Source organism: Ornithinibacillus proteolyticus, assembly GCF_039581225.1.
GTDB classification, from domain to species: Bacteria; Bacillota; Bacilli; order Bacillales; family Amphibacillaceae; genus Ornithinibacillus; species Ornithinibacillus massiliensis.
In genome coordinates this window covers 1-57,671 of sequence record NZ_JBCPXV010000013.1, presented here as the reverse complement: position 1 = coordinate 57,671, position 57,671 = coordinate 1, and the positions used below count along the sequence as shown (strand labels likewise).

The 57,671-nt window shown below is 38.5% G+C and carries 56 protein-coding genes, 1 pseudogene and 2 riboswitches (1 of these 59 running past the window's edge); of the genes and pseudogenes, 14 read left to right on the top strand and 43 right to left on the bottom strand.

From position 1 onward, the window contains the following. The 4 genes in view from dnaB to AAIB49_RS08400 are tightly spaced (at most 28 nt apart) and all read right to left on the bottom strand, a layout consistent with a single transcriptional unit that may run on beyond the window. Positions 1 to 1,278: the 5' portion of a replicative DNA helicase gene (gene dnaB, locus AAIB49_RS08415; protein WP_343457791.1), read on the bottom strand. 9 nt of this gene lie to the left of the window's left edge; only the first 1,278 of its 1,287 coding nucleotides appear in the window; it begins with the start codon at positions 1,276 to 1,278; its stop codon lies beyond the left edge, outside the window. Beyond that, on the bottom strand, positions 1,259 to 1,600 hold the full coding sequence (locus AAIB49_RS08410) for a replicative helicase loader/inhibitor (RefSeq protein WP_343457790.1): 342 nt from the start codon (positions 1,598 to 1,600) through the stop codon (positions 1,259 to 1,261). Before AAIB49_RS08410 ends, dnaB begins: the two co-directional genes overlap by 20 nt. Further along, positions 1,600 to 2,325 (bottom strand): DnaD domain-containing protein, encoded by a 726-nt coding sequence (locus tag AAIB49_RS08405; protein ID WP_339216299.1) that lies wholly within the window; start codon positions 2,323 to 2,325, stop codon positions 1,600 to 1,602. Before AAIB49_RS08405 ends, AAIB49_RS08410 begins: the two co-directional genes overlap by 1 nt. Before the next feature lie 28 nt (positions 2,326 to 2,353). Next, positions 2,354 to 2,542 (bottom strand): helix-turn-helix domain-containing protein, encoded by a 189-nt coding sequence (locus AAIB49_RS08400; RefSeq protein ID WP_343457789.1) that lies wholly within the window; start codon positions 2,540 to 2,542, stop codon positions 2,354 to 2,356. A gap of 449 nt (positions 2,543 to 2,991) precedes the next feature. On the opposite strand from AAIB49_RS08400, the gene AAIB49_RS08395 reads away from it, so the two are divergent. From AAIB49_RS08395 to AAIB49_RS08380, 4 genes are all read left to right on the top strand, one after another. Next, the gene (locus AAIB49_RS08395) at positions 2,992 to 3,897 is read left to right on the top strand and encodes an aminoglycoside phosphotransferase family protein (RefSeq protein WP_343457788.1); all 906 of its coding nucleotides are present in this window, start codon (positions 2,992 to 2,994) and stop codon (positions 3,895 to 3,897) included. A 172-nt stretch (positions 3,898 to 4,069) separates the two neighbouring features. After that, entirely contained in the window at positions 4,070 to 4,486 is a 417-nt protein-coding gene (locus AAIB49_RS08390; protein ID WP_343457787.1) for a hypothetical protein, read from the top strand. A gap of 96 nt (positions 4,487 to 4,582) precedes the next feature. Continuing rightward, on the top strand, positions 4,583 to 4,798 hold the full coding sequence (locus AAIB49_RS08385; protein WP_343457786.1) for a hypothetical protein: 216 nt from the start codon (positions 4,583 to 4,585) through the stop codon (positions 4,796 to 4,798). A 259-nt stretch (positions 4,799 to 5,057) separates the two neighbouring features. Next, positions 5,058 to 6,185, top strand: a complete 1,128-nt coding sequence (locus AAIB49_RS08380; protein ID WP_339216309.1) for a CAP domain-containing protein — start codon at positions 5,058 to 5,060, stop codon at positions 6,183 to 6,185. A 144-nt stretch (positions 6,186 to 6,329) separates the two neighbouring features. Here the strand turns inward: AAIB49_RS08380 and AAIB49_RS08375 are convergent, their stop codons facing one another. Both AAIB49_RS08375 and AAIB49_RS08370 read right to left on the bottom strand, forming a co-directional pair. Then, on the bottom strand, positions 6,330 to 9,227 hold the full coding sequence (locus AAIB49_RS08375; RefSeq protein ID WP_343457785.1) for a DEAD/DEAH box helicase: 2,898 nt from the start codon (positions 9,225 to 9,227) through the stop codon (positions 6,330 to 6,332). Positions 9,228 to 9,286: 59 nt separating this feature from the next. After that, positions 9,287 to 9,685: a (deoxy)nucleoside triphosphate pyrophosphohydrolase gene (locus tag AAIB49_RS08370; RefSeq protein ID WP_211741879.1), complete on the bottom strand. Its 399-nt coding sequence runs from the start codon at positions 9,683 to 9,685 to the stop codon at positions 9,287 to 9,289. A 358-nt stretch (positions 9,686 to 10,043) separates the two neighbouring features. Between AAIB49_RS08370 and AAIB49_RS08365 the strand changes: the two genes are divergently transcribed. Beyond that, positions 10,044 to 10,820, top strand: a complete 777-nt coding sequence (locus tag AAIB49_RS08365) for an ABC transporter substrate-binding protein (RefSeq protein ID WP_343457784.1) — start codon at positions 10,044 to 10,046, stop codon at positions 10,818 to 10,820. A 57-nt stretch (positions 10,821 to 10,877) separates the two neighbouring features. Next, positions 10,878 to 11,060 carry a hypothetical protein gene (locus AAIB49_RS08360; protein ID WP_343457783.1) on the top strand — a complete coding sequence of 61 codons (183 nt, stop codon included), beginning with the start codon at positions 10,878 to 10,880 and terminating at the stop codon, positions 11,058 to 11,060. Between the two features lie 185 nt (positions 11,061 to 11,245). Here AAIB49_RS08360 and AAIB49_RS08355 read toward each other — a convergent pair whose 3' ends face one another. Next, positions 11,246 to 12,472, bottom strand: a complete 1,227-nt coding sequence (locus AAIB49_RS08355; protein ID WP_343457782.1) for an alpha/beta fold hydrolase — start codon at positions 12,470 to 12,472, stop codon at positions 11,246 to 11,248. Positions 12,473 to 12,674: 202 nt separating this feature from the next. Here AAIB49_RS08355 and AAIB49_RS08350 point away from each other — a divergent pair, with 202 nt between their 5' ends. Continuing rightward, on the top strand, positions 12,675 to 12,905 hold the full coding sequence (locus AAIB49_RS08350; RefSeq protein WP_343457781.1) for a hypothetical protein: 231 nt from the start codon (positions 12,675 to 12,677) through the stop codon (positions 12,903 to 12,905). On the opposite strand, the gene AAIB49_RS08345 is transcribed toward AAIB49_RS08350, so the two are convergent. Continuing rightward, on the bottom strand, positions 12,902 to 13,486 hold the full coding sequence (locus AAIB49_RS08345) for a TetR/AcrR family transcriptional regulator (protein WP_343457780.1): 585 nt from the start codon (positions 13,484 to 13,486) through the stop codon (positions 12,902 to 12,904). The two genes, AAIB49_RS08350 and AAIB49_RS08345, sit on opposite strands and share 4 nt — an antisense overlap. A gap of 152 nt (positions 13,487 to 13,638) precedes the next feature. Here AAIB49_RS08345 and AAIB49_RS08340 point away from each other — a divergent pair, with 152 nt between their 5' ends. Further along, positions 13,639 to 14,400, top strand: coding sequence for an SDR family oxidoreductase (locus AAIB49_RS08340; RefSeq protein WP_343457779.1), 762 nt, complete (start codon positions 13,639 to 13,641; stop codon positions 14,398 to 14,400). A gap of 446 nt (positions 14,401 to 14,846) precedes the next feature. On the opposite strand, the pseudogene AAIB49_RS08335 reads toward AAIB49_RS08340, so the two are convergent. Together AAIB49_RS08335 and AAIB49_RS08330 are read right to left on the bottom strand one after the other, a co-directional pair. Then, positions 14,847 to 15,801, bottom strand: a pseudogene (locus AAIB49_RS08335) (ATP-grasp domain-containing protein). A gap of 19 nt (positions 15,802 to 15,820) precedes the next feature. Next, the gene (locus AAIB49_RS08330; RefSeq protein ID WP_343457778.1) at positions 15,821 to 16,870 is read right to left on the bottom strand and encodes an LLM class flavin-dependent oxidoreductase; all 1,050 of its coding nucleotides are present in this window, start codon (positions 16,868 to 16,870) and stop codon (positions 15,821 to 15,823) included. Positions 16,871 to 16,968: 98 nt separating this feature from the next. Next, positions 16,969 to 17,076, bottom strand: a riboswitch (SAM riboswitch). Positions 17,077 to 17,198: 122 nt separating this feature from the next. Then, a riboswitch (SAM riboswitch) is annotated at positions 17,199 to 17,308 on the top strand. Positions 17,309 to 17,470: 162 nt separating this feature from the next. Here AAIB49_RS08330 and ssuE point away from each other — a divergent pair. The 3 genes from ssuE to AAIB49_RS08315 all read left to right on the top strand — a co-directional run bounded on the left by ssuE (position 17,471) and on the right by AAIB49_RS08315 (position 20,865). Continuing rightward, complete coding sequence (gene ssuE / locus AAIB49_RS08325; protein ID WP_339216333.1) at positions 17,471 to 18,013, top strand: NADPH-dependent FMN reductase; 543 nt, start codon at positions 17,471 to 17,473, stop codon at positions 18,011 to 18,013. Positions 18,014 to 18,073: 60 nt separating this feature from the next. Beyond that, positions 18,074 to 18,880 carry a YitT family protein gene (locus tag AAIB49_RS08320; RefSeq protein ID WP_343457777.1) on the top strand — a complete coding sequence of 269 codons (807 nt, stop codon included), beginning with the start codon at positions 18,074 to 18,076 and terminating at the stop codon, positions 18,878 to 18,880. A 191-nt stretch (positions 18,881 to 19,071) separates the two neighbouring features. Continuing rightward, a complete protein-coding gene (locus tag AAIB49_RS08315; protein WP_339217813.1) occupies positions 19,072 to 20,865 on the top strand; it encodes a cation:proton antiporter in 1,794 nt (597 codons plus the stop codon). Positions 20,866 to 20,879: 14 nt separating this feature from the next. On the opposite strand, the gene AAIB49_RS19980 is transcribed toward AAIB49_RS08315, so the two are convergent. The 15 genes from AAIB49_RS19980 to AAIB49_RS08240 form a co-directional block, all read right to left on the bottom strand. Beyond that, complete coding sequence (locus tag AAIB49_RS19980; RefSeq protein WP_481857852.1) at positions 20,880 to 21,815, bottom strand: hypothetical protein; 936 nt, start codon at positions 21,813 to 21,815, stop codon at positions 20,880 to 20,882. Between the two features lie 286 nt (positions 21,816 to 22,101). Continuing rightward, positions 22,102 to 22,920, bottom strand: coding sequence for a MerR family transcriptional regulator (locus tag AAIB49_RS08305; RefSeq protein WP_186869140.1), 819 nt, complete (start codon positions 22,918 to 22,920; stop codon positions 22,102 to 22,104). 23 nt (positions 22,921 to 22,943) lie between these two features. Next, the gene (locus AAIB49_RS08300; protein WP_343457776.1) at positions 22,944 to 24,311 is read right to left on the bottom strand and encodes an MATE family efflux transporter; all 1,368 of its coding nucleotides are present in this window, start codon (positions 24,309 to 24,311) and stop codon (positions 22,944 to 22,946) included. A gap of 311 nt (positions 24,312 to 24,622) precedes the next feature. Further along, positions 24,623 to 25,459: a Cof-type HAD-IIB family hydrolase gene (locus tag AAIB49_RS08295; protein WP_343457775.1), complete on the bottom strand. Its 837-nt coding sequence runs from the start codon at positions 25,457 to 25,459 to the stop codon at positions 24,623 to 24,625. 13 nt (positions 25,460 to 25,472) lie between these two features. Then, complete coding sequence (locus AAIB49_RS08290; RefSeq protein ID WP_343457774.1) at positions 25,473 to 26,327, bottom strand: Cof-type HAD-IIB family hydrolase; 855 nt, start codon at positions 26,325 to 26,327, stop codon at positions 25,473 to 25,475. Between the two features lie 73 nt (positions 26,328 to 26,400). After that, positions 26,401 to 27,828 (bottom strand): 6-phospho-beta-glucosidase, encoded by a 1,428-nt coding sequence (locus AAIB49_RS08285; RefSeq protein ID WP_343457773.1) that lies wholly within the window; start codon positions 27,826 to 27,828, stop codon positions 26,401 to 26,403. A 61-nt stretch (positions 27,829 to 27,889) separates the two neighbouring features. After that, entirely contained in the window at positions 27,890 to 29,323 is a 1,434-nt protein-coding gene (locus AAIB49_RS08280; RefSeq protein ID WP_343457772.1) for a glycoside hydrolase family 1 protein, read from the bottom strand. Between the two features lie 68 nt (positions 29,324 to 29,391). Continuing rightward, entirely contained in the window at positions 29,392 to 31,296 is a 1,905-nt protein-coding gene (locus tag AAIB49_RS08275; protein ID WP_343457771.1) for a beta-glucoside-specific PTS transporter subunit IIABC, read from the bottom strand. 248 nt (positions 31,297 to 31,544) lie between these two features. Next, positions 31,545 to 32,393, bottom strand: coding sequence for a BglG family transcription antiterminator LicT (gene licT, locus AAIB49_RS08270; RefSeq protein WP_343457770.1), 849 nt, complete (start codon positions 32,391 to 32,393; stop codon positions 31,545 to 31,547). Positions 32,394 to 32,518: 125 nt separating this feature from the next. After that, entirely contained in the window at positions 32,519 to 32,731 is a 213-nt protein-coding gene (locus AAIB49_RS08265; protein ID WP_343457769.1) for a hypothetical protein, read from the bottom strand. Positions 32,732 to 32,743: 12 nt separating this feature from the next. Next, a complete protein-coding gene (gene sspO, locus AAIB49_RS08260; RefSeq protein WP_343457768.1) occupies positions 32,744 to 32,893 on the bottom strand; it encodes a small acid-soluble spore protein O in 150 nt (49 codons plus the stop codon). 136 nt (positions 32,894 to 33,029) lie between these two features. After that, positions 33,030 to 33,983 (bottom strand): histidine kinase, encoded by a 954-nt coding sequence (locus AAIB49_RS08255; RefSeq protein ID WP_343457807.1) that lies wholly within the window; start codon positions 33,981 to 33,983, stop codon positions 33,030 to 33,032. A 55-nt stretch (positions 33,984 to 34,038) separates the two neighbouring features. Continuing rightward, positions 34,039 to 34,548, bottom strand: coding sequence for a sensor histidine kinase (locus tag AAIB49_RS08250; protein WP_343457767.1), 510 nt, complete (start codon positions 34,546 to 34,548; stop codon positions 34,039 to 34,041). Beyond that, the gene (locus tag AAIB49_RS08245) at positions 34,545 to 35,249 is read right to left on the bottom strand and encodes a hypothetical protein (protein WP_343457766.1); all 705 of its coding nucleotides are present in this window, start codon (positions 35,247 to 35,249) and stop codon (positions 34,545 to 34,547) included. Before AAIB49_RS08245 ends, AAIB49_RS08250 begins: the two co-directional genes overlap by 4 nt. Beyond that, positions 35,246 to 35,728, bottom strand: a complete 483-nt coding sequence (locus tag AAIB49_RS08240) for a hypothetical protein (protein ID WP_343457765.1) — start codon at positions 35,726 to 35,728, stop codon at positions 35,246 to 35,248. The genes AAIB49_RS08245 and AAIB49_RS08240 overlap by 4 nt, the downstream gene beginning before the upstream one ends. 22 nt (positions 35,729 to 35,750) lie before the next feature. On the opposite strand from AAIB49_RS08240, the gene AAIB49_RS08235 reads away from it, so the two are divergent. Beyond that, positions 35,751 to 36,221, top strand: coding sequence for a bacterial transcriptional activator domain-containing protein (locus AAIB49_RS08235; protein WP_343457806.1), 471 nt, complete (start codon positions 35,751 to 35,753; stop codon positions 36,219 to 36,221). Positions 36,222 to 36,483: 262 nt separating this feature from the next. Here AAIB49_RS08235 and AAIB49_RS08230 read toward each other — a convergent pair whose 3' ends face one another. From AAIB49_RS08230 to AAIB49_RS08155, 16 genes are all read right to left on the bottom strand, one after another. Next, entirely contained in the window at positions 36,484 to 38,610 is a 2,127-nt protein-coding gene (locus AAIB49_RS08230) for a cellulose biosynthesis cyclic di-GMP-binding regulatory protein BcsB (RefSeq protein WP_343457764.1), read from the bottom strand. Further along, a complete protein-coding gene (locus AAIB49_RS08225; protein WP_343457763.1) occupies positions 38,607 to 39,884 on the bottom strand; it encodes a glycosyltransferase family 2 protein in 1,278 nt (425 codons plus the stop codon). The genes AAIB49_RS08230 and AAIB49_RS08225 overlap by 4 nt, the downstream gene beginning before the upstream one ends. Next, positions 39,877 to 41,598, bottom strand: coding sequence for a DUF2334 domain-containing protein (locus AAIB49_RS08220; protein ID WP_343457762.1), 1,722 nt, complete (start codon positions 41,596 to 41,598; stop codon positions 39,877 to 39,879). The genes AAIB49_RS08225 and AAIB49_RS08220 overlap by 8 nt, the downstream gene beginning before the upstream one ends. After that, positions 41,588 to 42,454 (bottom strand): GGDEF domain-containing protein, encoded by an 867-nt coding sequence (locus tag AAIB49_RS08215; RefSeq protein WP_343457761.1) that lies wholly within the window; start codon positions 42,452 to 42,454, stop codon positions 41,588 to 41,590. The genes AAIB49_RS08220 and AAIB49_RS08215 overlap by 11 nt, the downstream gene beginning before the upstream one ends. Then, positions 42,435 to 43,520: a glycosyl hydrolase family 8 gene (locus tag AAIB49_RS08210; RefSeq protein WP_343457760.1), complete on the bottom strand. Its 1,086-nt coding sequence runs from the start codon at positions 43,518 to 43,520 to the stop codon at positions 42,435 to 42,437. The genes AAIB49_RS08215 and AAIB49_RS08210 overlap by 20 nt, the downstream gene beginning before the upstream one ends. A gap of 44 nt (positions 43,521 to 43,564) precedes the next feature. Next, positions 43,565 to 44,098, bottom strand: a complete 534-nt coding sequence (locus tag AAIB49_RS08205; protein ID WP_343457759.1) for a GGDEF domain-containing protein — start codon at positions 44,096 to 44,098, stop codon at positions 43,565 to 43,567. 279 nt (positions 44,099 to 44,377) lie between these two features. Next, on the bottom strand, positions 44,378 to 45,907 hold the full coding sequence (locus tag AAIB49_RS08200; protein WP_186869121.1) for a solute symporter family protein: 1,530 nt from the start codon (positions 45,905 to 45,907) through the stop codon (positions 44,378 to 44,380). After that, positions 45,907 to 46,251, bottom strand: a complete 345-nt coding sequence (locus AAIB49_RS08195; RefSeq protein WP_186869120.1) for a DUF485 domain-containing protein — start codon at positions 46,249 to 46,251, stop codon at positions 45,907 to 45,909. The genes AAIB49_RS08200 and AAIB49_RS08195 overlap by 1 nt, the downstream gene beginning before the upstream one ends. A gap of 273 nt (positions 46,252 to 46,524) precedes the next feature. Then, positions 46,525 to 47,268 (bottom strand): LytR/AlgR family response regulator transcription factor, encoded by a 744-nt coding sequence (locus AAIB49_RS08190; protein WP_339216352.1) that lies wholly within the window; start codon positions 47,266 to 47,268, stop codon positions 46,525 to 46,527. Then, positions 47,265 to 49,034 (bottom strand): LytS/YhcK type 5TM receptor domain-containing protein, encoded by a 1,770-nt coding sequence (locus AAIB49_RS08185; RefSeq protein ID WP_343457758.1) that lies wholly within the window; start codon positions 49,032 to 49,034, stop codon positions 47,265 to 47,267. Before AAIB49_RS08185 ends, AAIB49_RS08190 begins: the two co-directional genes overlap by 4 nt. Then, a complete protein-coding gene (locus AAIB49_RS08180; RefSeq protein ID WP_343457757.1) occupies positions 49,031 to 50,575 on the bottom strand; it encodes a solute symporter family protein in 1,545 nt (514 codons plus the stop codon). The genes AAIB49_RS08185 and AAIB49_RS08180 overlap by 4 nt, the downstream gene beginning before the upstream one ends. Next, a complete protein-coding gene (locus AAIB49_RS08175) occupies positions 50,572 to 50,847 on the bottom strand; it encodes a DUF485 domain-containing protein (protein ID WP_343457756.1) in 276 nt (91 codons plus the stop codon). Before AAIB49_RS08175 ends, AAIB49_RS08180 begins: the two co-directional genes overlap by 4 nt. 267 nt (positions 50,848 to 51,114) lie before the next feature. Beyond that, entirely contained in the window at positions 51,115 to 52,203 is a 1,089-nt protein-coding gene (locus AAIB49_RS08170; RefSeq protein WP_343457755.1) for a DUF4097 family beta strand repeat-containing protein, read from the bottom strand. A 542-nt stretch (positions 52,204 to 52,745) separates the two neighbouring features. Next, positions 52,746 to 53,471, bottom strand: coding sequence for a hypothetical protein (locus AAIB49_RS08165; protein WP_343457754.1), 726 nt, complete (start codon positions 53,469 to 53,471; stop codon positions 52,746 to 52,748). Between the two features lie 191 nt (positions 53,472 to 53,662). After that, positions 53,663 to 54,241, bottom strand: a complete 579-nt coding sequence (locus AAIB49_RS08160) for a hypothetical protein (RefSeq protein ID WP_343457753.1) — start codon at positions 54,239 to 54,241, stop codon at positions 53,663 to 53,665. A gap of 54 nt (positions 54,242 to 54,295) precedes the next feature. After that, positions 54,296 to 54,526, bottom strand: coding sequence for a hypothetical protein (locus AAIB49_RS08155; RefSeq protein WP_339216368.1), 231 nt, complete (start codon positions 54,524 to 54,526; stop codon positions 54,296 to 54,298). Between the two features lie 252 nt (positions 54,527 to 54,778). Here AAIB49_RS08155 and AAIB49_RS08150 point away from each other — a divergent pair, with 252 nt between their 5' ends. Beyond that, positions 54,779 to 55,642, top strand: coding sequence for an AraC family transcriptional regulator (locus AAIB49_RS08150; protein ID WP_343457752.1), 864 nt, complete (start codon positions 54,779 to 54,781; stop codon positions 55,640 to 55,642). A 113-nt stretch (positions 55,643 to 55,755) separates the two neighbouring features. On the opposite strand, the gene AAIB49_RS08145 is transcribed toward AAIB49_RS08150, so the two are convergent. Continuing rightward, the gene (locus tag AAIB49_RS08145) at positions 55,756 to 56,175 is read right to left on the bottom strand and encodes a carboxymuconolactone decarboxylase family protein (RefSeq protein ID WP_339216372.1); all 420 of its coding nucleotides are present in this window, start codon (positions 56,173 to 56,175) and stop codon (positions 55,756 to 55,758) included. Positions 56,176 to 56,306: 131 nt separating this feature from the next. Here AAIB49_RS08145 and AAIB49_RS08140 point away from each other — a divergent pair, with 131 nt between their 5' ends. Further along, positions 56,307 to 56,747, top strand: coding sequence for an Lrp/AsnC family transcriptional regulator (locus AAIB49_RS08140; protein WP_343457751.1), 441 nt, complete (start codon positions 56,307 to 56,309; stop codon positions 56,745 to 56,747). Between the two features lie 96 nt (positions 56,748 to 56,843). Here AAIB49_RS08140 and AAIB49_RS08135 read toward each other — a convergent pair whose 3' ends face one another. Continuing rightward, positions 56,844 to 57,416, bottom strand: a complete 573-nt coding sequence (locus AAIB49_RS08135; protein WP_343457750.1) for a hypothetical protein — start codon at positions 57,414 to 57,416, stop codon at positions 56,844 to 56,846. Positions 57,417 to 57,671: the final 255 nt, after the last annotated feature.

The following is a 57,671-nucleotide window of genomic DNA, read 5'->3' as shown; positions in this document are numbered from 1 at the left end:
TATTACAACTTTGTCCTGCTTTCCTGCCTCAAACCGCCCATATTCCCGCTGAAATTTCATTCGTACTGTACCGGTTGGACCATTTCGCTGTTTGCCAATAATAATTTCAATTTGTTCTGCCTGTTCCGTATCCCGATGGTAATAATCGTCCCGATACAAAAAGGCAATGACATCTGCATCCTGTTCGATGTTCCCAGAGTCCCGGAGATCGGACATCATGGGACGCTTGTCCTGTCTGGAGTCTACCCCTCTAGACAATTGTGAAAGTAGCACAATCGGAATATTCAACTCCATCGCTAGTAGCTTTAACTCGCGCGTAATCTCCCCTATCTCTAAGTCACGTCGGTTCATTTTGACTGCCGGTGTAATCAGCTGCAGGTAATCTATAATCGCCACATGCTTCTTCGTTGGTTGTTTATAGACGAGCTTCCGAATGGTTGCCCGAATCTCCTGGACTGTACGCTTCTGGTCATAAATTCGCAAATCCCAATCGGCAATCTCCCCAATAGCCCGGAGTGCATGCTCGTAATCCCGTTGAGAAAATGTCATCCTCCGCCACTTCTGACTGTTAATCAGCCCCTCCGCCGAAATGACACGCTGCAATAATTGCTTCGTCCCCATCTCTAAGCTAAAGATAGCCGCCGTCCCACCATTCTTACAAATCCCTGCTGCAAGATTAAGAGAAAAGGCTGTTTTACCAACGGAGGGCCTGGCTGCAATAATAATTAAATCCCCACGCTGAAAGCCTCCTGTCATCGCATCCAGCTCCCCATAAGTCGTTAACAGTCCCGAGGATACCCCATCCGAAAAGCACATATCATCGGTAATTTCTAACAGATAATCATAGGTCGTCTTCTCCGTTTTATCCACACCAATGGTCTGAAAATCCTGCAGTCGCTGGATTAGCCTATCTAATGCTTGCTCATTTGGGGCCGTGGCATATTGCAATACATATTCCCGTGTCTTTCGATTCCGATATGCATCGAGCATCAGCCGCTCATGCTGGGTAATGCTCTCCGTTGAAGCAACAGATTCCGCCATCTCCAGAAGATAAGTGGTCCCCCCAACCGCCTCGATCGCTTCTCCGAGAAAAGTCGTCACAACGACAATATCGATAAACTCCCCCTGACTGACCGCCTGCTTCATCGCCTGATAGATAGTCTTATGTTTAGCAAAGTAAAAATGCTCCTCCTGCACGGTAATCTGCTGAAATAACGAACCATCTAGCAATACCGCCCCAAGCACCGCTACCTCCGCTTCATAGTTTTCCAGCTTCATAGCCTGACTTCTTCCTCACTAAATTCTGCAATTCCGTATGAAATCGCGCCTTCACTTCAGGGGCTAATTGCTGAGCCTCTTCCGCCCACACCTGCATCTCTTCCAGGTAATCATTTTCCACCTGTATTGGTGCAGCAATATCAGCAATCGTTGGTGGAAAGGGATTTTGCGAAACATAGTGGGTAAGGTTATCCATCACCTGTTGGTAATCCATCTTCTCTAATAGCGGAATCAAAAATGTCATCCGCTCCTTTTTCACATTAAACTTCGGATATAGCTCCTTAATCAACTGTAAAATATCAATTGCTTCCTGCCGGTTCACTAGCCCTCCCTCCTCAATTCATCAAATAACGCCTGATAATCATCCTGCTTATTTTTCGGAAATGGAACAGTCTTTTGCACCTGTTTTAACCGAGCCTTCCGATAAGCTAGCACGTCTTTTACCGTCTCCAGCCCATTTTCAAGCCATTCCTCTAAAATTCTCACCACATACTTTACCGTCCTCGCACCGTTATCCGCCCCATGCTCAATCGCCGCCAAAATCAATTCATCCGACATCTTATCCCTATAGCTGAGCAATTCTTCCCGTCCGAAAATACTCATCATGCCAATATGTGCTTCATAAAAATAAATAATCGCTTGCTCATCCATCTGTCTTTCTTGTCCTTGTCCATGTCTTTGTCTATGTATGGGCAAATATTTTGACCGATAGGGGTCTACAATTTGGACTGCCTGGTCAACAGAATGGACAGATGAGTCAAGTGTTTGGACTAAGGAAATAAGTTGATATTCCCCAGCACACCCCTTTGATCCTTTCTTATAATGAATTAACTTGTTCTCCTTTAGCATATTTCTCGCATTAATAAGCCCCTGCTTCGATAAACCTGTTATTTCCTGAAGGGTAGAATTTGGTGCATTGAACTTCCTTTTCCACCCGACGGTAGCATTCACTTCCATTAAGGCATACCACAAGGAAATTGCACTATTCGTTAGTTTATGCTTCTTTGCCCATTTTCGAAAAGCCATCGTTTCCAAATTAAAATCCATTATCATTCCCTCACTTTCCTAGCTTTTTTTATTCATTTTCCAGACTCTTCTTCGCCTCGTCTTGTACCCATAAATCGATGGAATCCTTCGTAAATAAAATCCGATTCCGTAGCTTTAGATGTGGAATCTGCTTTAGCTTGACCATGGTGTAGATCGTATCCGTGTGCACACCTAGATAATTGGCAACTTCCTTGACCGTTAAAGTTCGACGTTCCATGATAGACCTCCTTTCCTTTAGCAAGTTGTTGGTTTATTTCGGATTGTTTTGGTTCTTCATAGTTATAATCGTGGCGAGGGAGGAAAAAGAGGCATTGGTGGTGAAAAAATTTGTTAGGATTGAGTTGAATGATAGAAAGCATTTTTGTTTAGGATGGGAATGGTTTGATTGTTTTATAGGACAATATAGTATTTACTTGATATATTGATACACCTAAGTTCTAAGAATCTAAAGTGATGACAAAGGACTTCTAAGAATAATTAATATTGCATTTTGTCACAGCTACGATAATGCAATATAATGAAATCCAGAGTGATAGTTAGATATTGATACGAAACCAACTAGCAGGCCTAAAAGTATGGAGGACAGGTTTAATGAAAGGAAGAAATCCATTTTTTCATAGATAACTAGATTATAAAGTTAATTTCCATAATACCAGGGGTGAGGTTGTGAGTGAAACATTAATAAAACAGATTCCAATAATAAGCGATTACAAAGAAATTATTGAAATTACAAAGGGGTTTTCCTCAGATGAAAAATTTCTTATACATATGCAAGATGGTAACAATAAATTTCTACTTCGGATGTTTGATTTAGAAGAGTTGGAAGTAAAGAAGACAGAATACTCTATTTTAGAAAAGATGCAGGATTATAATGTTACCTGTTCAAAACCGATTTCAATTGGTGAGGTAGGTAATCGAGGATATATGGTCACATCCTATATAGAGGGCAAGGATGCTGAGAATGAAATCCTAAAATACTCAGAACAAGAGCAATTGAATATTGGTATTGAGGCTGGAATAGAATTAAGAAAAATGCACCAATTATCTGCTCCAGCACATATTTCTTCGTGGTATTCAAGGAAAGTTGCAAAACATAACAAATATATAGATGCCTACTTAGATTGTGGGGTAAAAGTTAAAAATGATCATATCATCATGAATTTTATTGATGAGAATATTCATCTCATGAAACAACGCCCGAACGTATTTCAACATGATGATTTTCACCTTGGAAACATCATTGTGAATAATAAAAAATTCGCGGGAGTTATTGACTTTGGCAGGTATGATTGGGGTGATCCTATTCACGAATTTCTGAAGATAGGAATTTTCAGTCGTGGAGTAAGCATACCCTTTTCAATTGGACAAATCAAAGGTTATTTTAATAATAAAGAACCAGATGAAGCTTTTTGGAGATTGTATTCACTATACTTAGCAATGTGCGTTTTCTCCACTGTAGTATGGACTTTAAAAACTATTCCAAACAACATGAATGAGATGTTAGATAAAGTGTATATGTATTTAGAAGATCATGATTACTTCAGTAGATTAAAACCCAAGTGGTATCAATAGAATCTTCCATGATGTCGGGGCAAGGTTATAAGGCGGTCTTTGAATTGGATCGTCTTTTTCTATACGATTAATCCTATATTGGAATATTATGTTAGTATTTAGATAGTAGTTATATACGAATAAGCAAGATTAGTAAGGAAATGTAACCATTTAATGGCATTGAGGTAAAGTTATGAAAAAACTAGTTTTGTTAATCCTCGTAATGGGGATCAGTTTGGTTGGATGTAGTCAAGATGCACCTAATAGTAATAGCGAAATGAACCTTTCCACAAAAGAAAGAGTTTATAGTAATACGTGGGACGGTAATCCTGTAATAGTTAAACAAAAAAATAGTAATGGGAACTATGAACTAATTAATGAAATAGATGATAGGGAAGTAGTTAATGAAATTATCGAGGCTTTAGATAATGCCGATTGGCAAGAGAATATCAAACTTGATATACGTCCCCCAGATTATCAATTTACTTGGAATTCTTATGAACACCATGTTTGGTTAAATGAAAATGGAACATTAGAACTGATCATCGTCGACAATCGAATTATGTTACGTTATCTGAAGCAGCTTCCGAGAGGGTATTTGAAATCTTAACTGGAAAACAATGATAAATTTCATAAGCGGGCGCACGCGTTAAACAAGGTGAGCAAGTTAGTTTTTAAGGAATCTATGTTAGATGGAGGGATTATATTGAAAGATAGAGAGACTAATGAGTTTGAGAATACGATACATGCTATTAATCATCTTTCGGAAGAGGATGCTAAATCGTTGTTAAAATTAACCTATGGATTTGTTAATACTGCTATGACGGGGAATGGCGGGGATAAAATGAAATTAGAAGTTGTCGATAAGCTATCAGATATTTATAAACAAATTCCAGAATTAAATGAGTTAAGAGATAGATAAAAGCGCTTTGTTTAAACACCAATAATACGAAATAGAATATTACATGCTTATTTGGAATTTTTAATAGTACAAGATCGCTTCCCATTTCATAGGAATGTTAATTTTCAGTAAAAACTCCGAATCAAATAAGCAATTACTGTTTCCTTTGAATAAACATTGTCGTATAATATTTTAATTCTCAAACTACTATTTCCCCACCCTTTTGTTCATACTGTTATTACGAATAATCTAGAAAGCTATAAAAATAAGGATGACGATCATGCCTAAATTAAGAACTATACTATTTTTAGTATTATTGATAGGGGTACTTTGGCATTTTTATGGTGATGCCTTCCAGGAATCTGGCTACCGAGGTACTTATGACAAAATGAAGCACGATGTAGAAGAAATAATGGATAGTCCCAGAATTGCCTTAACACTGGATACCCTTAAACAAGAATTTGAGCTTCTCTGGAATAAGTTCAGCTCGAATAAGGAGAATACTTCTCCTACAGAACCAACACCAGAAGCGCCAAAATTAACGCAGCCGACAGATCAAACCTTTTCAATCCATAATATTGAAATTGGTGATATGCGCTCCGAGGTGGAAAAACAAGTTGGAAAACCAAAGCGTTCCACATTAAATGAATACGGCGTCGAATGGGCTACCTACCATGAGAATTACCATAACTTCCTCATGGTAGCGTATGATTCCTCAGACAAGGTTGCTGGACTATACACGAATCAAGACTTATTAGCATCGAAAGTCGGAATAACATTCAACAGTTCGAGAAATGACGTATTGTCCACTCTAGATGACCCGATTAAAGCGATTCGCAAGGGGAGGATTCTCTACCAGGTACAAGAAACCGACGAGTACAATACCTTTCTAATCGATAACAATTATGTCACGATCTTTTATGATCTGCATGAAAACAATAGAGTGACTGCTATTCAAATCATCAGCGCTGATTTAGAAAAACAGAAAGCAGCCTATTTTGGAGATGCAACACCTGCATTACAACAAGGATTAGAATATCAATTATTCGACCTTACGAATGCTGAACGAGTAAAGCGAGGGCTCTCTGTCCTTTCTTGGGAAGAACCATTACGAAAAACAGCCCGTGATCACAGTGCAGACATGGCGAAGAATAACTACTTTAGCCATGAAAACCTAGAAGGAAAATCCCCCTTTGACCGAATGGCCGACGACGCCATATCCTTCCGTGGAGCTGGCGAAAACCTCGCAACCGGTCAACCAAGCAGTATCTTTGCCCATGAAGGATTGATGAATTCGCTGGGTCATAGGGAAAATATCTTAAAAGCTGGATTTGATTCCTTAGCGGTTGGGGTTGCTTTTAATGAGGAGAATCAGCCGTTTTATACGGAGAATTTTTTGAGGAAGTGAGTGGGGTTTGGCTGGGATCTCTTTCGATTATCTATCCCAGCCAACAATCATTATAAGGACAAAATGCTTTAAAGGTAGAGTCGATGACTGTTAAAAATTCGACTTATCCTTGGGCTGCCTACAGTATCCAAAAAAACTACAATGTTAATCGTTTATCCCCTCTACTATATACCGATATAACCTATTATCAACAGGTTTTTCCATGATCATATTCATATGAACTACCGGTATTTGGTTGCCATTTTTATCAAGCATAGTATCTTGTTTGACCGTTTTTTTATCAGGATTAGCCTTTCCAAGGTAATAAAAACTGCTGCCCTCATCATCATCCTTTTTAACAAAGAGATGAATATCCATGTTTTTTTCCTCAGCATGGATAATTTTTTGGACTTCTTTTGATTGTAGTGTTCTATTACTTCTTGTATACCATTTAAATGTTTCGGGTGTTATGAATTCGTCACCATAGTTAACACTTGATTCTACTTCTTCATCCTTGTGGTAAGTTACAAAGATTGGGCAAGTACCATGTTTAGGCTTATAGCCGTACATAGTGGAACTCTCATCATTATTCCAGTTTAGGAGCTTACATACATCCTTTCTTGAGTATTTCTCATATAAGGTAAGTGATTGATTACAAGCATACTTGTGACTTTTTTCAAAACCACTTTCTACTATATCATTTAGAGAATGACGAAAATATTCATTAGATTGAAGACTATTTTTTATTGTTTCATTAAATGCGTATTCCTCATCACTAAATATTACTATTGGCTCTTCTCCATACTTTTTCTTATCTGATTGAGTAAAGAAAGAGAGATCAAATATGCGACGCACAGAGTCTATAGTCCCATCATCAGTTGAACATCCAGATTCACGTAAAGTATTTATATACTTTTCTTCGGTCACTCTCATATTCCCCATAAGTAATTTTAAAAGCACTAATTCATGCTTTCGTTTTCCGTTTAAAAGTTCAATGGATACCATTGTAAGTACTTTTTCCTCATAAGAACTTAATCCAGGAATTTCTTCATTCATCTTCAAAAGAAACTGATAGTAGTTTTTAAACTTATCCACTATAACTGTTGGATCAATAGAATGGTTAATAACAAAGTCAATTAAATCTGGTACTCTTCCTAACCTATTTTTTAAATTCATATAAGCTTCTCTTAAAACTTTAACTGCTGTTAGATTACTATTGTTAATAGACTTAAAGATTTGCTTTCTAGCAATTTCTTCAAAGTTTACTGTTGAAACCCCTTTAATATAACTAGTTTCTGATGTTTGTCTTCTAATATTATCTTTATTCTGCGACTTATCTCCAGACAATGCTATTGGGATAAGGTAATTGTTCTTATAATTTCCAATAAAATCAATTACTGTAACAAAATCCTTTGAATTATGTTTCCTTAATCCACGCCCAAGTTGTTGAATAAAAATAATACTGGATTGCGTCTGTCTTAACATAACAACTTGGTTTATACTTGGGATATCAATACCTTCATTAAAAATATCAACCGTCAAAATATAATCCAATTCACCATTTTCTAATCTAGATACTTGTAGCATTCGTTCTTCTTGGGAATTTTCCCCCGTTAAAGCTATCGTCTTTAGACCTCGATCATTCAATGCATGTGATAGTTTGACTGCCTCTTCCTTCCGACTACAAAACATTAAACCTCTAACTTTTTCACCGGAATATCCATAATAATTAATCTTATCTAGAATGTGATTCACACGTTCTTTTGTAACCAATCTTGAAAGAATTGTAGTATCGTCGATTAATTTTCCTTCATATTCCAAGTCAGTCACACCAAAATAGTGGAACGGACAGAGCATATCTTCTTCTAATGCTTCCTGTAATCTAATTTCATAGGCTATGTTATAATTAAACAACTCATAAATATTAAAATCGTCAGTTCTCTCTGGAGTTGCAGTCATACCCAATAAGAATTTCGGGGTAAAATAATCAATGACCTTTAAATAGGATTTCGCACCTGCTTTATGTACCTCATCAATTAAAATATAATCAAATTCATCACGGCTAAAATTCTCTAATTTCTCTTGTTTCGATATCATTTGTATTGTTGCAAATAAATATCTCGCATCAGTCTCATTACTTGAACCAGACAGTATTCCGAAATCTTTCTCCAGTCCTCCTAAAATTCTCTTAAAATCTGATTTAGCTTGATTAAGGATTTGTTCCCGATGGACGATAAACAGCATACGTCTTGGTGCAAATTGTCTTACATCAAAAGCTGAAAGATACGTTTTACCTGTACCAGTTGAAGAAATTACCAATCCTTTATCATGCCCTTTACTTCTTAGAGCATTAATTTGCTTTAATGCAGCTTGTTGCATTTTATTTGGGGTAATATTCAACGCTTCTTCTAGTGGATTATGATTATAATCCACCGGGAAATCTAGCAATTTTTCTGCAGACTTAAAATCTATCGGAGTAAAATTCTTTTCATATTTATTTATCCACCCATCATTCAAAGGTGTGCTCTGTTCCCAGATTTGTTCGAATTGCTCCTTAAAATGATGAATTAATTCACCATTTTCATGTGATGTAAGTTTGACATTCCATTCGTGATTCACTTTTAATGCCTTCGCAGTTAAATTAGAACTACCTACCACTAATGTGTAATAATTTTCTCTTTCAAATATGTACCCTTTAGAATGAAAGCCTTCTACTTCAGCTAATCGTACCTCTACATTTGTAATCTTTAGTAATTCTTTAAATACTTTAGGCTGATTAAAGTTTAAAAATGTAGACGTTAAGATACGTCCTCTAATGCCCTTTTTCTTCAAGTCCAATAAATGTGATTTCAATGTAGCTAAGCCACTCTCAGTAATAAATGCTACTGAAAATAAAAAACTCTTACAATGATCTAACTCCTCTACAATTGAAGTTAAAACGTTCTCATTATTTTGCTGGTTATTCATCAATAATTTAGGAGAATGACTACCATAACTTTTAATTTTGCTATCTATAAACCCTTTATGTAATGCTGATTTTAAATCATCGATTAGTTGCTCCATTAATACCATCCTTCCTCCAGCATAACCTTATACGAGATTAACTTATTATAGTGAATAGACTATAAATTAACTTCCTCAGCTAATTTATTTATTGCTGGAATATCAGCTGGTGCCCAGTCTAAAGTTTGGAGTTCACTGGGTTGCAACCACTTTATATTTACATGTTCAGTTAATATAGGATTTCCTTCATTAAGCTTGCAAATAAAAGTTGTTAGGTGAACAATTCCAAAATCATATTCATAACTTGTATGTTCGACTTGATCTCCAACTTCAATTGTACATTTCATTTCCTCTTTAATTTCTCTTTGTAAAGCTTCTTTAGGTAGTTCACCTTTTTCTATTTTTCCACCAGGGAACTCCCACTTATATGCCAACGATTTACCAGGACCTCTTTGCGCACACAAAATTTTTCCATCTTTTACTATAACTGCTCCAACTACATGTATATCTTTTTTCATATTTTCCTCCTGATAGTTCTTATTACTTATAATAACATTATAACTTATTAGGAAGAATACTTGAAATATATATGAAAAGGCTCAGGGACATGACCTTCTTCTAACCAAATACAATGAACTAATCACAATAAAGCCTGCTTAACCTCTTACATCTAGCTTCAACAAAAACCATGGAGAATAATTCAGTTTCTCCGATCATGTTAATCGTATAATATTAAGAAAACCCATGGGATAAAGCAAAAAAAGTAATGCATATATTTTTAACTGTATATTGAACCTTGTAGTTAAAAAGCCTACTTTTCCATTTATCATTTTGCTATAATATCTCTAAGTTTTATGACGAAAGGAGGTCCCACCCATGCAAACCATCCAAGACCACCTAAACCGAACCCTAACCCTCCCCCACCCACCAAAACGAATCATCTCCCTAGTCCCAGCCATCACCGAAACGATGTACCACCTAGGACTAGAAGATAAAATCGTTGGACGCACAAGATTCTGTATTCATCCAAAGGACAAAGTCCAACAAGCGATAAACATCGGGGGAACAAAGGAAATTAAGCTTGACCGCATTCATGATTTAAAGCCTGATCTTATTATCGCGGAAAAAGAAGAGAATACGAAAGAGATTGTCGAGACACTTGAGCAGTTTTACCCTGTCTTCGTCTTTGAAGTGAAAAGCATTGCAGATGTTTATCGGATGATTGCTGATGTGGGAAGATTAACGGAGCGAGAGGTGGAATCTACCAATCTAGTAGAAGGAATTCAACGCGAAATCTCACATCTACCAAATGTAAAGGGCAAACGCGCTGCCTATGTCATTTGGCAAAGACCGTACATGGTCGTGGGAAAAGACACATACATTCAATCGTTACTTACGGAAATGGGCTTTACTAACCCCTTCACAGCGCTGGAAGGCAGATATCCAGCAGTCACAGAAGAAGATTTTCGCCAAGCAGAGCTTGATTTCATCTTATTAGCCACCGAACCATACCCATTCCGGGAAAAACATATAACAGAATTTCAAGCGATGTTACCCGATGTAAAACCAGTCATTGTCGACGGGGAGATGTTTTGGTATGGGGCTAAGATGATACAGGCTGCTGCTTATTTTAGAGAAAAGTTCTCAGGATAATGAAAGAATAATCTGTTTATTTGTGGTAAAATGTGATGATAAAGGAGAGAACATCCTATGCACTGGAAAAAATACGGAATACTTTTACCACCCTTTCTCATCATTGCTGTTCTATTGGCAATTTATCTTCCTATAGGTCAAAAATATTTCGCAACACTAGTAGTCCTATTATTTTGGGTATTCTACTATGCTTGGATTTTTATCGAGAAGAAGCGAGGAAAAGATAATTCCGCATCCTAGATGCTCCATTTTGTCTAGCATTTACGGAAAATTCCATATCCAATATAAAAAGAAGTAACCGCCCCAAGTCCAATGAATCGCGCTTACTTCTTTTTTCATCATACATCAAAATGGCCAACTTAGATTGCTTGTAGCGACTACATTAGCATAGAAAACTGACAGCCCTATAACGGCATTAAGAATATTCACTCCAACAAAAATTCCAGCACATCCCGATAAACAACCGCATTCTCCACCTCGTTCAACACCTCATGCTTCATCCTCGGATACACCTTACTCGTAATATGCTTATACCCCACTTTTCGCAAAGAACCTAAAGAATCCATCAACCCTTTCGCTCCACCTGTAATCGGATCCTCAGCCCCAACGATACTAAGAATCTTCAGCTCCGGATTCCTGCATTGATATTTGTGAAAGCGATGTAGCTCACGATCTGCGCTAAATACCGTTAAGGTGGCACTGTTTTGATATTCATAATTACACAAAGGATCAAGAAGATAATTCTCGATATTTTCCTCATTATAACTAAGCCAGGAATTGTCCTCGCTATTGCCACCCATATCACGGAGGATTTTACTATAGCCATGCCTACCAGAGAAAAACGAAAGCACGCTACCAATCATAAGAGCAAGGCTAACCCCTGGTACATAATTAGCGGTTCCACTTAATACTAGCTTCTTTATCTCATGATCATGCTCCTGCAGATAACATCTAGCAAAGATAGACCCAAGGGAATGACCAACTAAATAAACATCCTGATTAGGAAACCGCTCTTTCACATAGCGCGTAATAAGAAGCTGGTCTGCCACAATCTCTTCCACACCATTCATATACCCTAATGGATAATCCTTACTAACAGAATAACCATGCCCCCGTGTATCGGAAATAATGACAGTTAGCCCATGCCTAGCCAAATAGTTAGCAAAATCATAATACCGTTCCTTATGCTCGTTCGCACCATGAATGATTTGAACTATTGCTTTTGATTTCTTAGTATGTTCTTGCGGGGCGGGCGCATCTTCTTTTACTTTGGGCGTATGTATCCGGAGGGCAGGTGCATCTCCTTCCGCTTTGGGCTCATTCTCTCCCAGGACGGGCGCATCTTCTCTCACTTTGGGCTCATGTATCTGCTGGACGGGCGCATCTTCCTCCTCTTCGGGCTCATCTTCTCGCAGAACGGGCGCATCTTCTCTCACTTCGGGCCCATCCTCTCCCCGCACGGGCGCATCTTCTTCCACTTTGGGCTCATCCTCTCCCCGCACGGGCGCATCTTCTCTCACTTCGGGCTCATCCTCTCCCCACACGGCCACATATTCTCCCGAAGCAGGCTCATACTCCCGCAGACTAACTGCCTCAAACAACGCTACAGATAATTCTAGCCCATCCTCCGCGGTTAACTTAAATTCTTCCATCAGTTCATCTTCCTTATGACCGTAATAAGACATCCATCTATAGTATGAGAAGAGAATAATTACCTCATTCGTGGTAAACTAAAACACATCAATAACTCGGAGGAACAACAATGGAAATCTCATTAACCACATGGAAAGCATTAGTAGAAAAGAAACTAAATAAAAAGTCCTCATCAAGATGATTTGGAATGATGAGGAGAAAATGACCTTATTTATAACACCAAATATGAAAATTAACTCATTTCTTTACGACGAAAAAGAGGGCTATCTTTTTTATGATATTGCCGGAAACCTGGTCGATTACCCCATTCCGAGCTACCTACCAGAAAAAGATTTAGAGAATGGATACATCACCAAGCCAAGCTCCCTAACCATTAACCAACAGCCCTTGACCAAAGAAGATATGGAATTTTTAAAAACAAATATATCCTAACCCCGCCCTGCTCGAAACGGGCTATTAAGCGAGAGAATCATGATTAATTGTTCATTTAATTCTTCAGCGGATGATTGGTAATCCTGTCGATGCCATTCCATTAACAATCCGAGGATGGCATTGGACTGGTAGCTAATTAAATAATCGATATGTACTGTACTATCCGGTACTAGCTTTGACTGCTCAAGTGATTCTTGTATAAACGAACGAACCGTATCAAAAAGCAAATAATAATACATCATCGGAATCTGTCGGTCAAAGACAATTTGATAAAAGGATTGATATTTTTTCACATGATGGAAAATTTGGATCATGTCTGCACTCATTTTTTCTATGTTAAAACTTGTTTTAAGATACGGTTCCTCGTAAGCCCGTCTAAAATCATCCACAATCACTTCTAAATAGCGCTTAAATACTTCATGCACATCTTTGTAATGCGAATAGAATGTCCCACGATTAATCTGTGCTAAGCGGCATAACTCCGCTACCGAAATATCCTCTAAAGGCTTCTTTTTCAATAATTCCAACAAAGCATGGCGTAAACTTTCCTGCGTTTTGATCACTCTTAAATCATGTTTCAAATTTTTTCACCCCTAAAATCAACATATGCTTCCTAAAGTGTTGACTAATCAACGTTTTTCCGACTTTTCGTTGTTTGTTAATCACGAAGAGCTGTCGTATAATTTTACTGTACACATGTTCATTATTTTTGACAAGTATAGGAGGAGATTACATGAAATTAAAAGACAAAGTTGCCGTTGTAACTGGTGCAGCATCTGGAATGGGGAAGGCTATTGCAGAGCTTTATGCTAGTGAAGGTGCTAAAGTGATTGTTGCCGATCTAAACCTGGACGGTGCGGAAGCGGTTGTAAGCGGTATCAAAGAAAACAGTGGAGTAGCGAAGGCTATTCAAGTAAACGTCGCAAAACAAGAAGACATCGATAACATGATTGACACAGCAGTAAATGAATTTGGAACATTAGACATTTTAGTTAACAATGCTGGTATTATGGATGGCTTTGAACCTGTTGGCGATATTTTGGACGAGCGTTGGGATTTAATTTTCGACATTAATACGAAGGGTGTTATGCGTGCCATGCGCAAAGCCATTCCTATTTTCTTGGAAAAAGGAAAAGGCAACATCATCAACACCGCTTCAACAGGTGGCATGAATGGTGCCCATGCTGGTGCAACATACGGAGCCTCTAAACACGCGGTAATTGGTCTTACTAAAAATACCGGCTACATGTATGCACAAAAAGGCATCCGCTGTAATGCAATAGCTCCAGGTGCAGTGGAAACCAACATTTCTGCATCCATGAAAAACATTAACCCATTTGGAATGGAGCGCACCAAACCAGTCCAAGGTGTTATCCCACGCATTGGAAAACCTGAAGAAGTAGCACAAGTTGCATTATTCCTAGCATCCGACGAATCTAGCTTTGTAAATGGTACAGTCATCACCGCAGATGGTGGATGGACCGCAGCATTTTAATTCATTTATACATGGAAAGAAATCGCGCGAAGTTTTACTACTACTTCGCGCGAGATTCATTCCTTTTCGCGCGGGAATCACTTAAACTCGCGGCACTTTCTTCCCTTTTCGCGCGAACCTTATCCTATTTCGCGCCACATTCACTACCCCGCGCGATTTCTCCACAGGCTCGCGCTTTTTTTACTTCTCCCCGCGCGAACTCTACTTTCCGTTCTCAATCAAACTTACTCTCGCGCGACTTTCTACCCTTTTCGCGCGAGAAACCCTTTAACTCGCGACACTTTCTCCCATTTTCGCGCGACTCCCATCACCTTTCACGCCACATTCACTACCCCGCGCGATTTCACTCCAGGCTCGCGCTTTTTTCACTATTCCTCGCGCGACACTTATCCTTTCTCGCGCGAAATACACCTACACCCGCGCGAGCCCAAGCCTACCCACACACTCTACAAATCTACCAACTCCACAACCTTCGCCAATTCCTTCCCTAAATACTCTGCAACCGCAAGCATTCCATATACCCCACCGTTTGCTTCTGCTTCGCTATTATAATTTGTATTCGTATTAATATCATAGGTAAAAATATTGCCATCTTTATCCTCAATAAATTCAATTCCAGCGATATGAATGTGATTAGCTGCTAGTAGTTGTTCATATTTTTCGATGATCGGGTGGTTAAATCCTTCTCTTATCTGGAATTTTGCTGGTTGGGAGCTTTCTTCGCCTACTGGGCAGAAGAGATCATCTATTGTGCATGCGTCTGCCGGACATAGTTCAAAACCTTCTGACGTATCAACGCGAACGGCGTAGAGAAATTTCCCGCCAACAAATTCACAACGCGTGATATAGGATTCCGGGGACTCGATATAATCTTGAAGCAATGTGATACCATCGACTGGTTCTTCAAAGCTATCCCCGTCTAAATATTGCTCTAATGCCTCCACCGAAGTGAAAAGTTGTACACCAAGCCCTTTTCCTGCTCGGTTATGCTTGGTAATAAATTTCTTCCCTTCAAATGCCTTCGCTGCCTTTAAAATATCAGCTTTTCCAACTGCGGCAATCGTTCTCGGGGTCTTAATTCCGAATTTCTCAAGCTCCAAATATTGTAGGACCTTACTTATTTCTAGCTGGAGCACACGACTTCCATTAATGACGACCCTGCCATGATGCTCCAACCAGGAAAGAACCGCACTTGTTAATTCTGGGGCAAAGCGATGTCCCCTTGTATGGGAGGAGGCGCTCATACGGCTATAAAAAACTCCTTCAGGTGGAACGGAGGTAAGGTCCACCGTGCCATGTACTAGATTCCAATCTTCATAGGGTAAATCTAACTCTTCCAATCGCTTGAATAAATGCTCGGTCCATTCGGCTATTCTCATGTATCACATAAATTTTACTCATCATAAAAAACCCCCTGCTTCTAATTTGTTAATGCGGAGCGCAATTCTTCTACTTTAGGCATTACCTGTTTTGAGAATCGCTCTAATTCCTCTAGCTGTGGGGAGCATTGTAACAATAGTAAGTCTACCCCTACCTGCTCAAAGGCGATGATTTGTTTCGCGATTTGCTCCGGTGTGCCGATCAGATTTGGACGAATTCCTCGATTGGATACGGAATAATCCTGTAGTTGAATCTGCTGTTCCAGCTCTGATTTCGATGTAAAGTCTTTAAATCCTGCATATCCACTTAGGTCGTTTACGGTTGTGATTCGTTTTAATTCTTCCTGAGCTTCTTCCTCTGTATCACGACAAATGACGTAGGCTGCCATGCCAATTGTGCGGAAAGGCTCTCGTCCTGCTTCTTGTCTACGCTGTTTCATATCAGCAATCTTGGCTTGCGCCTCCTCCACTGTATGTCCATGGATGACATACGCATCACAAAGCGATGAAATGACTTGTTTCCCTTTCTCACTTTCGCCACCCGCATATAAAATTGGGTTTGGCCGTTGGACAGGTTTAGGGGAAAGCTTGGTGTTCTCTATTTGATAAAACTGGCCCTGATAGGAGAAGGTTTCCTCCGTCCATAATCCTTTCAAAATCTCAATAAACTCTGCTGTTCGGTCATATCTTTCATCATGTGCGGTAAAATCACCACCATATTGCTTCGCCTCCTCGGCCCACCAGCCAGAAACAACATTTAAGGTAAAGCGTCCATTACTAATATGGTCGATGTTTGCCGCCATTTTTGCTGTAACAGCTGGATTATGAAACACGGGACGAACCGCTGTCATGATCTCGATTTTTTCTGTTACGGCTGCTAAAGCTGCGGCTAGAGACCATGCCTCTAAGGAATCCTTGTCTGTGCCTTTAATATCATTCAAGTAAAGCTCCGCAATTAAGGTAGTATCATAGCCCCATTTTTCTGCTGATTGAATTACTTTCTTTGCATAGTCAAACGTTGGTGGCATCTTTTCATCCTCGACATTACGTAACCACCCGCCAAAAATCGGTAACCAAAATCCGTACTTCATAAAACTTCCTCCTCATCCACTTGTGTTCTATCTGTAAAACAAAAAAATCTCCTTCCCTAGATAGGAAAAGAGATGACGACTAAAAATAAGTATGCACTCTCCTATCTTCCAAGCAATTGCTTGATGGAATTGGCACAGTATTCTTATGAAAGAACCTGTTGCCGAGGCTTCAAAGGGCCATGTCCCTCCACCTCTCTTGATAAGATCAAAAATTATTTGATTATTTCCTCTATCATAAAGTAACCCTTTCCACCTTGTCAATCATTAATTCCTACTTGACTGATAGGAATTGTTCGAATAGAATATAACAATAATTGCACACCACTACTTCTTATCAAGAGAAGTCGAGGGACCAGGCCCGATGACGCTTCAGCAACCTCTGATATATCATGTCAGAAAGGTGCTAATTCCGACGAGATTATTCTTGGGAGATAAGAGATTACATACAACAATGTAAAATCCCTTTATTCTCATTAGAAGAATAAGGGATTTTTTTGCTGATAGTAAGTATATGCTAAGAAAAAACACATTCACGAAAAGGGCCGAATGTGCGTTTTCTAATGAATCAATGCAAGGAAATAGGAAAGGATGAGAATAGGAATGAGTGAGATTGTGATAATTTCTGGTAGTACTGCTACATTATCTGGCTCTGAGCAGGTATTACGTTATTTCGGGAGCCTATTACATGAGAGACAATTTTCAGTCACCCATATGTCGGTAAAGGATGTAGCCTATCAAGATCTTTTTGACATGAATATAAACAGTCCAAAAATAAAACAAATGACAGCATTAATCGAAAATGCCCACGGTATCCTGATTGGGTCACCTGTTTATAAGGGAGCTTATTCCGGGGTGTTAAAAGCATTCATTGATCTTCTGCCACAGGATGTGTTGAAGCATAAGCCAGTCCTTCCGATTATGACTGGTGGGAGTCCTTCCCATCTTTTAGCCCTCGAATATACACTGAAGCCACTATTAGCCACATTAAAGGCGCATAATTTAAAAGGCCTCTACCTATTGGATCAAACAATCAATAAACAGAGGGAAATACCAATAGTAGATGAGGAAACCATACAGCGAGCAAGAAAACAGCTTGATTATTTCTGTAAATTAGTAGTTCACAGGCAGACAACGCCCATTTAGATGATTCAGCAGAATTTTAACTAAAGATACTAATTTACATACACTAGGGAGAGTTACATCATGAAAAATATAATCGTCATCATCGGATCCTTTATTGTTGCATTTGCCTTTAATTTCTTTCTGGTCCCTTTTGGTATCTTAAGTAGTGGCGTTAGCGGGATAGCTATTTTGGTTGGGCTCATTACACCACTTGATATCGGAATTCTGACCTTTATCTTTAATTTACCGTTACTCTTATTGGGCTATGTTAAATTAGGGAAGAGGATTACCGTGAATACGTTGATTTGTGTCGTGTCCCTATCTTTCTTTTTATATATTTTACCGGTAGTTGCGATAACGGATGATATTTTGCTTTCAACCATCTTTGGAGGAATTATTGGTGGAATTGGAGTCGGTATCATACTGAAATATTCCGGAACCTCTGGTGGTCTGGACATTATCGCGATTATTATTTCCCGTAATAGTAATATTAGTGTAGGGCTACTGCTTACCGGAATGAATGGTATCATTGTCCTCTTATCTGGTGCTATCTTTAGCTGGGACATTGCATTATATACCCTTTTATCTATTTATTTGACCGGGAAAGTTATCGATGCGATTCACACCAGTCATATCAAACTGACCATGCAGATTGTGACATCAAAAGGAGATCAAATTAGAAAGGAATTACTGCAATCCGTTTATCGTGGGATTACGATTACGGAGGGATTCGGTGGTTATACAGAAGAAAAGAAACAAATTCTAATGATGGTCGTGACCCGTTATGAGACCGTGAAAATTAAAGAAATCGTTCGTCAACACGATGACAAAGCGTTTATTAACATCTTTCAAACCGTTGAAATTGATGGTGAATTTGCAAAGAACTAACGAAAGAACTCGTCTGCCCTGCTTCCTTTTCTATTTTCACCCTAATAGAAAAGGAATTTGGGGATAAGATGTTAGTAGTCGTATTCATTTTTCTATGTTAGCAAAAAAATAAAACATTACATTAGCTATTGAACGAAGCCAGTGATAAAATACGCTTATTCATTACATATAACATAAGAAGGTGACTAGATATTCATACAGAATTTGTACTCATTAGTATTGTTATTGTCATTTCACTCGGTATCTTATCACAATGGTTAGCCTGGAGAATTCAATGGCCATCTATTGTCATCATGTCTGTTGCCGGATTATTAATTGGTCCGGTATTCGGATTAATTAATCCGCAAGAAGCGCTTGGGAGTCTTTATAGTCCCATTATCTCGCTTGCAGTGGCATTAATTTTATTTGAAGGTAGTACAAGCTTAGATGTACGGGAATTAAAGGGGGTATCGAAGTCGGTATTCCGAATCGTCACGTTTGGTACTACGTTAGCCTGGATTGGTGGCTCCTTAGCTGCTCATTTCATTGCAGGACTTAGTTTAGAAATATCGTTTATTATTGGTGGCCTGTTTGTCGTAACAGGTCCTACCGTTATTATCCCTTTATTAAGACAAGCAAAATTAACCTCACGGGTATCTTCTGTCTTAAAGTGGGAAGGTATTATTGTTGATCCAATCGGGCCGTTGCTTGCCCTCTTTGCCTATGAGATTATTAAGATTACATCATTAGAATCGTTTAGCTTTCATAATTTTATTCCATTCTTTATTGACTCCCTTTTAGCGGTGGTAGTGGGGATTGTGATTGGAATAGTAGTAAGTTTTCTAGCAGGAAAAGGCTGGTTCCCTGAATACCTAAAGTCTCCTATCATCTTTTGTTTCGTGCTCATTTGCTTTACCATCGGAGAATCGATTATGCATGAAACTGGGATGCTGGCTGTTACGGTGATGGGATTAACACTCGCAAGAACGAAAAAATATGTTCACTCTATCAGTAGTGTGACCCATTTCATGGAGAACATTTCTGTCATGCTTACATCAACCGTGTTTATTTTACTTACGGCTTCCCTTACAAGAGAAACGATAGTTGATGTCTTCACATGGCCAATTATTGCCTTTGTACTTGTTATGTTGTTTGTCGTAAGGCCGTTTTCTATTTGGACTTCCACCATTGGTACAGAAATGACCTTAAAAGAAAGAGCACTAGTTGGGTGGATTGCACCGAGAGGGATTGTCGCACTGACGGTTTCAGGTTATTTTGCAGGAATACTGGTTGAGGATGGCTATTCCAATGCTACTATCTTAACACCATTAACCTTAGCACTAGTGTTGATCACGGTTTGTGCACATGGATTTTCAATTGGTCCAATCGCGAGAAAGCTAGGCTTGGCTAATAATGAATCAACTGGTGTCGTGATGGTTGGGGCTAGCAGTTTTTCCATTGCATTAGCCGCTCATTTAAAAGAGATGGGGACACCGGTATTAATTACCGATACGTCTAATACCCGGTTACACCAAGCAAGAACATTAGGGATAGAAACATATCATGGGGAAATTTTATCCGAGCAAAGCGAATTCGATATTGATATGACTCCGTATGATAGGATGCTAGCGATGACAGGCGATGTCGCATACAATGCACTCGTTTGCCAATCGTATATTCCAGAGTTTGGCTACCAAAATATCTTTGCCCTCCCTGCTAAAAGGCAGAATTCCAAAGGGGCAGAGCTCCCACCTTCTATTAAAGCCAACCTATTATTTGGCGAGGGAGAAAGCTTTACCGAATTAAACAAAAAGGTTAATATTGGCTATCAACTAAAGAATTTCTTTATTGAAGAGAAAAAGACTGTCCTTAAGGAAGACCTGCCATTTACAGGTACTCCATTATGTATTAAAAAGAAAAATGGCAACATTGTCTTGGTTACGTTGAAGGAAAAACTCACGCTCGATGAGGGGGATCAGCTTGTTGCTTTAGTGCTGGAGGAGTAATCCTCCAGCTTTTTTTATTCACTAACCTGTAGCAACTTGATGAGCTCCGCCACCTTTTCATCACTACCTGGGTCAATATACACTAATGCTGTATTGTCGATGATATCGGTATAGAATTTCTCACCTGCAGGGTACTGGCCATCCCAGCGTAAAGGAACATTGTATATATTAATCGTTCCATCTCCATTACCACTATACGTTACCGAACCATCCACTAAGCGAGAACCCGATAGCTGAATAACATCTTCTGGATAGCTAGCACTGGTCTCATCAATCGGGTTAATCGGTGTACCAGCTGGAATATAGTTAACATACAATCCATCAATATCCTGGTTAGGTCCAAGCTGCAACCAAACCCGAGCATATTCGATTTGTTCACTAGAGTATTGCGTTAGTACGCTATCCTGATTCCCTTCTTGTACATTACTATTCTCATAATCTTGTATTAACATAACCGAATTACTTCCATCATATGACACCCAATTAACGGAATCAATGTGAATCGTCTCGTCAATCGTAGGCATATCATCCATTATCTTCTCCGCCATAGCAAACATTTCTATTGTTCGTTCATCATCGACATTAGGCGAGCCATTTTTAAAAATAGCATCTATTTCTTGCCCAAATTCTTTCGTATCAGGAAGAATGTTAACGGTATAATTCGTCTTGTCCACCTCGGCATCTTCCCATGCTTCTGCTACATAATGTAGGTTTTCCATTGCATAATGCTCATTTAAGTAGCTTTCTACATCTAATGCACCGTCTGCCGAGTCAGGTGTCGATGTTGAGGCTTCTTCCTCACTTTCTGATTCATCGCTTGGATTGCTTTCTGTACCGACATTTTCATCCGAAGCAGCATGATGCTCCTCCTGATTTTCATCCTGTGCGGAACATGCACTAATCATAAACAATAAAGCCGCTAGCAGCACTAGCCAAAAAATTCTCTTCATTATGTATACTCCTCGTATGATTATTTTAGGCTATTCTTTATACTGGTTACGCTATCCATTACAGTTATAAAATGTAAAGAGAAATAGCCGACAATTGTAAGTATATCATCTATCCGTCTATTTGTTACCCGTATTCGTTATATTTAGATAGTTTTTCACTGTGGTTGGTTTCATTTCTACCCTAAAGGAGCAGTATGACAGCAAATCTACACCAAAAATAGTGTACGAATTTACTGTCATACTACCAACTTTTCTATAGCAATGATTCGTTTTAGTTTCGTTTCTACTAACTCTTTATCGGAACAGAAAGCTTTATTAAATACTTCTCAAACCCCTCAACAGATAACTCATCTAATAAGATATCCTCATAGAAATAATCTATTAGCATAAGATTATACTCCTTCGCGTAATCGACTAACCTGTTATAGGTTTGCTCAATCGTAGCATAACCTTCTGCATGATAAGCAACCAAATAATGTCCTCTTTCCATCTTCTGATTCGCATAGGTGGCCTCTTCCACTTTCGTATAAAGATAATCATACTGAACTGCATCACCGTTTAACACTTTCTCCACTCGAATCATCCACCCCTCCGTCGAGGATAAAATATTATTTTCCTCTAGATACGTATTGTGGCGCTGTATGGAGTCATAGAGACTTTTCTCATTTGTTAATGGCTTCGTGTCCGTTACCACAATAAATTGATCCTTCTCTCTGTATTCCATCGTAATTTCTGAAGTATTGACAGAGAGCGCATTTTTCGTGATCGCTATTTTTTCAGCTACTATTTTTTTCATTACTTCCAGCTGCTTGATTTTCGTATTTAGTACTTGCTCTTCCTTCTCCATTAAGTGAATTAACTTCTCTGGAGAACGTTTATCTAGATACTTTTTAATATCCTTTAGTGGCATATCTAATTCCTTAAGGGTCAAAATCACATTTAAAACATCCGATTGATATACAGAGTAGTACCGATATCCATTCGACGTCACGATTTCTGGAGAGAAAATCCCAATTTTATCATAATAAAATAACGTATCCTTATTCACATTCATTAATTTCGCAAATTGCCCGGTTGTTAAATGAATTTGTGGATTAATCTGCATAAAACATCATCCCCTCTATTCGATTAAACAAATTGATACCGGTTTTGATATCTCTTGATAAAGAACATACATACTAATACAGATAGAAACTCCGCTATAGGTAGGGCAATCCAAATTCCAGTAACACCAAAGAGTAATGGAAGCACCAGTAATCCAATTAGAACAAAGACTAACGTTCTTAGGAATGAGATAATCGCAGAAATCTTTCCATTTGAAAGTGCCGTAAATAACATCGAGGTAAAAATGTTTACTCCCATAAATAAAAAGCTAATACAAAAGATGTGAAAGCCCTCTATAGCAATCTGATACACATTGCCGTCCTTTTCCACCATCACTTCAATTAGAAATGGTCCTAACAAATAGGATAGTCCAACAATTACAACGGAGCAAATCACAATCACACGTAAACTGCTCTTCACAATAAACCGTAATTGCACGACATCTTGGCTCCCATACTTATAGCTGATAATTGGTGCAATGCCAACTGAATAGCCCATAAAGATAGGAGTTAGGAACATCATGACATAAAGCATGATCGTAATAGCTGCTACACCGTCTACCCCAATATAATGTAGCATTAATAGGTTAAACGCTAACACTACAACAGAAGATGAAAAGTTTGTCACCATTTCCGATGAACCATTGATACAGGTTTTCAAGAAAACCTTCCCATCTACCTTTGGCTTAACAAAATACAGACCACTTCCCTTGAAATAGCTAAAATATCCGATTCCGATTATTGCCGGAATCACGATACCAATTGCCGTGGCGAGTGCTGCACCTTCAACCCCCATATTCATTTTCACAATAAAAAGGTAATCTAGCACAATATTGGTTGACCCACCAATAAGGGTAATAACTAAGCTTAATTTTGGCCTTCCCGCGGTGACAAAAAAGTTTTCAAACATCATCTGGATAACTAGCAATGGACTAACCGCTAATAGAATCTTCGCATAGGCTAACGTATAATCAAAAAGCTGACTACTTGCGCCTGCCCCTAGAAGTTCTAGTAAAGGATGGATACATAATAATCCTAAGAACATGATCAATATTCCAATAGTAATTCCACAGAGTACAATAAATGTAAAATTACTTCTTGCCTCCTGGTAGTTATTCTCGCCCATTTTCTTAGCAATAATGGCACTTCCTCCAGTACCGATCATTAAAGCAATAGCAAATATAACGGTATAAATTGGCATAAATATATTAATAGCTGATAAGGCAGTTGCATTGACATAACGTGCAACAAAAATGCCATCGACCAGCGTATAAATAGAAACAAATAGCATAACTGCAATCGTTGGAGCTGCGAATGCGAGTAATGATTTCCGTGTGTATTGTTTTTCTAACCCTCTTGTCATTTCCATATAAGTCCCTTCCTTCCATTTCATCACTATGGATATCCTAAAGTATGGAGTAACCCCATAGTCAAGAGGGGGTGAGATGTGCTTACGGTTTAGGGAGACATGCTAGAGGGGAGAGATGGCTACTTGATAGATTCATTCTTATAAATTTTTCATCCAGATCAATCGAGGATACTTACCTATTTATTAGTGCCTAAAACGGAAAAAGCACGAAAGAAAAACAGCACCTCCCGTTTGTGTAAAACAACTGGAAGTGCCACTAACTACTTCTTTTACTTCAGTATAATATCGCTTTTTCGCTTTATAATACCCTTTTCTTAGAAATCACACGAGCCGTGCTAAATCAATCCATATTTCCTAAAACTATTAAAAATACCATGATCATCATGTGTATCCGTAATATCATCTGCTGCTTGCTTTAGAGCTTCTTTCGCATTTCCCATGGCAATTCCATGCTGAACGAATTCAATCATTTCTAAATCATTCATGCCATCACCATAGCCAAATGTATCGTTTCTATCTAAATTTAAATACTCTAGTACTGTTGCGATGGCTGTCGCCTTATTAATGCCTGGGACCGATAATTCGCCACTATTCCGTCCAAACACAGGAACCGTACTCGATAAGACAGTGAATTTCGTACCGAATTCCTTTCTAATAGTATCGATAGGAATAGCAGAACCTAGAAATGAAATCTTATTAATGTCCTCACGAATTAGATTTTCCCCTTCAATTAGTGCATGATAAAAGGGACGTATCCCTTTTTCTACTTCTTCCTTTGCATCAGGATTATCGATGAGGATTTCTTCAATAATCGTCTCAAGATGTTGCTTACAGTGCTTACTAGCAAATAAGCCACCATTTGATTCTAGGTAAAAGTCAATCTTGTGTTCATTAAAATAGTTTACGAGATGTGTGACATCCTCTCTTGCTACTGTTTTATGAAAAATGACCTGCTCCCCTATTTCAATATAGCCACCAGCAGCCCCTATAATCCCATCAAATCCAACTTCTAGTATTTCGGTGAAAAGCTCAGCTTTCGACCGACCAGTACAAATAAAAACAAGATGCCCATTCTTCCGAGCCTGTTGTACAGCAAGCTTGGCCGTTTCTGGAATAACACCGTTATCATTAACCAAGGTTCCATCAATATCCATAAAAATAATTTTCCTCATTTTATCAACCCTTCTAGTTACCTAACACATACTTATTCAGGGCGAAAGCAACCCCATTTTCGTCATTCGTTAGCGTAATAACGTCACTATGCTTTTTCACTTCGTCACTCGCATTTCCCATGGCAACTGCTAGACCAGCAGTCTGAAACATCGAAATGTCATTACTTTCATCCCCAATCGCTACTGTATCTTCTAGTGGAATTTCAAAATATGTTGCCATATAGCTTAGCGCATTTCCCTTACTAGCGTGACGATGCATGATATCGAAGTATAAAGAAGTAGAAGCAATCGAAATATCATCTAGCTTATGGAGAAACGTTTCGATTCTCTCTTTTTGGTGCACATCTAGTGTAATGCCGAAAAATTTTAGTATCGTATTGGTCTCGTCCTTTATCAAATCCTCGATTTGCTTGAAATGTTTATGCCCGTATTCAAGGGGGAAGGTTTTGATTAATTCTAGATCGAATCCATCGTCAACATCATGTTTTCGTGTACTTGAAGAAAACATACTTTCTAATCGCTGCTCCCAGTCCAAAGGAGCAAACACACCCTTCTGTGTAGAAATCGTATAGGGAATGTATTCTTTATCTAGTTCCTTTGCTATTTTATAGCATTGTTCTGGTTGCAGCTTGACCAAGTTAACTAGTTGACCGTCAATGTATAGAGACGCGCCATTGTTAGCTCCGACATGGCAATGTAAACCATACTTTTCCAAACTAGGAAAAATCTCATTTGGTGCACGCCCTGATAGAACCATCACAATATGTCCTTGTTGTTGTGCCATTTGGATTGCTTTTCTATTCTCTTCACTAATATCCTTTTTCGAGTTAAACGTCGTTCCATCTAAATCAAGTGCAATTAATTTCACGTAAAAATCCCCTTTAAAAAATGGATAAGATTCCCTATACATGATAGGGGTCTTATCCGTTTATACTACCTGCTTATAGCTCTTCTCCATTTGTCTTGATCACTTGCTTATACCAATCAAAGCTTTTCTTCTTGGTACGTTTTAATGTTCCATTCCCATCATTATCACGGTCTACATAAATATAGCCGTAGCGTTTTTTCATTTCACCTGTGGAGGCACTAACAATGTCAATTGGTCCCCAGCTCGTATAACCAAGGATATCGACACCATCTTGAATCGCTTCTTTCAACTCTTTTAAATGCGCTTGTAAATATTGAATACGATAGTCATCGATAACTTCCCCATTCTCATTCGGTACATCTACTGCACCTAGTCCATTCTCGACGACAAATAATGGCTTTTGATAACGATCATATAATTGGTTAGCGGTAATACGAAGTCCTTTCGGGTCAATTGTCCATCCCCATTCTGAAGTTTCTAAGTAAGGATTTTTAATTGAGCCAAATACATTTCCACTTGTTTGATTTTCTTGAACCTTTGGATCAGTACTAGTGACACGACTTGAATAATAACTAAAGCCAATATAATCGACTGTATTTTCTTTTAGAATGTTTGCATCATTTTCTTTCATTTCTAGTTCAATTCCATTCTCCTGGAAGAAGCGTTTAGCATATCCTGGGTATTCCCCTCTTGACTGTACATCGATAAAGAAGAAGGATTCACGGTCTTTATCCATCGCATCCATTACATCATCCGGATTACTAGAATATGGATAAGTCATCCCAGCAGCTAGCATACATCCGATCATGGCATCTGGAATAATTTCATGGCCAGCTTTTACTGCTAGAGCACTTGCCACAAGCTGATGATGTGCTGCTTGATATTTGATTTGTTGCTCATTTTCGCCTTCTTCAAATACTAGTCCAGCACCTACAAATGGTAAATGGAGTAGCATATTAATTTCGTTAAAGGTTAACCAATATTTCACTTTATCTTTGTAACGAGTAAATACGGTTCTCGCATATGTTTCAAAAAGATCTACCAATTTGCGATTTCTCCAGCTACCGTATTCTTTTACTAGATTAACAGGAACATCAAAGTGAGCAAGTGTTACTAGTGGCTCAATATTGTATTTCTTTAATTCATCAAATACATCATCATAAAATTGCAGTCCTGCTTCATTCGGCTCGGTGTCATCACCATTTGGGAAGATTCGAGCCCATGAGATGGATAAACGCAATGTCTTAAATCCCATTTCTGCAAATAGTGCAATGTCCTCTTTGTAACGATGGTAAAAATTAATTGCCTCATGGGATGGATAGAATTCGTTCTCTAGAGGTTCGTATGAAGGAAGCTTTCCTAGCATTACAGGAAAACGTTTATCTCCAGTTGGGAGTAAATCGACTGTTGTTAATCCTTTCCCATCCTCTAAATAAGCACCTTCTGTTTGGTTCGCTGCAATAGCGCCACCCCATAAAAATCCTTTTGGAAATCCAGACATATCTTTTCTCCTCCTTATAGTCAATCAGAGAGAGGAAAACCCCTCCCTGACTTTAGTATTTTTATAGGTTTTCTCCATTAGAACTAATGACATCTTTATACCAGAAGAATGATTTCTTACGTTTACGTTCTAGTGTACCACTACCATCATCATGCTTATCTACATAAATGAATCCATAACGCTTCGAATATTCCCCTGATGATGCACTTACTAAGTCAATACAGCCCCAGCTTGTATATCCTATTAAGTCAACACCATCTTCAATTGCTTCGCCCATTTGCTCAATATGCTCGCGAAGATAATCGATACGGTAATCATCTTGGATTGATCCGTCCTCTTCTACTTTGTCATAAGCACCTAATCCATTTTCCACAACCATGAGTGGTTTTTGGTAACGGCCATATAGCTCATTTAAAGCAACTCTTAAGCCAACAGGATCAATTTCCCATCCCCAGTCACTTGCTTTTAAGAATGGATTTTTCACGCCACCGATTAAGTTACCTGCACCTAGCTCTTCTGGTGTTTTCTCTTTTTTATCCGTACGAGACATGTAGTAGCTGAAGGAGATGAAATCTACTGTTCCTTCTTTAATTGTTTCTAAATCACCTTCGTGAATATCTAGTTCAATATTATTCTCTTTGAAATAACGCTTAGCAAAGTAAGGATATTCCCCGCGAACCTGAACATCTCCGCAGAAGAAATTAAAGATATCCGATTCTTGTCTAGCATGCATGACATTATTCGGATTCGAATCAAATGAGTAAACAGGAGCATATAGTAGCATACACCCGATTTGTGATTCTGGAATAATTTCATGTCCAATTTTTACAGCTTGTGCACTTGCCACGAATTGGTGGTGTAAGCCTTGGAAGCTATCTTGTAAGCGTGTTTCTTCACTTTCCGGAGAGAAACCAAGTCCAAATAATGGCATATGGGTTGCACCATTGATTTCATTAAATGTTAACCAATACTTAACTTTATCCTTATAGCGAGTAAAGATTGTTCTTACATAACGCTCAAAGAAACCAATCAATTTACGATTTCTCCAGCCGCCATATTCTTTAATCAAATGTAGTGGTGTTTCATAATGGGCAATCGTTACTAAAGGTTCAATTCCATGCTTATTTAGCTCGTCGAATACACGGTCATAAAATGCTAAGCCTTCCTCACTTGGTTCTAATTCATCCCCATTAGGGAAGATACGACTCCAGGCAATACTCATACGGAATACTTTAAAGCCCATTTCAGCAAACAATGCGATATCCTCTTTATAACGGTGATAGAAATCTATTCCTTCATGATTCGGATACGTATATGTTGATTTATCAATTTCAAAGTCAAAACCTGTTTGAGAAAGTAGTTGTAATCTCGCTTTTCCTCCTGGTAAAACATCTGCTAGATTTAACCCTTTTCCACCTTCTTGATAGGCACCTTCTAATTGGTTCGCTGCTGTAGCGCCACCCCATAAAAATCCTTTTGGAAATTGTTTCGTCATTTTGTACTCCTCCTTCATCATGTATAGACCTGGCATTCGTCTACTAGTGGCGAATGCCAGAACTGTTATTACTTAGGTGTTACTTCTAATAATGGATCTTGTGATTGAATCTTATCTGCTTCTACTAGTGTAATCTCATAGTCATATTGATTGGTTACTACAACTGGTGTTGTTAAAGCAAAACCTGCTTCTTTAATAGCATTAGCATCAAATTCGATTAATAATTGTCCCTTTTCTACACGGTTACCTTGTGTGGTGTGGGCAGTGAAATATTTACCTTCTAATTGAACAGTATCCATTCCAATGTGTACTAAGATTTCTGCTCCACCATCTGTTGTAATACCTATCGCATGATTCGTTGGGAATAATGCGGAAACCGTACCAGATACAGGTGCAAATAACTTACCTTCTGTTGGCTCAATCGCTACCCCTTTACCTAATGCTCCAGATGCAAAGGCAGCATCTTGAATATCTGCTAAGTTTTTTACTTCCCCATTTAAAGGACTTACAATAGATTCACTTTTACGGTTAATTATCGTAGTATTTCCTTTTTCTGTTGGTGCTTCGTCTTGATTTTTATTAATTCCTCCGAAGAAGAATGTTAATACGAAAGCTAGAACTAATCCTACTACAGCCGCGATAATTGCGCCAATCAGTGACATATCAATACCGTCTGGGGATATGAAACTAGGAATTTGGAAAATCCCTAAACCACCCATCACATAACCTACTGAACCGAAGAACCCTAACATTGCTCCACCAATTGCAGATGAGATTAAGGTAAAGATAAATGGTTTTTTAAGTGGTAATGCAATACCATACATAGCCGGTTCTGTTACACCAAATATAGAAGAAATCAATGCTGGTGCACTTAGTGTTTTCGTATTAGAATTTTTTGTTTTAATCCAAACTGCTAGGATTGCCCCTGCTAGTGCAAAGGAGTGAACAAATATTAACGCTAAAATTGGATCCCAGCCTTGGCTAGTAAAGTTGTTAATTCCAATTGGAACAAGTCCCCAATGAAGACCAAACATAACAAATACTAACCAGAATCCACCAAGGAATGCCCCTGCAATAATTGGGCTTAAATCATAGACCCAAATTGTTGCTTGACCAAGTAATTGACTTGCCCATGTTGCGATAGGTCCAATAATTATGAATGTTAGTGGAATGATAATCAATAGTGTAAACATTGGAACAAGGAACATTTTTACTACGTCTGGAATGACTCTTGCAAAGAATTTTTCTAGCTTAGCTGCGAAAAATGCTGAAAGGATAATTGGAATAACAGACATCGAATACGTCATTAAGATTACTGGAATTCCAAAGAACTCAATATAAACTGGTGATTCAAACATAGAACCTGCGAACAAGGTGTATAATGGCTCACCAGCGTTTGGAATTGCTTCCAGTGCAGGATATACAAGTGCCATTGCAATAACCATTCCTAAGAACGGTGTTCCACCAAACTTCTTCATTGCCGTATAACCTAGTAAGATCGGTAAGAAGTAAAATAGTGCATCACCTATAGCATTTAAAATCTCATAAGTTCCACCTTGTTCATCAAGCCAACCAATTGCTACAAACAAAGCATTGAAACCTTTAATCATACCGGAAGCTGCTAACACACCAAGAATTGGCGTAAAGATTCCAGAAATCATATCGATAAATCGGTTGAATAGACTCCCTTTCTCCCCACTGTCTGCCTCAACTGGCTGTGCAGAATCAAATCCACCTACAGCTACTACAGATTTATACACATCAGGCACATGATTTCCTATCACGACCTGATACTGGCCACCGCTTTTCATAACGGTTACGACACCATCCATATTTTTCAACACATCTGTATTCGCTTTCTTTTCATCTTTTAATTTAAAGCGAAGTCTTGTAATACAATGTACGACACTGTTAACGTTTTCTTTTCCACCAACGTTAGCAATAATGTCTTTTGCCAATTGTTCGTATTTCATAATCGGCCACCTTCTCTTTCCCCTATTTTATTTTTGAAACTTCGGAATGTTCAATTTTATTTTGGTAAATAAAAAACCTGAACTAATTTGAAAACACGCATAGCTATCGTGTGTATCAAATTAATTCAGGTTATGCCCAAAATAGGTAACATTCCTAAAATTATTATTAAATTAGTGTTAATTAATTAACAATTACAATTTACCATGACTTTTAACCTAAGTCAACCATTTTTTAAACGTTTTCATAGTTAGCCATTTTTTTGGCGATACGTAACACGGTGAATATGTACGGTTAAGTACATTTCTTCATCCTTCGATATTTCCCAATTAAATTCACTTTGAAGATAGGTTGCTATTTTTCTTGTGCATTGGTAAGCTTTCACATACTTTTGACGGATTTGTTCCACAAAGAAGTCATCAACAGTATCTTCCGTCTTTTCTTTCCGAATAAAGCGGATGGAGAAGTATCTTAAATGCGTAAGAAAGCGTTCATAGTTAATGGAGTCCTCATCTAATTCCATTTGATAGGTATATTTCACAATATTAAGAATATTATTGACCATCTCCGTTACAAGGATAGCAGTTTCCATATTTTCTCCGGAAATTTCGCTATTAACTAAGTGCAAGGCAATCGACGCTGCCTCATCTTCATCCAGACGTATCTTCGTTTCTTCTTCAATAAAATCAATTGCCTTTAAACCGATTTCATATTCTTGCTTATAATTTTTACGAATTTCGTATAATAAAGCATTTTTTAAACGTATCCCTTGCTTATGGCGACTAATCGCAAAGCTTATATGGTCGGTTAAGGCAACATACAAATATTCGTCCAGGTTATATGGGAGTTTAGACTGGGCATATTGCAATATTTCATATGCAATGTCCAAGTATTTTTCTGATGTATGCTTTAACAATTGATCTAGCTTCTCGGAAATACCTGTGTTCTGAAGTACAAAGGTTTTTTCAACTTTTGACGGATCAATGGATTGACCGACCTTTTTCTGAAAAGCAAGTCCTTTGCCCATCACGACCAATTCTTCCTTCTGGTCATTTTCCGTTATCACGACATTATTATTCAATACTTTTGTAATTTTCATCGAAACTATGACTCCTTAATGAGATAGCATAATTGATTTTTACCATACATCAAAGTTATTAGTCAAAGCAAATGATATGGCACTCATAATAGAAAAAGTGCTCGGCTTTACGCCAAGCACTCCCACTAATATTCAAACCGCTTCTCTCGATGCATTTCCTCAAATCGCTTCTGTTTCTCATCCTTAATTTGGTTGAAGGAAGCGAGGGCATTTCGATTAATATTGGTAGTCATTCCCACTTGGGAGGTCATCCCAATTTGCGTACCATATGATTGGTATAGCAAACTTTCTTGTTTCCCATCGTAATGTGGTATGGATTCCGTATAACGACGTGGCATGTAACTACTCCTTTATTGACGCTTTTTAGTCTTTTTATTGTTATACTTCTCATTCGGTGTCAGTGGCTCATTAGCAAACTCATGATCGAACTGCTTGGATAGCTTTTCTCTTACTGCCTGCTCATCACTAAAACCACCACTACTTAGCTTTTTCTTGCTCATAAAGAACACCTCCACGTTTAGTTTTTACATGTTGCAGCAAATTATGAATCCTCCGTTAGGAACAAAAAATAAATCGCGACTATTACAAACAAGCGGCTACGTTCAGGTCATATAACCTAAACGTAGCCGCTTCTCATCATTGTTTCATTCGAATAATTATTTTCGTTCCTTTGCCTTCACTACTGATTAACTCAAAGGTTGTATTTTTAATTAATTTCATTTTTTCATATGGATTTTTAAAGCCTAATCTGTTACTACTACCGTAAAGCAATTCTTCTTGTTTTTCCTCTGGAATGCCGATCCCATCATCTTCGACTATAATGAGAACTATTCCATCCTCTCGCTTCACAGTGAAAGTTAGGGTTCCACCTTGGTTTTGTTTGGAAATTCCATGAGTAATGGCATTTTCAACTAATGGCTGAATCGTCATCGTTGGAATCACCATATCGATTTCCTCATCTATATCATAGATAACCTGTAGTCGGTCCCCAAACCGAAGCTTCTCTATCGCCACATACGATTGAACAAATTCAATTTCATTAGCTAACGGAATCAGCTCCTGGTGGATTTGAGAATCTAATTTCGAGCGAAAATAGATCGATAAATGCTCCAAGGCCTCACGAGATTTCTCTGGATTTTCATAGCTTAATGCGATTATAGTATTCAATGTATTATAAAGAAAATGTGGAGCTATTTGTCCCCTGTAATAGTTCAATTCACTTTGGATACTCTTACGAAATGAATCTTTAATTAATAATAACGATTGAACTCTTGAAATAAATTCCCTCATTTCCACTGGCTTCGCTATCACGTCATTCGCACCTAATTGAATATAATACGGCATATTTTGACCTGTAACAGATAACATTAATATCGGTAATTCAGCTAACGCATACTCATCTCGAATTTGCTTTGTTAATTTTTGACCTACTCCGTCCTCGGCTACTCCATCAATGATTGCCAAATCAATCGCTTCCTGCTTGAAGAACGTATACGCATCACTACTATTCGTACATCCAATAACTGAATAACCATTGTTTACCAGCACTTTCATCATATAGCGAAGATGCTGATGATCATGGTCTAACAGGAGTATAATTTTCGAATGTTGCTGTTGGGTACTGTTTTATGGGGTAACGCTCTTCCTAAGTGGCCTCATAAGTAACAGAAGCAGCTACTTCTTGAGCCTGATAGACTGGTAAAGAAAATGTAAAGCATGATCCTTTACCTGGAGTAGAGTGAACCGAAATTTCTCCATCCATTAATTCTACTATTTTTTTCGTAATACTCAAGCCTAGTCCTAAATTTTGTTGCTGCATACGGTTCGGCCGTGCTATTTGGAAGAAGCTCTCAAAAATTTGCTCCTGATATTGCTCTTCTATCCCAATCCCAGTATCTGCAATCGATACAAAGACCTTATCTGCTTTATAGATGGCAGATATCGTTATCGTTCCTTCTTCCGTATAGGTAATCGCATTTTGTAAAAGTTGAAAGACGATTTGCCGTAGCCCATTTTTGTCCGCTAACACATAGGGTAAATCATGGGCTAGTTGATTTTTTATAATAATCCGATTTTGGACCCCTAGAAAATACTTCTGTTCCTCTACTATCTCATTGATAACATCTAACCGAATCGGCTTTACATCCAGGTTCAAATGCTCATATTCCCCACGTAAAATAGTAAATCATCCACTAATTTACGTAAACGTTTGCTGGCATAATGCATTCGATAAACCAAATCATATTGGTCTTTTTTTAATGGACCATTATTTCCCTCTATCAATGCATTCGTATCCTGGGTAATCTGAAATATAGGCTTCTTCAACTCCTCTGTTGTCTTAGCCAAGAATTGATCCTTGAATTGCCCTAACACTAGTAATTCCTTCGACAGATTATCGATTTTCTCATAGGATAACTTCCTACGATAGCCGATAAAGAATGAAAACGTCATGGTCATCATTAAAAATAAGAACACCGGAATCTGATCTACTTTAATTTGGAATAGCAACTCCAATGCTAAAGTAGCACCATAAGCTGAGAAACAGGTAGTCGCGACTAATAGATAGTCAGATCCCTCTACCTTTTGCCGGAAAGCCTTTATGATCATGACAATAATGTAAATAAACACCATCGAAAGTACGGCGATATAAGTACATTGTACGATGAACGATAATTCCTTCAAATAGTTAGTCGACTTGGGAATTCCAAAGTAAATAGTTTGAATTAGAAGAATCCACTTCATCCATTTTACTAACCGAGGTGTTGTATTAAAATGAAAGGTATGTCGAATGAATAAGAAGAAAAATAGAACAGCTAGACTAATGAAAGACAATTGAATACTTAATAACACGTTCATTGGAATGTCTGTGTGGATACATAAATACCTTGTAAGAAACAAAAGATAGAGAAATACAATTCGTTACGAGCGTTTTTATTCAGTAAAAATTGAAATAGAAAGATAATACCTAGTATGAGATAACCAGCTACAACAACACCATCAAAGAACTTACCTTTAGCAGAATTAGCGTATACTGGGTCTACTTTACCAAACATTATCGATTTTACTATTCCGCCATTTTTTATCACGGAGGAATTCGCAACATGGACCACTATATCCAATTGGTGATTTTCACTCTTCCCACGAACAATATATTTCCCTTCACGATATTCATATTGCTCCGAATTTGATGAAGGTGTACCTAGTCCACCCACTAACTCACCGTTTATGTATATTTGACTTGCATGTCGGATGGACTGGACACTAATAGCATACTCATCCTCCTCCGGTACCGTAACGACCAACCGATATGACCCGACATTAATTCTATCGTCCAAATTATTAAAATAATCATCCCAGATAGAAGGAACCTTAATAAATTCAGGATCACTAGAACTAAAATCCTGTGATGCCTATGAATTATATGATGTAGTAGATAATTTAGAGCGTGTCGACGAATCAAACATTACGAAATTAGAAAAAGCAGTACACTTATATCAAGAGCCTTATTTAGAATTGAATGGATATGAATGGGCATATGAAAAAACCCAGGAATATCATCACATCATCATGCGATTACTCCACGATATAATCCAATATTATGAAGAAAAAGATTTAACGAAAGCACTCTATTACTTACAGTTTCAGCGTAAGATAGAGCCATATTTAGATGAAAATATTAAGAAGAGCATGGAAATCCTTCTCAAGCAAAATAATCGTTCTGATGCGATAAAGCTATATTTTGATTATTGTAAGTTAATGGCTGAGGAGTTAGGTCTAGATCCCTCTGATTCGATAAGGAAAGTCTACGATTCTTTATTATCTAGTTGATTAGGCTTTAGACATAACGATTTATCTCAATGGAAAAACCGAATAACGAGCAAAGACCCTGCTCCGGAAATATACTTGCGGTTCGCGGGCGGCTGTTGAGCCTCCTCGTGCTTCTTCTTTAGGGGTCTCACCGATGCCTTTCCTCCCGCAGGAGTCTACGTATATTTCCGGAGCTAGTATCGTGTATCATTCGGTTTTACATTTAATTCTTTTCGTTTTGTCTAAAGCCGCTACATTCCTATGATATAATAATCCACTTCTCTCACTCATTCTGCTCGTTATCTGAATGAAACCTTTTTCTTCTCTTCATGTAATAAACAATCAAGATACCAATCACGAGGAGTAATCCGATAAATCCAATCGCCCACACGACTGTATTCGTATCATTTGCTTCATGCTTTGCTTCTCTTTTGTCTGTTTTATGTTGCTCTAATTGCATGGAATTCGTGAAGAACTGATCTGGACCGGTTTGAACTGCGATGGATGCTACATTCTCTGTATACTGTAAATAAGCTAAGAAATCCTTGGAAAAGTATTGATCCTCTCCATCTAAACTAGCTAAGACTACCATAGAATACTGTTCATTCCATGGATTAGCTTGGATAAACCCATAATGACGAACTTCAGAGGCAATAAAACCTTGCTCACTTAATTGAGGAACACCCTCTTCATATTGAACAATTAGGTCCTCTTTGTGTGACTCTAACTGTTTATGTTCCTCCAAGGCTCCTATAAAAATAACATTACCATGTTTCAACTCGTCCTCTTCTAGTTCCGTTGTTTGTTTAAGCTTCATCACTGGAAGCCTATTACCGGTTGATAGCACATTAAATAAAGCTAGTAAATCATCATTCGCGATTCCTTGTTCTGGAAGGACAATCATTAATTCTTCATTTCGATTGGCAAAAGGCTTAGGAAAATAATTAAAATATTTCTCCTCACTCTGCCTATCCCCACTTGCCTTGAGATTTAGCTTGCTATCGTTAAATAGATAGATCCATCTATTTTGATCAAGTGCAACACAGGATTGATCCATTCGTAAACCAGTTGTTTCCACTCGAAGTGTCAGTAAACTTCGTGATTTAATCGTTTCTGAATCGATAGGTATCACCACATGGATATTACCATTCTCATCCTCTTCCAAAGCGCGAACATCCACGGAATGCGGTATTTCATTGATGTATACAAGCAATTCAACCTCATCCTTCAACTCCTTATCTTGTAAGGAGGTTAATGTAGCAGAACGCTTTAAATTCAGTTCAATGGATGGATTTTGAATCGTACTTGTTTCCATAGGAAGAGCATAATAATAGGTCTCGGTTTTCGTATGCAAACTATTTAATTCTATGTCTGGCATCCCAATGTCGCTAAACGTAACCTCATCTTCATCCGAATCTGCCTCCATTGCTGTAGGCAGTTCCCTTATTTGTATTACCTCACCAGAGAATTGCTCATAATACTGATTATTGGTTAATAATTCGACATTCTTTAGAATCGTATCGGTATTATCTGCTAGGACTACTAGTGCCTGGACAGCTCGATCATCTTGCTGAAGCTGAACTTGGGAAACATAAAGTGATTCCGGCTCTACCTGTTTTATTTCACCTTCTATCGCTTTTTTAACCCAGGCTGTTCCAAATTCCTTCATACCACCTACGATAATCACATTCCCATTAATCTGTTCAACCTCCTGCTCAGAAACGACTGTAACGGTATCCTCCAGCGATTGATTCGATAAGAAATTCGCAATCATTTGTCCACTTTGCAAGGTTTCCATCGATGGACTTTCTGGAATAACCACTACTACTTGATTATCTAACGATCCAATATAGGACGTTGGATACTGGGATAAAGAAAGATCACCCGTATTATTTGGTAATGACTGGATATGCAAAGATGAATCAGTTAATATCGTCATCCAATTCCCAGTTGTATATTGCGGAACACAGATTCCCTCTTTAACAAAACCATCGAAGCTCACCGTAATAAGATGACCACCCTCAGCCAATGCTACACCTTCTAATGGCACCTTTACCGTTTCGATATCATCATCAGATAAAGATTCCGTATGAATAGGCTCCTCATCTACCTTAATCGTTATGGACGAAGGATCGATCAGTAAGCTTGATTTGGCTATTTCCAATTGAATATATTGGTTTTTAGCCGTAACATCCGCATCTAATTCATAATAAAATTGCGCCTCCGCATACGGACCGTACAATTCAATTGGTTCGTTCGTTAATGTTTGTTCCGTAACCTCTTTATGAACAATTTGAATAGACTGTTCATCTATTTCTATCATTTTATTTGCCAATACTTCTATCGGAAACGAACTAGATAAATAAAATAAAACCATAATGACTACATAATAAATCTTTTTCTTACTCAAGATTTATAGCCTCCCTCTCCTACTTTAAAACGTTCTGTTTTATACCAAACTTGTTCTTCTTTTTTTAATACTCTTTTTGTCTCTAAAACCAGTGCATAGATCACAAGGGCTATCCACATTTGGGAATACGTAAAATACATAAGGATGACATAGAACATATTTTTCATCGTTAATTGATTTTTTTCGATACTTAAACTAATCATAATTTCGGTTAAAAATAGTAAAAACGCCATACCCCATAATACCAATGCGACATTGCCAATATGAAGATCTAGGTCTACAACTAAATTACATACAAAAATGACGTTAGATAGAATGACCCCAAAGAAAAAGAGAAAGTATGTAAAGAAGAAATAAAAAATATCAAACATAATTTTCTTCTGTTTAAGACTAAACATCTTTCCTAAAAACTTGAGAACAACATATTGATTACCCCTAGCCCATCTCGTTCGCTGTCTCCACCATACCTTTAATGTTTCAGGCTCTTGCTCCCATGTAATGGCTGCTGGGAAAAATCGAATGGTATAGCCTAAGTTATACACTCGTATCGTCAGCTCCGTGTCCTCCGCTAAAGCAGAGGTATCCCAACCACCTAATTGCTCCATAATCTCACGGCGTATAGCAAAGTTCGTACCCGGTATCGTTGTAATATTAAACCAATGAAAACGCCCAGCTTGAGCCATCCACTGAAAGCATATCGTCTCAATATTAATAAATTTAGTAAGCCAAGTATGATTAGCATTGATAACCCGAAACTTTCCAACCATTGCCCCTGCCTTTTGGTCATTAACTAGACCCATTACAAGGTTCCAGACGGCTCTACGCTCAGGTGTATTATCAGCATCATAAACGGCGATGATTTCCGCATTAGAATTCTGTAAGGCATAATTTAACGCACTAGATTTTCCTTTCCCTTTCCACTCACCTTCTGTTTCTAGAACGCGAATAAATGGAAACTGTGCCGCAAATTGATCCCCAATCACCTTTGTGCGATCACTGCAATTATCGCAAATTAAGATAACCTCTATTTTATCCTTAGGATAGTAGAGTCGCGACATGGCAGTTAATGTTTGTTTAATAACAACCTCTTCGTTATGAGCTGGAATAAATACACTAACAGTTGGAATTTCTATATTTCGCATTTTCTTTTCCCAGGAAGGGATTACTCGCTCATACCGTTTAAAATGTAGGTAGCCTCCTTGGGCAAGAAACATATGATAGAGTAACATGATCCAGATAATGCTTAATGAAATATAAAATAATAGATTAACCATGTACTCTCTCCTTAAATAAACGTTTGCGATAACGCATTCGTAATGTCACGATATGAATGATAAATAAAGAAACAAATATCGCGGTAACCAATACAATGAGCCATAAATATTTATCCAATGACTTCCCAGCTAACTTGTCCAGTACATCCATCTTCCAGGATAATTCACTTGTTACCGACATCTCTCCATCACCAGTAGTTATGATTTCAACAGCATTTGTTCTAACATAATGCGCTTCATTGTATAGTTGAATCCACTCGATATTCGGAACAGCTTCCATCAATGCGACCATCTCTTTTAAATAATCCAATCCTAAGTACGGATGATAGAAACCGCTAATGACGGATCCAGGTACTTGTGATACCTGGTCTATCGCTTTCTTGATTTCAAGCATTGGATTAATCGAGGTAGGGTCTACATATCCTATCGTTTCAGGATATAAAGTCATCCCGCTCAGTATTGTAGGCTGGCTGATAAATAATGGGCTAAACATAACCTGCCAGTCTCGATCAGAAGCCTGGATTTGACCAAAAATCGCTGAAAAATATTGCGATGCCACCTGATATCCATTTGAACTCATCGTGTAGTGTGGAGCTTCAAATGCAATAGGGGGAAAGCCGAGCTTCGTCAATGCGTGGATTGATTTCTCTAATTTTGCGGTAACATATTCGGTTTCCACTATTGTATTCCCCTGAATATATTGGTCATACTCTTGCCGGTTTTGGAATTGATCTTCTGGCTTGAGCTTTTCTGGTATTTCCTTCATGTCTAATGTAGTAATAGGCTGATTTAATTCGGAATCCCAAAATTCAAACCCTTCCCCTGTTTCCTGATACCGATATGTATGGGTATAACCATGTGCGATTATATAAGCCCCTCGACTTACTAATTCATCGAGTACCGCTAACAATTTCGGTTTATCTGCTAGTGTGACCATCTCTTCTGTTGTTGGGTCAACATAAGTAGGGATAACCGCTAAATATACCGGAATATGTTTGTTCAACAAATAATTGGCCGTTTCATACACGAGCTCCGGATCCGATACTGGTGAAATATCCTCTAATCGGATATATGCAGGATGTGTAGTCGGCTTTGAAAGCTGAAACAAATCATAGAATGACGCAGATATAGCAAATTTCGCCTCTGCAAATACATTTGAGATGGTGATGAGCGAGGCTTTACCATCTTGGATGACAACCGGATAGGATTGACTATGCTTCTGCCCTTCCACGATGACTTTGGCCTTAGCGGGCGGTGTAACGCGCAAGAGCTGAATCGGGTAACCCAAGTCAACATCTCCCACACGATGCACTGAATTCATTCCTAATACCTGCCAATCCTTAAATTGTGGTAAAGCTTGTGCATCTTTTCCAACACCGAGTAATTCACCCTGGAAGGGAGCAAATAATTCTAATTTATTTTTGCTGGCACCTTCCTTTGATGCGTAATAAACCACAATATCATGCTGATGCAAATCGTCTTCTTTTAACTTATCTAGTTCTATCATGTCCACCTGTTTAAATAAGCCACTTAACGAGCTATCTAGAAAATGAATATTAGCCATCGTCATATCATCTGTCCCATAATACGTGAGCAATACCTTTCGTTCATCCAGTGTAGGAAGCGAATTCCCCGCCTCTGTAACAACCGGATGTAGGAATACAAAAAAATGAAGGAATAGAACGCTCCATAGGCTTACCTTTTTATAACGCATAAAACACAGTCTCCCTATCTACTTCCTGGACAAAATCCAAATATGCTACTTCTTTCATTTGATCATGATATTCCTCAAAACTGATATGAAAGGTCAGAGTTACGGTTTTCCCATTTAGCAGCTGATGATTTCGCAATTGTTCTGCTAATTTATCTGCTACGATTTCAACCTTGTCCTTCCCAGTCTCCATTAGTAAAAAAGCAAACTTATTATCGCGGTACCTATATTTACGATCGGAGAAGCGTAAGGATTTTCTTACTTTCTCCCCCATTACTTTCATCAGATGTTCTACTTCTTTCCGACCATAAGTCTTGAGAAACTCTTGGTAATAATCTAATTCCAAAACTAAAAAAGTAAATTTTCCACCATAGCGGATAACCCGATTCATTTCTCGTTTAATCTCGATTTCCATGCGTTCTCGATTATCAAAGGACGTATCTGGGTCAACAGCAACAAACTGCTTTACTTCCTGTCTGAATCGATTTCTTGCTAGAACTATTCTTCGATGCTGCTCCTGAATGGAACCACTAATCAAATCCGTGATTAATAACCCCACCCCATAAAATACAAAATGTTCTATCGTTAAAAATTCCGTGTAACCTTCACGATATCCTAAACTCTGAAATCCGTTATATAAAAGAATCGACCCAATGATAAATAAGAAGAATAAGCTGATGATTAATCCCACAAGTGTTCCCATAAATAACGCTATAAAGGTTATCCCAACATATAATAGGAATAATAATTTACCTATCTGACCATTTGCCCATAAAAAATCAAACATAACTAAATAGCTAGCCACAAGTAAGCATATTTTTAACAATAATTGTTTCTCTTCACTCAAAAACTCCCGCATCTATTCCTTTCCTTTCTGCAATTAGTGGAAGCAAATTATCAAAAGCATGTGTTTCTAAACTGGTAAGCTCGATATAGCCTCCGTCATATTCACTTGATTCATCACGAATCTGATATTCTTTCATCCTGTCATACAATTCCCTTGCCAATTCCTTTTCCCCTACCTCTAAACACATCAGAATGGCCAGTGCATATACCGAAGTCCCTTCATATTGAACGGTAGGTTGTTTCGTCTCGCTAGAAAACCGGCCAAATAATTTACCATCATATTGATTTAACGCCTCTTTAGTAAACGTAACTAAGGATGAAACATCGCCATCCCAGATTGCACGGTGATAGCCGATATAATATTGATCAATTAAATTAACCTCCGAATCATATTCATAGCGCTGGTCATTGGGATAATAGTTCTGCGGAAAAAATCCTGCCTCTGAGATGGGCGCGTTTAATAAAATCGAGCGGTTTTCCTTATATTGCTTTTCTGAGATAATATGTTGATTATGCATCTCGTCCAATGCTTCTGGAACCAAATAACTTAACGTAAGGAAGTCTCCCTTAACATGACTAGACCGATCGACATGGTTAATGAATGTTTCATCTTGCATATTATATTGAACTAATGCTTCACCGATTTTGTTTGCCGTTTTTAGGTAGGTCTTATTATGCCACTTTTCACCAGCATGGTATAAGGTCTTCATGATTCGCAAATCATCAATCAATGCATTGGCTGGAGCCAAATAATCCTCTTTGATTAACCATGGAATCAATGTACTTTCCTTCATAAAATGGTTCGTTAACACATCAAACTGCTCATCAAATGCTTCTTGATCATTTTTTTCGACTAAGTAATCCATCCACAACCCAATGGATTCGGACAGGTAAGTATCGGATTGATCGGTTACATCGGTTTTTAATAATCCGTTCTTTTCATAGAGATGTTCATATACGAACCTTTCACCAGAAAGTGCTTCTTTCGGATAGAATTGTTCGGATGGAACCATTTTAACCACGATAATAAAGCCAATCAGTACAATCCCTATGATGATCAGTAATTTTATTATCTTCAATGCTGTCACCTCTTACTCCATCTATAGCTGGCAAGACAAGCTCATTACCTATTTAGCTGTAGCTTGTACTTTCTTTTGTTTAAATACATCATCTTATTCGCGTAATGCAGCAGCGCTTCTTCTGATTCACCATGATTAGGATAAACACTATATCCAATACTGACATGTAAGGGTAATCGTAGCTCACCAATTTTAATTACGTCTGGGAGTTGATCCTGAAAGGCCTGTACTTCTCTCTCTAACCGGCTTGAATCCTTGAAAAGAATTAAGAACTCATCCCCCGACTTCCGAAAGACCGTTGACTCTGCCGCTGCTGCTATTTGTTTTGCCGATTCGATAAGAAATTTATCACCTAATACATGCCCATATGCATCATTAATGGTTTTAAAATGATCAATATCTATAAATAACAAGCCAAAAGTTCTCTTCGTATTATTAGCTTGTTGGATTCGTTCTTGTAAACAAGCTCGAAAGCTCCTTAAATTCGGTAAACCGGTTAATTCATCTGTGAAAGCCATTTTCAACAGCTCGGCATATGGAATAGGCTTTTCTTTATGGTAGTTATATGAATAATTCATATGAATTTCACCCTTTATTCTTTATATCAACGAAACAGAAAATGATTATTTCGAACTAGTTACGCTGAAAGGTATCTCCACTGATTAATCATACGTTTCTCCTCTTACAAATCACTTAATAATGTACGTAATCACGCTAGTCACATGCTACAAATCATATTTCATAATCATATTCCCAAAATAAAAAAGAAGCAATCACGTACACTTGTACGTCATTGCTTCTTTTTTCTAGCATTTCCAACTATAGGTAATAAAGGTAAACAGTTGATATTTTGATCTTTACTCCCTGTATCCAGTATTGGCTCTTACCTTCACCTCTGCATAGCGCTTCAAATCATATTCCTTCGAGAACATTGTACCAAGATAACCACCTAGGAACCCTAATGGCACACTGACTAATGCTGGGTTATCAAGTGGGAAAATTGGGTTTCCAACAAATAATGCAGCACCTTCCACTGGTGAGAAAACACTTGGACTAATCGATACTAAAATTAACGCTGATCCTAGTCCGGAAACAACCGCCCAGACAGCACCAGATGTATTAAATCGTTTCCAATACACGGTGTATAGAATAACTGGTAAGTTAGCACTTGCTGCGATACAGAAAGCAAGTGAAACTAAGAACGCAACATTTAAATATTGTGCACCAAGTGATAACAGAATTGATAGGACCGATACGCCTAATGCTGCATAACGAGCTGCTTTTACTTGTTGCTGTTCAGTAATATTCCCTTTTTTAATAATTTGCCCGTAAATATCATGTGCAAATGCAGATGCCCCGGATAATACAAGCCCTGCCACAACCGCAAGAATCGTTGCAAAGGCTACTGCGCATATGAAGGCGAATAAAATATTCCCACCAATTGCCTCTGCAAGTAGCGGTGCAGCCATATTCCCACCAGGGTTTGCAGCTAAAATATTACTCTCTCCAACAAAAATTGCAGCCCCGAAACCTAAGAATAAGGTTAAAATATAGAAAATTCCAATCGTCCAAGTAGCTGTAATAACCGAACTTCTTGCTGTTTTCGCATCCTTTACCGTGAAGAAGCGCATAAGAATATGTGGTAGACCTGCCGTTCCAAGTACTAAGGCAAGCATCAATGAAATCGTCCCTAATGGGTCATCATATTTAATCCCAGGATTTAAGTAATCTGCCCCATGACTTGTTGCTGATTTCACCTCGGTAAACATAGCCCCAATGTTAAAGTTAAACTTCCATAATACGATGAAGGAGACAATGACCATACCAGCCATCAAAAGAACTGCCTTCGTAATTTGAACCCAGCTCGTCGCGATCATGCCACCGAACAACACATAAATTGTCATCATAACCCCAACAATTAATACCGCAATCCAATATGGAATATCAAATAAAAGTTGGATAAGTGCTCCAGCACCAACAAGCTGTGCAATCATATAAAACAATACAATGGTTATCGTACTAAGCGCCGCAACCCCTCTTACCTTCTTCGCATCGAAGCGGGAGTTAATCATATCAGCAAGTGTATATTTTCCAAGGTTCCGAAGAGGTTCAGCAACTAATAACAACACCACTAAATAAGCAATTAAAAATCCAATACTATAGAAAAATCCGTCAAATCCTTGTAGGGCAATAGCACCTGCAATTCCCAAGAAGGATGCTGCCGATAAATAATCCCCAGCAATTGCAAGACCATTTTGCCAACCAGTCAACCCACCACCAGCAGTATAAAAATCACCTGCAGACTTTGTCCGTCTCGCTGCGTAATACGTAATAAATAAAGTCAAGGCAACAATGGCTAGAAATAGAATGATAACAATTGGATCCATTAGGCATTACCTCCTTTTTTTATCTGTTTAGCGATAATCTCATCTGCCTGCTTGTCAAAGGAAGCCGCCCTTTTCACATAAAGTGTACAGATAACCCACGTCATAACAAACTGAGCAACTGCAAATACCCAAGCCCATGTTATATCACCAATAGCCGGTGTATTTAAAAACGTTCCATATGAAGTCGAGATCGGTAGTAAAAAGTAAAACACTAAGAAGAAAATGGTCATCGGGACAATAAACCTCTTCTTATTTTGCATAAACTGTTTAAACTCTGGACTACTTTCCACTTTTTCAAAATCGATGTTGCTATTCTTCTGTTGATTTAATTTCGGTTCAGCCATTATCCATCCCCCTTATATTGTAAGCGCTTACCAAATATTATAATTATTTTGGACATTCAAAATATAAAGTTAGCGCAAACGGTAGGATTTTGAGGATGAATGGTGTTGATTCTAGGGTCAACGGTCATGAAAACATGTTCGAAAACGAGTTGCCCACCAAAGTCTCTTTCAAGCATAGAAACATAGATAAAAAAAGAGTCCACTACCTCAATAGTGAAACTCCTCTACATACCGTACGATACTATTCCAATAAGTAGTGACAGAATAACCAAATCATACTTGGAATGTATTCAATATACTTTTACTCGCTGACCTACTCACAGGAATCACTGTCCGACGCTTATCCCTCAACGTCAAATTACTCGTTCCATTAAACCATGGTGTAATCTCTAACACATGATTCAAGTTCACTAAGTAGCTTCGATGTGCACGGAAAAATTGATGACCAGAAAGCTTATCCTCTAACTCCTGTAATGTCATCCTACTCATTATCACCTTATCCTCAGTATGGATTTCCAGTTGCCGATTGTTTGGCACGGCATAATAAATCGAATCCGGGGCTAAGACAACCATCCTTTCCCCATCATCCACCAGCAATTTAGAAGTAGTCGTCTTCACCTCCTGCTTTCCGTCCTGCACCTTCTTCGCAACACTCTTCCGAATTCGTGCCACTGCCTTCTTAAACCGCCCTTCATCATAAGGCTTCAATAAATAATCCACTGCCTCAATTTCAAATGCATCTAATGCATACTCATCATAAGCAGTCGTAAAAATAAATAATGGTTTCTCATCACCCGCTTGTTCGGAAATATATTTTGCAGCTTCCACTCCAGTAAACCCCGGCATCTCCACATCAAGAAATATCACATCCGGCTTATGCTCGGTATATAACTCGATCAATTGTTCACCGGTTTCTGCATGTGGTGTGAGAATAAAATCTTTTTCATCCTTTAATAAATAGAGCAATTCCTTTCTTGCCATCATTTCATCCTCAGCAATCATCGTACGAATATTCATCCCATCACCTGCTTTTCTTCCATCTGATTTGGAACCGGAATTGAAAACCTTACTTCACTACCACCACCTGGCAAATTTCGAACATGTAGACCCGCCGAATCGCCAAGCAAATGAACTAAACGCTGATTCACATTATACAAGCCAGTTCCACCATTTTGATTGTTTATTAACGGTTTATGACTAATAAGGGGTAAAATATGCTTAGGAATTCCACTCCCATTATCCCTTACGATAACGGTTAGTAAATCATCTGTCTTCTTCATTTTAATCTCTACTGTAGCACCATCTGTCACATTTTTCAGTCCATGTTGTACGGCATTCTCAACTAGTGGCTGAATGGTGGATGGTGGAATATAAATATTTGTCATATCAGCTGGTATATCCATCGATATTTTCAACCGATTTTTAAATCGCTCTTGGATAATGGAAGCATAGGCTTGCACATGCTCACACTCCTTCTCCAACTCCACCAATGACCTTGATACAAGCCGTAAATTGAACCGCATATAGCTCGCAAGCTGGAGAGTAAGGTGTCTCGCTGTCTTCGGTTCCTCTCGAAATAACGAAGCAATTAACTGCAAGGTGTTAAAGAGAAAATGTGGGTTAATTTGGGCTTGTAGATTTCTTAATTCCGCATCACGAATATGTTCTTTTAATTTTTCTGTTGTTAGAACATTTAACTGATTCGAAATAAATTGACCTAGCCCCTCGGCAAGCATCAGCTCGACTGGGGTAATTTGCTGTCCTTTGCGAAAATAAAAGGTAATGAGATTCGCTACCTCATCTGCCTCTATTATCGGGATAATGATCGCCGCTTCAAGTGGACATTTTTCCTCTACACAGGGAATCTCTGACTTCATATAGGCTACTTGCATTCGCTTTGTTTCCAACACCTTTTTTGCTAATGGCGTATTAATCGCATCTCCTACCCGATGATGGCTATCTCCCAATCCGACATGGGCAAGAACCTCCTGCCTATTGGTAACCGATACCGCAGCAAGCTCCAAGCGGTCATACAGCAAAGTAGCAAGCCCACTGGCTACATCCATATGCGAATCCTCCTTCAAATAAGGAAGTGCTTCCTCCGCTATCGTTAGAGCCTGCTTCGTTGCAATCGCAGCCTCATGCTCCTGCTCCTTCATCACAACACGAATCATCGTCGTAAAAATAGCAATGGCAATACTATTAGATAACACCAGTGGCAAGCCAATTTGGTCTACCACCTCTACCATTCCATCACCATTGGTATACATAATAAGAAGTAATTGCATCTGCAAAATTGGTGGAAATACCCCAATAAACAATGCCTTCCAAGGGGAAATAACCCGCTCATTTGAAAAAAACCTTGCTGTCATTCCGGCAAGAATCCCAGTAATCGGGTTCACTAATCCATTCGCAATCCAGCCTACTCCACCTAAACACATCAAATGAATCCCCGCTATCAGTCCAGCCCCAAGCCCAACAACCGGTCCACCTAAGAGTCCAGCAATCACAATCGCAACAAGACTTAAGCTGACAATAAGCTTGTCATCGTCTACTGGAAACATTACAAAAGCATGCGTAATCTCACCTTGCCCTGTAATAATAACCCCAGTAACCGTACTAGCAATGCCAAACAAACCAAATACTACCGCATGAACAACCGCCATTTTCCAACTAAACTCTCGGTACAATAAAGACTTAAACCCCGGAGTACGAGTTAACACAAATGCAATCACAAGCAATATCCCTAATCGCTCAAATAATATGATCGTTAAATCCTTCATGAGCCCTCTCTCCTTGGCGAGATACCAGTTTGTGCTTGTATATCGAACTGCCTAAATTCGGCCTCTGTCTGCTTTTGTTTCGGTGAAAAGACCGTTCCCACAAACGCACCGATAAAGCCTATAGGAATCGCAATGATTCCTGGATTATAAAGCGGTATGACCGCTTCCCTCTCAATCCATCCACCATCCAGATTCATAATATGTGGCCCTAGTAGCACGAATAACACTGCCGCCACTAGTCCACTTATCATTCCTGTAATTGCACCGCATTTAGTGAAGCGCTTCCAATAAATCGTTAAAAGCAAAACCGGAAAGTTACTAGCTGCTGCCACGACAAAAGTTAGCGAAACAAGAAATGTCACATTAATCGCCTCAAGCTGCAATGCAAATAACGTAGAAATTAACCCAATCCCAAGAGCCGTCCAGCGTGCAGCTATTAGTTGCTCCTTCTCTGTTGATTTTCCCTTCTTCCAAATATGATGGAAAATATCATGAGAAAAAGCTGTTGTTGCTGAAATGACAAGCCCTGCCACTACTGCAACAATAGTGGTAAAGGCAATCGCAGACACAAATGCCAGTAAGAAGTCTCCCCCAACCTCTCGAGCTAATAGTGGCGCCGCGAGATTCCCAGTAGGGTCTGTCGCAACGAGCGACTCATACCCTAGTAATGCAACCGTCCCAAGCCCTAACACGAGTGTCATCAAATAAAAAAGTCCAATAATCCAAGTCGAGCTAATTAAGGAACGGCGAACCTCAAACGTATTTCGTACCGTAAACAGTCGAATTAAAATATGCGGAAGCCCTGCTGTACCTAGTACTAAGGCGAGCTGAAGCGAAAAGAACTCCATCGGATTGTCAAATTGATGACCCGGTAAGAAAAACTCTCCCCCAAGTGGCGTTCCTTCCTTCACCCGATTAACAAGAGCAGTAACATCCCAGTTGAAATTAGATAACACGATTAGAGAAAGCAGAAATGTCCCCGACATGAGTACTACTGTTTTCACTATTTGCACCCAAGAAGTTGCTACCATTCCACCAAACACGACATAGATAGTCATTAACCCACCAATAATTAGTACCGAAATCGAGTAATCAATATCTAATAATAATCTCAGGAGAAATCCCGAAGCGACCAGCTGTGGAATCATATAAAGAATCGAAATAATGAACGCACCAATCGCCATAATCAGCCGCATATGATTCCCCGGAAATCGCGAGCAAATCACATCCCCAAGCGAATATTTTCCAAGACGATGCACTGGCTCCGCTACTATAAACAACACAACTAAATAAGATACAAGAAAGCCAATCGAATATAAAAAGCCATCAAACCCGCTAATCGCAATCATCCCAACAATACCAAGAAAGGACGCCGCACTTATAAAATCCCCTGCAATAGCCATACCATTTTGAAAGCCTGTCAAACTACCAGCAGCCGTATAGAACCGATTGGTCGTGTTACTACGCTTTGCTGCCCAATAGGTAATAATCAACGTACAGACAATAATACATATAAAAAATAAGAAATATGTTAAATTCACGACAACTCCTCCTGCATGAGCTCGTCTATTCTCTGGTCAAACTTTTTCGACTTCCAATGATACAACCATCCCATCAGCCAAGTCATCGGAATTTGTAGGAACCCATATAACCAAGCCCAGGTCACCCCTGGAATTACACTCATTTGGTTCATCCCATCTGGGAAGAAAAGAAGTGACAATGGCAGCATGAAATAAAAAATAAAAACCATCATCATAGCAGGAACAACCATCCGCTTTTTCTCTTGAATCAAGCTCATTACACGCTCCTCCATTGCCATCCTCCTTAAGTAAAAGTCTGTATTTTTATATAATTCAAAAATAACCAAAATGAATATCCTTGTAAAGGTATTTGATTTCATCCGCATATTACTTTTTAGAGCAAAGCCCATGTTATTCGTGTCCTAGCAGAACTTCTTGCATACACCATTAGTAAGAAAAAAATGCTCGGGATAAACCCCAAGCATTTTTACCATAACCATTATGTGCCGAAGCCGCCTAATCAACGTTTCCCCATTACGCCACGATAATGAAAAAACGCCTTATACATTCACAGGTGCTTTCGTATATATTTTAATATCACCAGCCGACGATTTAATTCGAATGGAATTCTCCCCGTCTCCAGTCACACCAGTCAATCGCCTCGATTGTCCATCCCTTTCAAAGGGGAGATTAGTTTCCATGTCAGAGGAATAAGCGATATCATATGCTGCATTTAATCCAATTACCTGATCAATTTCAACCGCAATATCCCCCTTCCATGAATCTAACTGAACCGTAGCATAATCCACTATTCCAAGGTCAAAATCTCCTGAAATGGATTTTCCATTTAATCCTCCAGAGAACTCGTTTAACTCAACATCTCCAGACTTCGTATCTACTGTTAAACTTTCCACCTGAATACGATCCGCCTCGACATCCCCTGATCTAACGTCAATCATTCCTTTAACCATGATTACATCCTCTAGCTCCACATCCCCAGAGGCTAGCGCAATCTCCATATGCTCCCCGCGAATATCCGTTAACGTAAGATCCCCTGAAGCAGCCTTTGCATACGTCGACCCAGCAACTAGCTTAGCGATTTCAATATCCCCTGAGCTAGTCTGCAAATAACATTCCTCTGCACGTAATTTATTCGCTTGAATATCACCAGATGTACAATGAAGCTTTATCTGATGCGCCTTAATATCTGAAAGGCTCGCATCACCTGATGCAGTATGAACCGAAATAGCCTTAGCACTTAGCTGCGACACCGTAACATCACCTAATCTCGTACTAATTTTCCATCCTTCCGCTATATCATCCGGGACAAATAGCTGCATTTTTACCGTGGGAGAAAATTCAATGATGAATCGTTCCTTACTCGTTTTCATAAATGTAATGTCCAACACATCATCCATATGATCAACTAACATTTCAGGCCCATCCTCATATGAAGTAAAGACAATGGTTATATTCGCTTCCTGATGCTTCATTACCTCTACATCAATATCCGACGCCTCAATATGTATTTCCTTTAAACTCGTGACACCCAAAACTTCCTTCCTCACCACTTCTTTTTTCACAAAGGCACTTCTCGCACTATCCACAATCCGGTTTAAAATAGAATCAGCCGTCTTCTCCTTACTCATCAACACCACACCCTCTTCGATTAATAACTACTTAAATTGTACTAGCTTTTACAAGCAGAAACTAGTAACTAGGGAAGGAAATGTTCTCAGACTTGAGACGGATTTGGTGGGGGGAGTTTGGGCGCATGTACACACTTTTGGGCACATGTTCTTGCGGGATGGGGGCATGTACTTTTCATTTGGGTGCATCTTTCCTCAGGTTGGGCCCATTTACTTCTCGTTTGGGCACATCTTTCCTTGTGGCGGGCTTATCTTCTTCTCGCTTGGGCGCATCTTTCCTCAGTTCGGGCCCATTTACTTCTCACTTGGGCGCATCTTTCCTTGGGGCGGGCTTATCTCCTTCTCGCTTGGGCGCATCTTTCCTCGGGGCGGGCTTATCTTCTTCTCGCTTGGGTGCATCTTTCCTTGGTTCGGGCTCATCCTCTTCTCGATTGGGCGCATCTTTCCTTGGGTTGGGCCCATGTACTTCTCATTTGGGCTCATCCTACCTCGGGACGGGCCCATCTCCTTCTCACTTGAGCGCACCCTACCTCACTTAAGGCTCACCCCCTTCCAGTCATACACGCTGATTCACTAATCATTAAACTCAGTTTCAAACGTCCTAACCACTTCTCCGATTCACTCATGGTTCTTATCACACCATTTGTTTCTTCATGGTATTCCAGTCCTTCTACTGGTATGTATTCAACATGTACTTTGGCGATTCGGTGTGCAATCATCGCCCACTCTGCATCTGTCATCCTTGCCTTTGAAAGGTCACGAATATAGTTCGCACTTTCTCTTGAAAAGGAACAGGAGCCTGCGGTTATGTCTACTTCTTTCCCTAGCTCCAGTGAGCAAATCTTGTTCGTTATTTTTTCCGTTTCGATCCATTCCGGTGGATGGGTGTTCATCGCTCGTTCCGTACGTCCTAGAATAAGGTAGTCATATGAGGGCATACGTGATACTAATTGCTTTAACTCCATTAAATAGTTGTTCGCCCATGTTAATAGCCGGTCGAAACCACAGTAATGGAAATAGGAGCTTTGACCGGTCAGACCAAATTTCACCACTTCCCTGCGAGCATGGGCTGCTCCTTGCTTAGGTATCCTCTTCACATTAAATTCGCTATTTTCCACTACATTAATCAGCTCGGGTGATGATTCCTCACTAATCGTAAGGAAAAGCTCCCCATATATATCCTTTAATGCATCCTGTAACGATTGAAAAAGAGCCAAATTTTTACCCTTTGGATCGTGTGTAACGGCTAAAAGCGCAACTTGCGACATCTTGTTAACCTCCGTTATATAAATTTAGGAGCGATACTACAATATACCCTGCAATAATAAAAAATCAACGGATACTGTCTAAGTAACTAAAATAATACATATTTTTTCTAACGAATAGGAAAACCAACACGAATAGGTCCACCATCCAATTGGAGGCAATGACTATTCAAGCTTCATTCTCTCCTCATCTCTTAAACAAAACATTCACGTATTCTAGGTACTAATTCCTTAAATCGAAAGTAAAAGTCTTTTATTGGAATGACAGCAAGATAGGAAGAGACTTGACTATTAGCTAATATACAATCATCATAAATTAAATTAATATGTAGTCTCTTTTGAGGTACCTTTCCTGTTTGCAATAACCACTTCGATAGATCACTATATAATTCTTGCTCTGCTTCAGCAATAGACATTTTAATGGAAAATTCACCTACAAAACTCCCCCACCAAACCCGGAAGCCTTTATAAACTTCATCAAAGCTAATTAAATTCTCCGAAGTCTGTTCCAATAATTTCTGGTAAAATAAATTTTTATTCTCATAAAATAAGGTTAAGTCGGTACCCTGAGTGGTAAATATCCTTTCCGTGACTTCTTCCCACAGTTCCTTATACTTTAGTTCAAAGTCTTCTTGGAATACTATGTTGGTTGATAGATAAGGAAATTTTAGTTCTTCATTAATTAGACTTTGATTTAGATAGATATTTTGTATGTATATCAAATAATTTAACGTAATCGACGCGTCTGTCTCCATCACAAATGTGTTTTCCATATTTCACCACCTATTATGTTATCCCCCGCTACAATTAGTCCTACCATTAAAAAACTATTTCTTCCATTCATCTGAATCATAAATTAATAGAAAAGCCCCAATTAATAATGGAATTAATAGTAGAAAGTAGACTGGAGTAGGGATATAATCAAAACCCCAATACGTTAAACTTGGAGGAGCTATTTGGTCAATATAATGTGCTAATAACGAGATCATGATAACTAATGAAGAAACTAGTAACGTAATGCTAATAATAATAAGTCCATATAGCTTATTTCGAGACAAACGAAATTCCTCCTTTTAAATAGAATCATAGAAATTTTCATCTCACATACAACCACCCCCATTTTAACATTAATTCCCAAACAAAACCTCAAAATCACAAAAATATTCAGTATATTCCCCTAAATCCAATGACAGCTATAAAAAACGAAAATCAATTAACGCTTCATCACATTTCGATATTTATTATGTTAAAAATGTCGAGTATTTGATAGGCTTCTCTGCTATGATGTAGACATGAAAAGGAGGGATATATTGTTAAAAGAATTAAATCAAGTGATGGATTATATTGAGGAGCGTTTAACCGATGATTTATCTTTAGAAAAGGTTTCTGAATTTGCTGGGGTTTCCGATTATCACTTTCGAAAAATATTTTTTTATCTCTCAGGAATTACACTAAATGAATATATAAAAAACAGAAGATTGTCAGAAGCAAATAAGGATTTATTACGAGGAGCAACCGTTACCGAAGTTGCGTTTCACTATGGTTATCAGTCAGTGGATGGCTTTACTAGAGCATTTAAGCGGTGGAGTGGATTCTTACCTTCCGATGTAATAAGGAAAGGGTTAAGCAAATCATTTCCGAAAATTTCTTTTGTCATAACGGTTAAAGGAGGAAATAGTATGGAATTTAGAATCGAGGAAAAACCAGCCTTTCATTTGGTTGGTGTAAGTAAACGTGTTCCTATACAATTCGAAGGGGTTAATCAAGAGATTGTGAAGCTTGCAGAAAGTATAACAGACGAGCAAAGAAAAGCAATGCGCTCCCTTCAAAATATAGAACCATATGAAATTATCAATGCATCCTACAACGCTGATGCTAATTTCATAAAAGAAGAAGGCGATTTAACGCACATGATCGGGGTTTTAACTACCGAAACTGACGTAAGTCCACTATTAGAAAAAGTACCAGTCGAAGCCTGTACCTGGGCAATATTCCCAAATGAAGGACCATTTCCATCGACTTTACAAGAAACCATGGCAAAAACCTATTCAGAATGGCTTCCGTCCTCCGATTATGAACTAATTCATGGACCAACCTTTTCCTTTACAAAAATGGATGAGCATCAAAAGGATTATGCGTACAGTGAAGTTTGGATCCCTGTTCGGAGAAAGTAACAGCAAAGCGCAACGCAGCCGTAATACCCCAAAAGCTAGATTTTCTACTCTACCTTCCGAAGGGCATTACCTATGCGTTGCTCCTTTACGTTATCCCCTATATTCACTTACTACTATACACGTTCACCTGGTTCTAATTTCATCATTGCTCCAAAATATTGAGAGGCAGTAGTAAAGGTGACAAATGCACATAATTCACTTATTTCCTCTACTGTCATGTATTCTTTCAATACCTCAAACGTTGAATCGGCTATGTCTCCTTTTTGTTTTAAAAAGACTTCTGCAAATCCTACCGCAATAGATGTTTTTTCATCAAAGCTAGCTGGATCTGGTTTTCCTTTAGCCTTACAATAGGCACATCCATTACGCTGAGCTAATGTTCTTCTTACTTGTTCCTTTAATGCAGCCGTTAGCTTCCCATCTTTTTCTAACACATCACCTAACTGACTCCACTTTTCCATTACATCCTTATTATGTCCTAACAATCGTTGAAATGGTGTTCCCCCGAATGTTGATTCTACAATTCTTGCCATATCATTTCCTCCATATTCTATCAATATGGTAAAATTATATATAATTATTTCGATAAATCACATTAAATTCGAAATGATTATCGATTTATTCCTTTTTAAAATAAATAATTATCGGAGGATAACGTTAAAATATGAAAATCGATGATATTGACTTAAAAATAATCGACGAACTCCATAAAAATAGTCGTTTATCGATGAGCGAGCTTGGAAGAAGGGTCAATCTTTCCTCACCATCTGTAACAGAACGAGTAAGACAAATGGAATCCTTTGGAATTATAAAAAAATATACAGTAGAGCTAGATTACGAGAAATTAGGCCTACCGATTCAGTGCATTATCGAGGCAACTGTAAAAAATGGAGACTATCAATCTTTTAAACGGTTTATAGAGAAGCTTCCAAACGTAGAATTTTGTTATCGAATTGCAGGAAGCGCCTGTTATATGGTAAAAATTCAGTTTGACAGCTTCACTAATGCAGAAAAGTTCATCGATGAAGTAAGCCCGATCGCACAAACAGTAACACATTTTATTTTTTCTCAAGTTCCTACCAATCTTTCATTCAACATGGATTGAAGTCAAAAAAACTCCCCCTAAAAACAGTTTTTTTAATCTGTCAGCTTAAGGGGAGGAAATAAAATCAACTGTGTGTTTTAAAACACGCAGTTGATTTTATTTCCTTCTTTCCAATGACCTCGAGTATCCGAAGCGCTCTCTAAATAACTTCCTACCAATATAATGGTGAAATTGGTTATCTCTATCTCGGTAATATTCATTCCAATAGCTAATCATTCTATTATAGCTTTTGCAAAAGGCTTCTACATTCTCAAGACAAAAATCCTCAAACTGCTTAGTGTCCTGATTTTTTAACTTCTCGTAAGTCATTTCTAGTATTTCAACCACATATTCATCACATACTTTAACAATATAAGGGATAGCCCAAGCCTCATAATCCATTTGTAGCAACGAGTCGATATGCTTTTGGCGTACAAATCCATCATAGCTTCTAGAATATATACAATGCAAAATCATTTTTTGCTGCAAACTTAACTGATCTATTATCCTATCCGATTTATCCACGTTGTACATACGATATGGAAACCAGATCACCTGATTATTTTGAACATATTGCACCCGATCCGTAGATACCTCTATTGCAGCATGACGATACGTTTTTTTCGCTATTAGCCTACTTACTTTCATGACATCATCCTGTAAATGCTCGGGAAATCCGTACTGAAACATCCTTTTCACATCCTCGCGTCGGAAAAACTATCCAACTAATTTGCTTCAACATTAATACTACCATCATGTTCCAATATATTTTCATTTATAATCAAAACCACCAGTGTGAACTGGTGGTTTGCTCTGCGGCTTGAAGCCTCTTTTACCGGCCTTGGCCTTAAAGGCCCACTGAATGGTTTTCCCTTACGCACCACATCCACGCACTGATTCTAAAGAATCTCTTATATCTTTCTATTTTTTTCTCCTGTGAATGGA

Excerpts from the sequence above, each read along its gene's own strand:
- AAIB49_RS08405 (WP_339216299.1), bottom strand. The coding sequence starts at position 2,325 with ATGGATTTTAATTTGGAAACGATGGCTTTTCGAAAATGGGCAAAGAAG.
- AAIB49_RS08400 (WP_343457789.1), bottom strand. The coding sequence starts at position 2,542 with ATGGAACGTCGAACTTTAACGGTCAAGGAAGTTGCCAATTATCTAGGT.
- AAIB49_RS08390 (WP_343457787.1), top strand. The coding sequence starts at position 4,070 with ATGAAAAAACTAGTTTTGTTAATCCTCGTAATGGGGATCAGTTTGGTT.
- AAIB49_RS08380 (WP_339216309.1), top strand. The coding sequence starts at position 5,058 with ATGCCTAAATTAAGAACTATACTATTTTTAGTATTATTGATAGGGGTA.
- AAIB49_RS08375 (WP_343457785.1), bottom strand. The coding sequence starts at position 9,227 with ATGGAGCAACTAATCGATGATTTAAAATCAGCATTACATAAAGGGTTT.
- AAIB49_RS08370 (WP_211741879.1), bottom strand. The coding sequence starts at position 9,685 with ATGAAAAAAGATATACATGTAGTTGGAGCAGTTATAGTAAAAGATGGA.
- AAIB49_RS08365 (WP_343457784.1), top strand. The coding sequence starts at position 10,044 with ATGCAAACCATCCAAGACCACCTAAACCGAACCCTAACCCTCCCCCAC.
- AAIB49_RS08360 (WP_343457783.1), top strand. The coding sequence starts at position 10,878 with ATGCACTGGAAAAAATACGGAATACTTTTACCACCCTTTCTCATCATT.
- AAIB49_RS08355 (WP_343457782.1), bottom strand. The coding sequence starts at position 12,472 with ATGGAAGAATTTAAGTTAACCGCGGAGGATGGGCTAGAATTATCTGTA.
- AAIB49_RS08350 (WP_343457781.1), top strand. The coding sequence starts at position 12,675 with ATGACCTTATTTATAACACCAAATATGAAAATTAACTCATTTCTTTAC.
- AAIB49_RS08340 (WP_343457779.1), top strand. The coding sequence starts at position 13,639 with ATGAAATTAAAAGACAAAGTTGCCGTTGTAACTGGTGCAGCATCTGGA.
- AAIB49_RS08330 (WP_343457778.1), bottom strand. The coding sequence starts at position 16,870 with ATGAAGTACGGATTTTGGTTACCGATTTTTGGCGGGTGGTTACGTAAT.
- ssuE (WP_339216333.1), top strand. The coding sequence starts at position 17,471 with ATGAGTGAGATTGTGATAATTTCTGGTAGTACTGCTACATTATCTGGC.
- AAIB49_RS08320 (WP_343457777.1), top strand. The coding sequence starts at position 18,074 with ATGAAAAATATAATCGTCATCATCGGATCCTTTATTGTTGCATTTGCC.
- AAIB49_RS19980 (WP_481857852.1), bottom strand. The coding sequence starts at position 21,815 with ATGAAGAGAATTTTTTGGCTAGTGCTGCTAGCGGCTTTATTGTTTATG.
- AAIB49_RS08305 (WP_186869140.1), bottom strand. The coding sequence starts at position 22,920 with ATGCAGATTAATCCACAAATTCATTTAACAACCGGGCAATTTGCGAAA.
- AAIB49_RS08300 (WP_343457776.1), bottom strand. The coding sequence starts at position 24,311 with ATGAAATGGAAGGAAGGGACTTATATGGAAATGACAAGAGGGTTAGAA.
- AAIB49_RS08295 (WP_343457775.1), bottom strand. The coding sequence starts at position 25,459 with ATGAGGAAAATTATTTTTATGGATATTGATGGAACCTTGGTTAATGAT.
- AAIB49_RS08285 (WP_343457773.1), bottom strand. The coding sequence starts at position 27,828 with ATGTCTGGATTTCCAAAAGGATTTTTATGGGGTGGCGCTATTGCAGCG.
- AAIB49_RS08280 (WP_343457772.1), bottom strand. The coding sequence starts at position 29,323 with ATGACGAAACAATTTCCAAAAGGATTTTTATGGGGTGGCGCTACAGCA.
- AAIB49_RS08275 (WP_343457771.1), bottom strand. The coding sequence starts at position 31,296 with ATGAAATACGAACAATTGGCAAAAGACATTATTGCTAACGTTGGTGGA.
- licT (WP_343457770.1), bottom strand. The coding sequence starts at position 32,393 with ATGAAAATTACAAAAGTATTGAATAATAATGTCGTGATAACGGAAAAT.
- AAIB49_RS08265 (WP_343457769.1), bottom strand. The coding sequence starts at position 32,731 with ATGCCACGTCGTTATACGGAATCCATACCACATTACGATGGGAAACAA.
- sspO (WP_343457768.1), bottom strand. The coding sequence starts at position 32,893 with ATGAGCAAGAAAAAGCTAAGTAGTGGTGGTTTTAGTGATGAGCAGGCA.
- AAIB49_RS08245 (WP_343457766.1), bottom strand. The coding sequence starts at position 35,249 with ATGAACGTGTTATTAAGTATTCAATTGTCTTTCATTAGTCTAGCTGTT.
- AAIB49_RS08225 (WP_343457763.1), bottom strand. The coding sequence starts at position 39,884 with ATGGTTAATCTATTATTTTATATTTCATTAAGCATTATCTGGATCATG.
- AAIB49_RS08220 (WP_343457762.1), bottom strand. The coding sequence starts at position 41,598 with ATGCGTTATAAAAAGGTAAGCCTATGGAGCGTTCTATTCCTTCATTTT.
- AAIB49_RS08215 (WP_343457761.1), bottom strand. The coding sequence starts at position 42,454 with ATGCGGGAGTTTTTGAGTGAAGAGAAACAATTATTGTTAAAAATATGC.
- AAIB49_RS08205 (WP_343457759.1), bottom strand. The coding sequence starts at position 44,098 with ATGAATTATTCATATAACTACCATAAAGAAAAGCCTATTCCATATGCC.
- AAIB49_RS08200 (WP_186869121.1), bottom strand. The coding sequence starts at position 45,907 with ATGGATCCAATTGTTATCATTCTATTTCTAGCCATTGTTGCCTTGACT.
- AAIB49_RS08195 (WP_186869120.1), bottom strand. The coding sequence starts at position 46,251 with ATGGCTGAACCGAAATTAAATCAACAGAAGAATAGCAACATCGATTTT.
- AAIB49_RS08190 (WP_339216352.1), bottom strand. The coding sequence starts at position 47,268 with ATGAATATTCGTACGATGATTGCTGAGGATGAAATGATGGCAAGAAAG.
- AAIB49_RS08185 (WP_343457758.1), bottom strand. The coding sequence starts at position 49,034 with ATGAAGGATTTAACGATCATATTATTTGAGCGATTAGGGATATTGCTT.
- AAIB49_RS08175 (WP_343457756.1), bottom strand. The coding sequence starts at position 50,847 with ATGGAGGAGCGTGTAATGAGCTTGATTCAAGAGAAAAAGCGGATGGTT.
- AAIB49_RS08170 (WP_343457755.1), bottom strand. The coding sequence starts at position 52,203 with ATGAGTAAGGAGAAGACGGCTGATTCTATTTTAAACCGGATTGTGGAT.
- AAIB49_RS08165 (WP_343457754.1), bottom strand. The coding sequence starts at position 53,471 with ATGTCGCAAGTTGCGCTTTTAGCCGTTACACACGATCCAAAGGGTAAA.
- AAIB49_RS08160 (WP_343457753.1), bottom strand. The coding sequence starts at position 54,241 with ATGGAAAACACATTTGTGATGGAGACAGACGCGTCGATTACGTTAAAT.
- AAIB49_RS08145 (WP_339216372.1), bottom strand. The coding sequence starts at position 56,175 with ATGGCAAGAATTGTAGAATCAACATTCGGGGGAACACCATTTCAACGA.
- AAIB49_RS08140 (WP_343457751.1), top strand. The coding sequence starts at position 56,307 with ATGAAAATCGATGATATTGACTTAAAAATAATCGACGAACTCCATAAA.
- AAIB49_RS08135 (WP_343457750.1), bottom strand. The coding sequence starts at position 57,416 with ATGTTTCAGTACGGATTTCCCGAGCATTTACAGGATGATGTCATGAAA.